The 50,915-nt window shown below is 61.9% G+C and carries 50 protein-coding genes, 1 tRNA gene and 1 pseudogene (1 of these 52 running past the window's edge); 22 read left to right on the top strand and 30 right to left on the bottom strand.

The features are described from left to right. Positions 1-169, bottom strand: the start of a protein-coding gene (locus DMO26_RS27140) for a LysR family transcriptional regulator (protein WP_117195452.1). The gene continues 722 nt to the left of window position 1, outside the view; 169 of the gene's 891 nt are visible here — the first part of the coding sequence; the start codon lies at positions 167-169; its stop codon lies beyond the left edge, outside the window. A gap of 104 nt (positions 170-273) precedes the next feature. Here DMO26_RS27140 and blaOXA point away from each other — a divergent pair, with 104 nt between their 5' ends. Beyond that, complete coding sequence (gene blaOXA, locus DMO26_RS27145; RefSeq protein ID WP_117195453.1) at positions 274-1,080, top strand: class D beta-lactamase; 807 nt, start codon at positions 274-276, stop codon at positions 1,078-1,080. A gap of 171 nt (positions 1,081-1,251) precedes the next feature. On the opposite strand, the gene DMO26_RS27150 is transcribed toward blaOXA, so the two are convergent. The 5 genes and pseudogenes from DMO26_RS27150 to DMO26_RS27170 all read right to left on the bottom strand — a co-directional run bounded on the left by DMO26_RS27150 (position 1,252) and on the right by DMO26_RS27170 (position 7,371). Next, positions 1,252-4,383 (bottom strand): efflux RND transporter permease subunit, encoded by a 3,132-nt coding sequence (locus DMO26_RS27150; protein WP_117195454.1) that lies wholly within the window; start codon positions 4,381-4,383, stop codon positions 1,252-1,254. Next, entirely contained in the window at positions 4,380-5,642 is a 1,263-nt protein-coding gene (locus DMO26_RS27155; RefSeq protein ID WP_117195455.1) for an efflux RND transporter periplasmic adaptor subunit, read from the bottom strand. The genes DMO26_RS27150 and DMO26_RS27155 overlap by 4 nt, the downstream gene beginning before the upstream one ends. Before the next feature lie 191 nt (positions 5,643-5,833). Continuing rightward, positions 5,834-6,033 (bottom strand): annotated as a pseudogene (locus tag DMO26_RS27160) (hypothetical protein). A gap of 82 nt (positions 6,034-6,115) precedes the next feature. Then, complete coding sequence (locus DMO26_RS27165) at positions 6,116-6,466, bottom strand: hypothetical protein (protein ID WP_117195456.1); 351 nt, start codon at positions 6,464-6,466, stop codon at positions 6,116-6,118. A 116-nt stretch (positions 6,467-6,582) separates the two neighbouring features. Continuing rightward, a complete protein-coding gene (locus tag DMO26_RS27170; RefSeq protein WP_117195457.1) occupies positions 6,583-7,371 on the bottom strand; it encodes an SDR family oxidoreductase in 789 nt (262 codons plus the stop codon). A 273-nt stretch (positions 7,372-7,644) separates the two neighbouring features. On the opposite strand from DMO26_RS27170, the gene DMO26_RS27175 reads away from it, so the two are divergent. Together DMO26_RS27175 and DMO26_RS27180 are read left to right on the top strand one after the other, a co-directional pair. Continuing rightward, positions 7,645-9,306, top strand: coding sequence for an electron transfer flavoprotein-ubiquinone oxidoreductase (locus DMO26_RS27175; protein WP_117195458.1), 1,662 nt, complete (start codon positions 7,645-7,647; stop codon positions 9,304-9,306). Between the two features lie 155 nt (positions 9,307-9,461). Continuing rightward, positions 9,462-10,070, top strand: coding sequence for a L,D-transpeptidase (locus DMO26_RS27180; protein WP_117195459.1), 609 nt, complete (start codon positions 9,462-9,464; stop codon positions 10,068-10,070). 77 nt (positions 10,071-10,147) lie between these two features. On the opposite strand, the gene DMO26_RS27185 is transcribed toward DMO26_RS27180, so the two are convergent. Next, complete coding sequence (locus DMO26_RS27185) at positions 10,148-11,164, bottom strand: zinc-binding alcohol dehydrogenase family protein (RefSeq protein WP_117195460.1); 1,017 nt, start codon at positions 11,162-11,164, stop codon at positions 10,148-10,150. Between the two features lie 116 nt (positions 11,165-11,280). Between DMO26_RS27185 and DMO26_RS27190 the strand changes: the two genes are divergently transcribed. After that, positions 11,281-11,676, top strand: coding sequence for a winged helix-turn-helix transcriptional regulator (locus DMO26_RS27190; protein ID WP_117195461.1), 396 nt, complete (start codon positions 11,281-11,283; stop codon positions 11,674-11,676). Positions 11,677-11,846: 170 nt separating this feature from the next. On the opposite strand, the gene DMO26_RS27195 is transcribed toward DMO26_RS27190, so the two are convergent. After that, positions 11,847-13,139: an MFS transporter gene (locus DMO26_RS27195; RefSeq protein WP_117195462.1), complete on the bottom strand. Its 1,293-nt coding sequence runs from the start codon at positions 13,137-13,139 to the stop codon at positions 11,847-11,849. A gap of 283 nt (positions 13,140-13,422) precedes the next feature. Here DMO26_RS27195 and DMO26_RS27200 point away from each other — a divergent pair, with 283 nt between their 5' ends. Together DMO26_RS27200 and DMO26_RS27205 are read left to right on the top strand one after the other, a co-directional pair. Continuing rightward, entirely contained in the window at positions 13,423-14,361 is a 939-nt protein-coding gene (locus tag DMO26_RS27200; protein ID WP_117195463.1) for a diacylglycerol/lipid kinase family protein, read from the top strand. A gap of 171 nt (positions 14,362-14,532) precedes the next feature. Next, the gene (locus tag DMO26_RS27205) at positions 14,533-15,240 is read left to right on the top strand and encodes a hypothetical protein (protein ID WP_162895071.1); all 708 of its coding nucleotides are present in this window, start codon (positions 14,533-14,535) and stop codon (positions 15,238-15,240) included. A 61-nt stretch (positions 15,241-15,301) separates the two neighbouring features. Here DMO26_RS27205 and DMO26_RS27210 read toward each other — a convergent pair whose 3' ends face one another. Beyond that, a complete protein-coding gene (locus tag DMO26_RS27210) occupies positions 15,302-16,633 on the bottom strand; it encodes a glutamine synthetase family protein (protein ID WP_117195465.1) in 1,332 nt (443 codons plus the stop codon). A gap of 79 nt (positions 16,634-16,712) precedes the next feature. Between DMO26_RS27210 and DMO26_RS27215 the strand changes: the two genes are divergently transcribed. Then, on the top strand, positions 16,713-18,080 hold the full coding sequence (locus tag DMO26_RS27215; RefSeq protein ID WP_117195466.1) for an aspartate aminotransferase family protein: 1,368 nt from the start codon (positions 16,713-16,715) through the stop codon (positions 18,078-18,080). 3 nt (positions 18,081-18,083) lie between these two features. On the opposite strand, the gene DMO26_RS27220 is transcribed toward DMO26_RS27215, so the two are convergent. The 3 genes from DMO26_RS27220 to DMO26_RS27230 all read right to left on the bottom strand — a co-directional run bounded on the left by DMO26_RS27220 (position 18,084) and on the right by DMO26_RS27230 (position 22,232). Beyond that, positions 18,084-19,622 carry an ArnT family glycosyltransferase gene (locus DMO26_RS27220; protein WP_162895072.1) on the bottom strand — a complete coding sequence of 513 codons (1,539 nt, stop codon included), beginning with the start codon at positions 19,620-19,622 and terminating at the stop codon, positions 18,084-18,086. Positions 19,623-19,699: 77 nt separating this feature from the next. Continuing rightward, positions 19,700-21,229: an ArnT family glycosyltransferase gene (locus tag DMO26_RS27225; RefSeq protein WP_162895073.1), complete on the bottom strand. Its 1,530-nt coding sequence runs from the start codon at positions 21,227-21,229 to the stop codon at positions 19,700-19,702. After that, positions 21,213-22,232: a glycosyltransferase family 2 protein gene (locus DMO26_RS27230; RefSeq protein WP_117195469.1), complete on the bottom strand. Its 1,020-nt coding sequence runs from the start codon at positions 22,230-22,232 to the stop codon at positions 21,213-21,215. The genes DMO26_RS27225 and DMO26_RS27230 overlap by 17 nt, the downstream gene beginning before the upstream one ends. A gap of 98 nt (positions 22,233-22,330) precedes the next feature. Between DMO26_RS27230 and DMO26_RS27235 the strand changes: the two genes are divergently transcribed. Next, entirely contained in the window at positions 22,331-23,335 is a 1,005-nt protein-coding gene (locus tag DMO26_RS27235) for a lysylphosphatidylglycerol synthase transmembrane domain-containing protein (RefSeq protein ID WP_117195470.1), read from the top strand. Here the strand turns inward: DMO26_RS27235 and DMO26_RS27240 are convergent. The 11 genes from DMO26_RS27240 to DMO26_RS27285 all read right to left on the bottom strand — a co-directional run bounded on the left by DMO26_RS27240 (position 23,332) and on the right by DMO26_RS27285 (position 29,319). Further along, positions 23,332-23,664: a type II toxin-antitoxin system VapC family toxin gene (locus DMO26_RS27240; protein WP_226951436.1), complete on the bottom strand. Its 333-nt coding sequence runs from the start codon at positions 23,662-23,664 to the stop codon at positions 23,332-23,334. The two genes, DMO26_RS27235 and DMO26_RS27240, sit on opposite strands and share 4 nt — an antisense overlap. Before the next feature lie 92 nt (positions 23,665-23,756). Beyond that, positions 23,757-24,035: a type II toxin-antitoxin system VapB family antitoxin gene (locus DMO26_RS27245; RefSeq protein ID WP_117195471.1), complete on the bottom strand. Its 279-nt coding sequence runs from the start codon at positions 24,033-24,035 to the stop codon at positions 23,757-23,759. Between the two features lie 47 nt (positions 24,036-24,082). Beyond that, complete coding sequence (gene amn / locus DMO26_RS27250) at positions 24,083-25,585, bottom strand: AMP nucleosidase (protein WP_117195472.1); 1,503 nt, start codon at positions 25,583-25,585, stop codon at positions 24,083-24,085. A 75-nt stretch (positions 25,586-25,660) separates the two neighbouring features. Beyond that, positions 25,661-25,831 (bottom strand): hypothetical protein, encoded by a 171-nt coding sequence (locus tag DMO26_RS33890; protein WP_162895074.1) that lies wholly within the window; start codon positions 25,829-25,831, stop codon positions 25,661-25,663. A gap of 227 nt (positions 25,832-26,058) precedes the next feature. After that, entirely contained in the window at positions 26,059-26,343 is a 285-nt protein-coding gene (locus DMO26_RS27255) for a hypothetical protein (protein WP_117195473.1), read from the bottom strand. A gap of 462 nt (positions 26,344-26,805) precedes the next feature. Next, complete coding sequence (locus DMO26_RS27260; RefSeq protein ID WP_117195474.1) at positions 26,806-27,075, bottom strand: hypothetical protein; 270 nt, start codon at positions 27,073-27,075, stop codon at positions 26,806-26,808. Between the two features lie 86 nt (positions 27,076-27,161). Further along, positions 27,162-27,428, bottom strand: a complete 267-nt coding sequence (locus DMO26_RS27265; RefSeq protein WP_117195475.1) for a hypothetical protein — start codon at positions 27,426-27,428, stop codon at positions 27,162-27,164. A gap of 88 nt (positions 27,429-27,516) precedes the next feature. Then, a complete protein-coding gene (locus tag DMO26_RS27270) occupies positions 27,517-27,783 on the bottom strand; it encodes a hypothetical protein (RefSeq protein ID WP_117195476.1) in 267 nt (88 codons plus the stop codon). A gap of 86 nt (positions 27,784-27,869) precedes the next feature. Further along, the gene (locus DMO26_RS27275; protein WP_117195477.1) at positions 27,870-28,091 is read right to left on the bottom strand and encodes a hypothetical protein; all 222 of its coding nucleotides are present in this window, start codon (positions 28,089-28,091) and stop codon (positions 27,870-27,872) included. An 86-nt stretch (positions 28,092-28,177) separates the two neighbouring features. Continuing rightward, the gene (locus DMO26_RS27280) at positions 28,178-28,402 is read right to left on the bottom strand and encodes a hypothetical protein (protein WP_117195478.1); all 225 of its coding nucleotides are present in this window, start codon (positions 28,400-28,402) and stop codon (positions 28,178-28,180) included. Positions 28,403-28,980: 578 nt separating this feature from the next. Continuing rightward, positions 28,981-29,319, bottom strand: a complete 339-nt coding sequence (locus DMO26_RS27285) for a DUF2147 domain-containing protein (RefSeq protein ID WP_117195479.1) — start codon at positions 29,317-29,319, stop codon at positions 28,981-28,983. A gap of 501 nt (positions 29,320-29,820) precedes the next feature. Between DMO26_RS27285 and DMO26_RS27290 the strand changes: the two genes are divergently transcribed. Then, positions 29,821-30,087 carry a sel1 repeat family protein gene (locus tag DMO26_RS27290; RefSeq protein WP_117195480.1) on the top strand — a complete coding sequence of 89 codons (267 nt, stop codon included), beginning with the start codon at positions 29,821-29,823 and terminating at the stop codon, positions 30,085-30,087. A 167-nt stretch (positions 30,088-30,254) separates the two neighbouring features. Here DMO26_RS27290 and DMO26_RS27295 read toward each other — a convergent pair whose 3' ends face one another. The 3 genes from DMO26_RS27295 to DMO26_RS27310 form a co-directional block, all read right to left on the bottom strand. Then, complete coding sequence (locus DMO26_RS27295; RefSeq protein WP_117195481.1) at positions 30,255-31,367, bottom strand: pyridoxal phosphate-dependent aminotransferase; 1,113 nt, start codon at positions 31,365-31,367, stop codon at positions 30,255-30,257. 74 nt (positions 31,368-31,441) lie between these two features. After that, positions 31,442-32,305, bottom strand: coding sequence for a LysR family transcriptional regulator (locus DMO26_RS27300; protein ID WP_117195482.1), 864 nt, complete (start codon positions 32,303-32,305; stop codon positions 31,442-31,444). 362 nt (positions 32,306-32,667) lie between these two features. Then, on the bottom strand, positions 32,668-33,021 hold the full coding sequence (locus DMO26_RS27310; protein ID WP_117195484.1) for a hypothetical protein: 354 nt from the start codon (positions 33,019-33,021) through the stop codon (positions 32,668-32,670). Between the two features lie 281 nt (positions 33,022-33,302). Between DMO26_RS27310 and DMO26_RS27315 the strand changes: the two genes are divergently transcribed. The 5 genes from DMO26_RS27315 to DMO26_RS27335 all read left to right on the top strand — a co-directional run bounded on the left by DMO26_RS27315 (position 33,303) and on the right by DMO26_RS27335 (position 38,319). Then, positions 33,303-34,532: an NAD(P)/FAD-dependent oxidoreductase gene (locus tag DMO26_RS27315; RefSeq protein WP_117195485.1), complete on the top strand. Its 1,230-nt coding sequence runs from the start codon at positions 33,303-33,305 to the stop codon at positions 34,530-34,532. A gap of 13 nt (positions 34,533-34,545) precedes the next feature. Further along, positions 34,546-35,346, top strand: coding sequence for an aldolase/citrate lyase family protein (locus DMO26_RS27320; protein WP_117195486.1), 801 nt, complete (start codon positions 34,546-34,548; stop codon positions 35,344-35,346). A gap of 175 nt (positions 35,347-35,521) precedes the next feature. Next, positions 35,522-35,612: transfer RNA gene (locus DMO26_RS27325), tRNA-Ser, on the top strand. 409 nt (positions 35,613-36,021) lie between these two features. Beyond that, the gene (locus DMO26_RS27330) at positions 36,022-37,128 is read left to right on the top strand and encodes a porin (RefSeq protein ID WP_117195487.1); all 1,107 of its coding nucleotides are present in this window, start codon (positions 36,022-36,024) and stop codon (positions 37,126-37,128) included. A gap of 183 nt (positions 37,129-37,311) precedes the next feature. Continuing rightward, positions 37,312-38,319: a porin gene (locus DMO26_RS27335; protein ID WP_117195488.1), complete on the top strand. Its 1,008-nt coding sequence runs from the start codon at positions 37,312-37,314 to the stop codon at positions 38,317-38,319. A gap of 472 nt (positions 38,320-38,791) precedes the next feature. Here DMO26_RS27335 and DMO26_RS27340 read toward each other — a convergent pair whose 3' ends face one another. Then, positions 38,792-40,897 carry a lytic transglycosylase domain-containing protein gene (locus DMO26_RS27340; RefSeq protein WP_117195489.1) on the bottom strand — a complete coding sequence of 702 codons (2,106 nt, stop codon included), beginning with the start codon at positions 40,895-40,897 and terminating at the stop codon, positions 38,792-38,794. A 275-nt stretch (positions 40,898-41,172) separates the two neighbouring features. Between DMO26_RS27340 and dapA the strand changes: the two genes are divergently transcribed. The 6 genes from dapA (at position 41,173) to arr (ending at position 44,981) form a co-directional block, all read left to right on the top strand. Further along, complete coding sequence (gene dapA, locus DMO26_RS27345) at positions 41,173-42,057, top strand: 4-hydroxy-tetrahydrodipicolinate synthase (protein WP_117195490.1); 885 nt, start codon at positions 41,173-41,175, stop codon at positions 42,055-42,057. Between the two features lie 133 nt (positions 42,058-42,190). Next, positions 42,191-42,667, top strand: a complete 477-nt coding sequence (smpB, locus tag DMO26_RS27350) for an SsrA-binding protein SmpB (RefSeq protein WP_117195491.1) — start codon at positions 42,191-42,193, stop codon at positions 42,665-42,667. A 2-nt stretch (positions 42,668-42,669) separates the two neighbouring features. Then, positions 42,670-43,083: a DUF3830 family protein gene (locus DMO26_RS27355; RefSeq protein ID WP_117195492.1), complete on the top strand. Its 414-nt coding sequence runs from the start codon at positions 42,670-42,672 to the stop codon at positions 43,081-43,083. 51 nt (positions 43,084-43,134) lie between these two features. Continuing rightward, positions 43,135-43,419 carry a WYL domain-containing protein gene (locus DMO26_RS27360; RefSeq protein ID WP_117195493.1) on the top strand — a complete coding sequence of 95 codons (285 nt, stop codon included), beginning with the start codon at positions 43,135-43,137 and terminating at the stop codon, positions 43,417-43,419. 72 nt (positions 43,420-43,491) lie between these two features. Continuing rightward, a complete protein-coding gene (locus tag DMO26_RS27365) occupies positions 43,492-44,457 on the top strand; it encodes a lysylphosphatidylglycerol synthase transmembrane domain-containing protein (RefSeq protein WP_117195494.1) in 966 nt (321 codons plus the stop codon). Positions 44,458-44,567: 110 nt separating this feature from the next. Then, complete coding sequence (arr, locus tag DMO26_RS27370; protein ID WP_117195495.1) at positions 44,568-44,981, top strand: NAD(+)--rifampin ADP-ribosyltransferase; 414 nt, start codon at positions 44,568-44,570, stop codon at positions 44,979-44,981. A gap of 115 nt (positions 44,982-45,096) precedes the next feature. On the opposite strand, the gene DMO26_RS27375 is transcribed toward arr, so the two are convergent. Together DMO26_RS27375 and DMO26_RS27380 are read right to left on the bottom strand one after the other, a co-directional pair. After that, positions 45,097-46,158, bottom strand: coding sequence for a bifunctional transcriptional activator/DNA repair enzyme AdaA (locus DMO26_RS27375; protein ID WP_117195496.1), 1,062 nt, complete (start codon positions 46,156-46,158; stop codon positions 45,097-45,099). Positions 46,159-46,233: 75 nt separating this feature from the next. Continuing rightward, entirely contained in the window at positions 46,234-46,809 is a 576-nt protein-coding gene (locus DMO26_RS27380; protein ID WP_117195497.1) for a LabA-like NYN domain-containing protein, read from the bottom strand. A 291-nt stretch (positions 46,810-47,100) separates the two neighbouring features. On the opposite strand from DMO26_RS27380, the gene rpoZ reads away from it, so the two are divergent. Both rpoZ and DMO26_RS27390 read left to right on the top strand, forming a co-directional pair. Then, on the top strand, positions 47,101-47,508 hold the full coding sequence (gene rpoZ / locus DMO26_RS27385; RefSeq protein ID WP_117195498.1) for a DNA-directed RNA polymerase subunit omega: 408 nt from the start codon (positions 47,101-47,103) through the stop codon (positions 47,506-47,508). Between the two features lie 188 nt (positions 47,509-47,696). Next, complete coding sequence (locus tag DMO26_RS27390; RefSeq protein ID WP_117195505.1) at positions 47,697-49,925, top strand: RelA/SpoT family protein; 2,229 nt, start codon at positions 47,697-47,699, stop codon at positions 49,923-49,925. A 122-nt stretch (positions 49,926-50,047) separates the two neighbouring features. Here DMO26_RS27390 and DMO26_RS27395 read toward each other — a convergent pair whose 3' ends face one another. Then, positions 50,048-50,608, bottom strand: a complete 561-nt coding sequence (locus DMO26_RS27395; protein ID WP_117195499.1) for a GNAT family N-acetyltransferase — start codon at positions 50,606-50,608, stop codon at positions 50,048-50,050. Positions 50,609-50,915 lie beyond the last annotated feature (307 nt).

Consider the following 50,915-nt stretch of genomic DNA (forward strand, 5'->3'; position numbering starts at 1 on the left):
GCAGGCGGCGGAACAGCGTCACCCCCAGCCGCTGTTCCAGAAGCTTCACCTGATGGCTGACGGCGGCCTGCGTGACGCAGAGTTCGATCGCCGCGCGGGTGAAGGAGAGGTGGCGTGCGGCGGCTTCGAAGGCGCGCAGCGCATTCAGCGGCAAATAAGGCCGGACCATGGCAATGCCCTAATTAAATTCATGCCTGACCGCAGATATCATCGTTTGATTGGGGCTCGCAAGCCGACCTAGAAAAGCGGCGTCAAATCATTTGGAGCACGATCATGGTCTTCAGAAATTCTCTTCTTCTTGCCGGATTGCTTGGGCTTGCGGCCACTTTTCTCGATTGCGTCTCGGCCCGCGCCGCCGATCCGATTCGCTGCACGGTCATCATCGACGAGCAGAGCGGCGATACGCTCTATCGCGAGGGTACATGCGACCAGGGCTTCTATCCGCAATCGACCTTCAAACTGCCTTTGGCCATGATGGGTTATGATGCCGGCATCCTGACCGATGCGCAAAACCCCCGCTGGAAATACCAGGCGAAGTTCGGCGGCCCGGAACGGGTGAAAAAGGATGTCGATCCGCTGATCTGGGAAAAGGATTCGATTGTCTGGTATTCGCAGGAACTGACCCGCAAGCTCGGCGCCAAAGCTTTTGCCGATTACGTCAAGCGCTTCGGTTACGGCAATACCGATGTGTCCGGCGGCCTGATGGAGGCGTGGCTGATGTCGTCGCTGAAGATCTCCGCCGATCAGCAGGTGCAGTTCATCCGCCGCTTCCTCACCGGCCGCCTGCCGATCTCGGAGAACGCCGTCGACATGACGCTCGCCGTCATCCCGCATTTTCCGGCCGCCGACGGCTGGGACATCCAGGGCAAGACCGGCTCCGGCTGGCTGCGCGACAAGGCCGGCAAGACGGATTATGACCGCCCGCTCGGCTGGTTCGTCGGCTGGGCGATGAAGGACGACCGGCGGGTGATCTTCGCGCGGCTGCTGGTGGATACCAAGCGATACAAGGGCGATCCGATCAGTTTCGTGGTGCGGGATGGGCTGATCAAGGATTTCCCGAAGCTGGTAGAGGGGTTTTGAGGCTTGGTTGCCCCTCACCCTAACCCTCTCCCCGTGATGACGGGGAGAGGGGACGTGCCGCACGCACAGTCGGCGTTGGGCAGACCGGTGCGGCATATCTCTTATGCCCGTCATCGCAGGCAGAAGGGTCCGCACGACGCAGCCGGATGAGGGGCTATTCCGACGCCCAACTCACTCCGCCGCAATCGCCGCCGGCATGTCCTTCTCGTCATTCGCCTCATGCCGGTCGTCCTTCCCCCGGCTGAACATCCTCCCCAGGAACCGCCCGAACCGATCCATCTCCACGAAGATCACCGGCGTGATGAACAGCGTCAGCGCCTGGGAGACGATCAGCCCGCCGACCACCGCAATCCCAAGCGGCTGGCGCAGTTCCGACGAGGCGCCGGTGCCGAGCGCGATCGGCAAGGCTCCGAGCAATGCGCAGAAGGTGGTCATCATGATCGGCCGGAAGCGGCGCACGCAGGCCTCGTGGATCGCCGCGGCGGGCGCCTCGCCCTTCGAGCGCATCGTCTCCACCGCCACGTCGATCATCATGATGGCGTTCTTCTTGACGATGCCGATCAGCATGAGCAACCCGATCAGCGCGATGATCGACAGATCGAAGCCGAAGAGTTTTAGCGCCAACAGTGCCCCGAAAGCGGCCGCCGGCAGGCCGGAAAGGATCGTCAGCGGGTGGATGAAGCTTTCGTAGAGCACGCCGAGCACCACATAGATGGTCAGCACGGCGGCCAGAATGAGCAGCGGCGTGTTGCCCTGGCTCTGCTGAAAGATCTGAGCCGTACCGCCGTATGACGTGAACACGTCGTTCGGCATCTGCAGGTTGGCCTTGATCTGATCGATCGCGGCGGTGGCGTCCGAGAGCGACACGCCGGCCGGCAGGTTGAACGACACGGTGGTCGAGACGAGCTGGCCCGTCTGGTTGATCGTCACCGGCGCCGTCTGCCGCATTACCTGAGCAAAATTCGAGAGCGGCACGAGCGAACCGTTGGAGGACATGACGCGGACATCCCGCAGCATCGTGTCGTTCCATTGCTGCGTGTTGTCGAACTCGGTGATGACGTCGTAGCTGTCGCCGGTCGACTGGATTTCCGCCGCCGTGTAACCGCCGAAGGCCATCTGCAGCGTCTTGCGCAGTTCCTCGTCGGTGATGCCGAAGCTCGCCGCCCTTTCAGCGTCAACCTTGATATTGGCCTCGATCGCCGCATTCTGGGCATCTGATGTCACGTCGGTAAAATGCGACCGGTCGGCCCGCATCGCGGCCTGGATCTTGTTCGACCATTCATCCGTCTGGCCGGCATTCAGCGCCTGGACCACAAGCTGATACTGGCTGGCGGTGGAGCGGCCGCCGAAGCGCAGGCTCTGCTGCGGCGTGATGAAGGTCTTCATGCCGGCGATCCTGGAGGTGGCGTCACGCAGTTCGCGCAGCGTTTGGTCGAGCGGCGGGCGTTGTTCGCGGTCCTTCAGTTCCACCCAGATCGTGCCGTTGTTGAGCGGGCTGCGCCCGCCGCCGCCGACGATCGAGGTGACATGGGCGACTGCCAGGTTTTTCCCGACGATCGCCGCAACCTGTTGCTGCAGGTCGCGCATTGCCGGATAGGAAATGTCCTCCCGGGCGCGGGTCGAGACGGTCAGGCGGCCGATATCCTCCTGCGGAAAGAAGCTCGTTGGCAGCGTTCTGAAGAGGTAGACCGAGCCGCCGACCGAGGCGAGGAAGACGAGGAGGATGATCGCCGGGTTCCCGAGGCACCAGCCGACTGCCCGGTCGTAACCCCTCAGCGCGCGGCTGAAACCGGTATCGAAGACGCGCACGATCAGGCTCGGTCGGTGATGCGCATCGGAGAGTTTCGAGCCGAGCATGGGCGTCACCGTCAGCGAGACGATCGCCGAGGCGACGATGGCGAGCGCCACGACCATGCCGAATTCGTTGAACAGGCGGCCGACCACTCCGCCCATCAGCAGGATCGGGATGAAGACCGCGATCAGCGACACCGACATGGAAATGATCGTCGAACTGACTTCGGACGAGCCCTGGAGCGCCGCCTTCATCACCGGCATGCCGTCCTCGATATGCCGCATGATGTTTTCCAGCATGACGATCGCATCGTCCACCACCAGACCGACCGAGAGCGTCAGCCCGAGCAGCGAGATGTTGTCGATGCTGTAGCCGAGCACGTACATGGCGCCGAACGTGGTGATCAGCGACAGCGGCACGGCCAGGCCGGGCACGATCGTTGCCGTCAGCCGGCCGAGGAAGAGGTAGATCACCAAGACGACGAGCGCGATCGTCAGCATCAGCGTGAACTGCACGTCCGAGATCGAGGCGCGGATCGCCGTCGAGGCGTCGTTCATCACGTCGATCGAGACGGAAGCCGGCAGTTCCGCCGAAAGCCCCGGCAATTTCGCCCGCACCGCATCAACCACGTCCACGGTATTGGCATCCGGCTGGCGCTGGATCGCAAGGATGATCGACTGGCTGCCGTCGTACCAGCTGCCGGCGTCGAGATTGGCGACGCTGTCCTCAACGTCGGCGACGTCGCCGAGATGGATCGGCGCGCCGTTCGGCTGGGCGATGACCAGCGAACGGAACTGGCCGGCATCGGTCCGCTGGGTATCGGCGTTAATGGTCAGCCGCTGGCTGTTGTTTTCCAGCGAACCGACCGGCGCCTGGCTGTTGGCGCTTGCGATCGCATTGGTGACGGTGTCGACGCCGAGATTGCGGGCCTGAAGCTTGTTGGGATCGACCTCCACCCGCACCGCATAGGTCTGAGCCCCGAAGATCGAGACTTCCGCGACACCCGGCAATGTCGAGAGCGAGGGTGACAGCACGTCCTCGGCGATCTCGTCGACTTTGCTGCGGGGAAGCGTATCGCTCTTGACCGCAAGCAGCAGGACAGGCGCATCGGCCGGGTTCGTCTTGCGATAGCTCGGCGGTGTCGTCATGTTGTCCGGCAGTTGCCGGGTGGCATGCGAAATCGCTGCCTGCACGTCTGCCGCCGCCGCATCGATATTGCGGTTGAGGTCGAACTGCAGGACGATCGAGCTGTTGCCGAGCGAATTCGTGGCGCTGATCTCGCTGATGCCGGGGATCGTCTCGAACTGCTTGATCAGCGGCGTCGAAACGGCCGTCGCCATGGTCTGCGGCGAGGCGCCGGTGAGCTGGGCCGAAACGTTGATGGTCGGGAAATCCACCTGCGGCAGGGCGGCGACCGGCAGCAGCTGGTAGCCGGCAAGACCGGCGAGCACGGCGCCGATCGCAAGCAGGGTGGTGGCGACGGGGCGGCGGATGCAGAATTGCGGGATCATTGCGCAGCCCCTACGTCGGACGGCTGGTCAGCCGCCCTGGCCGCATCCCGCGCCGCGGTCGTCTTGTCCGGCTGGAACTGCTCGGCAACCGTCGCCCCGTCCGTCAGCTGTACCTGGCCTTCGACGACCACATGCGCACCGTCTTCGAGGCCGCTGTCGATCGCCGTGTCCGGCCCGTTGGAGCGGGCGATCTTGACCGGCGTCACATGCACCTTCCGTCCGTCGTCCACCATATAGACGAACGCACCGTCCACGCCCGGATTGACCGCGACTGTCGGCACCACGACGTTCTTCCGGTCGTTCTGGAAATGAACGGTCACGTTCAGCGACTGACCGGGCCACAGCTTGCCGTCGGCATTGTCGAACTTCGCCTTGGCGAGGATCGTGCCGGAAGCCGGATCGACGGTGTTGTCGAAGAAGCTCAGCATGCCCTTGGCCGAAGCGCCGCCGTCCTGCGGTACGGCATCGACGGCGATCGACTTCGCGGCATAGCCTTGCTTGAGCTGGCCGAGATAGGCCTCCGGCAGATGGAACTTCACATAGATCGGATCGTATTTGGCGATCGTCACCACCGCGGCGCCGGCGCTGAGATAAGCTCCCGCGCTGATGTCGATATCGCCGAGCCGACCGTCGAAGGGGGCGCGGATTTCGGTATGTTCGACAGCCACCTGGTCTGAAGCGATGGCCGCCTTGTCGCCGTCGACCGTCGCGGCCGCCGTGTCGCGGGCGGCCTTTGCCTGATCGGCCGTCTGCTGCGTACCGGCATTGCCGTGCAAGAGGTCGTTGGCGCGGGAAAGTGCGGTTGCGGCCTGTGTCAGCGTCGCCTGGTCGCGCACCAGCATGGCCTTGTCCTTGTCGAGCGCCGCCTTGGCGGTGCGGTCGTCCAGCTTGGCGATGAGGTCGCCGGCATGCACGAAGGCGCCATCGGTCGCGGCGATATCGGTGACGAGGCCCTGCTGTTGGGCGGCGATCGTGGTGTTTTCGTCGGCGTTCGCCGATCCTGCGGCGATGACGTCCACCGGCAGGATCTGCCGGGCGGCGGCGATCGTCCTGACCGTTGGCGGCGGCCCCCCACTGCCGCGCCGGCCCTGTCCGCCGCCCTGCTGGCGGTAGCTGTCGGCAGTGTCGGCCTGATTGGCCGATTGTTGGCCGGAGCCCTGGTGGAGATAGGCGGAGAGATACGGAACCCGGTCCCGGTACTCCCAGCCGGCTGCGCCTGCCATGACGACGATGCCCGTGAAAACCCATAGTTTCTTCATGAGGTGACCGCCTTGTCTCTATGGTGCTCGATGTCGCCTCCATCGAGCTGCCCATATTGCGGCGCAAAAAAGACCGGTTTCGCCCTGATTACTCACGAGCCGGTGACAGCGGATTAAATGTTAGTAATGAAGGGCTTAGATGAACTGGAGTTAATCTTTTTCGCGCTTGGGATGAAAATCCGTGCCTCTGGTCAGCGGATGAAGCGCCGCGCACCGAAGATCGCGATGCCAATAACGGCGGCGATCGCGCCGTTGATGATCCATGGCGTCTGGTTGATCATGAAGCTGGTCGCCGGATAGGGAAAATGCCGCTGCCTTGGCCGATCCAGATGAACCCGAGCAGGATGAGCACAACGCCGATCCACGAAAGTGCCAGTCTGACGATCCTCATGCAAAAAATCTCCAAGAGCGGGCTGCTCCGGAGATCATAGGATTTTAATCGGCGGACGGCGATACGCGATCGGTGGTGGCGATCACACGTCTTCGTAATACATGGCGATCAGCGATTTCGGTGCCGGTTCTTCGCCATCCGCCAGAAAGAAGCTGCCGGCGATGCGGGTCGCGGGCGAAAGGCTGTCGAGCAGGTTGCGGACCACCACGTCGTCCACGGCGCCCAGGCTGCGCGCATGGGTGATGCCCGAACGCCCCGGCATTGCTGCAGTCTCGTTGGAATGCCGCGTCGCCGCTTCCTTGGCGCCGGCAAACGATGTGAGCGCATTCTCGGTCGTAAGTGTCTGGACGATGGATGCCGCCGCCGAAAGTGGCGCGGTGGAGGGGCTACTGGGTGAAGGGGTTTCGGTCGCCCCCGAAATACTTTCGATCATGCCGGCGATCCTTTAATTTTGGGGGGCCGGCTTGTCTCTTAACTCAATCGAATTGAGATACCGCCAATGACGATATCTCAATTTTATTCAATATTTACAGATTGTCAGAGTGCGCTTCAGATCGAGCGTGAAGCGCCGCCATCGACCCGGAGCATCGTGCCGGTGACGTAGCTTGCCGGAACCGAGCAGAGGAATGCGCCGGCGGCGGCAAATTCCTCCACCTTGCCGAGCCGGCCGGCGGGGATTGTCTTCACCGATGCGGCGCGCACGTCTTCGAGCGATTTGCCCTGGCGCTTGGCGTTGGCGCCGTCGAGTTCGTCGATCCGGTCCGTATGGATGCGGCCCGGCAGCAGCATGTTGCAGGTGATGCCGAAACCGGCGACCTCCGCGGCCATCGTCTTGTTCCAGCCGACCAGCGCGCCGCGCAGCGTGTTGGAAAGCGCAAGATTGGGGATTGGCTCGAAGACGCCGGATGAGGCGACCGTCAGGATGCGCCCGAAACCCTGCTGCTTCATCTGCGGCAGGAAGGTATTGGTGAGCATGATGACGCGCAGGACCATGGACTGGAAGAAGGTATCCAGCTTGTCGGCGGTCATTTCCTCGGCCGTGCCGGGCGTCGGGCCGCCGGTATTGTTGACGAGGATGTCGATGCCGCCGAGCTTTTCCTTGACCGCGTCGACCATGGCCTCGATGAAATTGTCGTCGGAAAGATCGCCCCAGACCCAGTCGGCTTTGCCCTTGCCCTGATCGTTGATCCCCTTGCAGTTTTCCGCCAGCCGGTCGCCCGAGCGGCCGACGAGGAGAACGTTGGCGCCTTCCGCCGCGAGAGCCTTGGCGATGCCGAGGCCGAGGCCGCGCGACGAGGCGAGCACGAGGGCGCGTTTGCCGGTAAGACCGAGATCCATAGCTTTTCCTTCCCCAATTCCTGTCATCGGTTGTCGGGTCTTTATAGCAGCGGCGGGCGAGCGCGAAAGGCCGATCTTGCTTTCTTCCGTTCGCTCTCTATAAATGACGTGAACGTAAACGTAATATGCGAAAATGGAAAAGCCGTTTGCGCGAATGGCAAGGGCGACGGCGTTTTCCCGCCTCGACAAGCGGGGCAGGTTTTGTCAAGACAGGGTGCCTGCGAGAACGGGCGACGGAAAGATGCCGGGAGGGGCCGGCAAGCGGAGTTTGAGATGAGCGAACAGGAACTTCCAGAACGCGAGAGCATGGAATTTGACGTGGTCATCGTCGGTGCTGGGCCTGCGGGGCTTTCGGCGGCGATCCGCCTGAAACAGGTCAATCCGGACCTGACCGTCGTCGTGCTCGAAAAGGGTTCGGAAGTCGGCGCCCACATCCTGTCGGGCGCGGTGGTCGATCCGGTCGGCATCGATGCGCTTTTGCCGGGCTGGCGCGAGGAGGAGGGGCATCCCTTCAAGACGCCGGTGACCGACGACCACTTTCTGTTTCTCGGGCCCGCCGGTTCGCTCCGCCTGCCGAATTTCATGATGCCGCCGCTGATGAACAATCACGGCAATTACATCGTTTCGCTCGGAAACGTCTGTCGCTGGCTTGCGGAAAAGGCGGAAGGCTTGGGCGTCGAAATTTATCCAGGCTTTGCCGCAACCGAAGTGCTCTACGATGAAAACGGCTCCGTTAAGGGTGTCGCGACCGGAGACATGGGCATCGAAAGGAATGGCGAACCCGGCCCGAACTTCACCCGCGGCATGGAGCTTCACGGCAAATACGTGCTGATCGGTGAAGGCGTGCGCGGTTCGCTCGCCAAGCAGCTGATCCTCCGCTTCGACCTGCAGAAGGATCGCGAGCCGCAGAAATATGGCATCGGCCTCAAGGAACTCTGGCAGGTGAAGCCGGAAAACCATCGGCCGGGCCTGGTGCAGCACTCCTTCGGCTGGCCGCTCGGCATGTCGACCGGCGGCGGTTCCTTCCTCTATCATCTGGAAGACAACCTCGTGGCCGTCGGTTTCGTGGTGCACTTGAACTACAAGAACCCGTACCTCCACCCCTTCGAGGAATTCCAGCGCTTCAAGACGCATGGCGCGATCCGCGGCACGTTCGAAGGCGCGAAGCGGCTCTCTTATGGCGCCCGCGCCATCACCGAAGGCGGATACCAGTCGGTGCCGAAGCTCACCTTCCCGGGCGGCGCGCTGATCGGCTGTTCGGCCGGTCTCGTCAACGTGCCGCGCATCAAGGGCAGCCACAATGCGGTCCTCTCCGGCATTCTGGCCGCCGACAACATTGCCAAAGCCATCGCGGCCGGCCGCGCCAACGACGAGGTGGTCGAGATCGAAAACGAGTGGCGCTCGACGGCGATCGGCAAGGACCTGAAGCGGGTGAGGAACGTCAAGCCGCTCTGGTCGAAGCTCGGCACCGGCCTCGGCATCGCGCTCGGCGGTCTCGACATGTGGACCAATCAGCTCTTCGGCTTTTCCTTCTTCGGTACGTTGAAGCACGGCAAGACCGATGCGGCCTCGCTGGAGCCCGCCGCCCAGCACAAGAAGATCGACTATCCGAAGCCGGACGGGGTCCTGACCTTCGACCGCCTGTCTTCGGTCTTCCTCTCCAACACCAATCACGAGGAGGATCAGCCGGTCCATCTTCAGGTGAAGGACATGGGTTTGCAGAAACGCTCCGAGCTCGACGTCTTCGCCGGCCCCTCCACCCGCTACTGTCCCGCCGGCGTCTACGAATGGGTCGAGAAGGACGGCCAGATGACCTTCGTCATCAACGCCCAGAACTGCGTCCACTGCAAGACCTGCGACATCAAGGACCCCAACCAGAACATCAACTGGGTGCCCCCCCAGGGCGGCGAGGGGCCGGTCTATCCGAATATGTGAGGAAAACCGGCCAATTCTTTACAGTTTTTGCGTTTTGAGAGCCTGTAGCCACTGCCGTTGCGATCTTGGCTTTAAACGTGAAATTCGCTTAGCACTTCATTAACCATAATCTCCTTAATTTCGCGTCACCATCTTGACGCACTAAGGACATATTCATGTCGATCTCCCGTCGCGGGTTCCTCGCTGGTCTGCCGCTTCTGCTTGCCGGCTGCGCTTCCACTGTCGAACAGAAGAATTATGCAGCGCTGCCGAACGAGCCGTTTCCGCTGAAGACCGTGCCGATCGACAAGATCAAGCCCGAGCTGCGCCGTCAGGAGGTGGCCTATGTCACGCCGCATGCCGCCGGCACCGTGGTTGTCGATACGCCGGCTCGCCGCGCCTATTACGTCCTCGGCAACGGCCGGGCGATCCGTTATGGCGTGGGCGTCGGCCGCGCAGGTCTTGCGCTTGCCGGCAATGCCTATGTCGGCCGCAAGGCGGAATGGCCGTCCTGGACGCCGACCGCCAACATGCAGCGCCGCGAGGAGCGTTACCGCAAGCTTGCCGGCGGCATGCCGGGCGGCCCGAACAATCCGCTCGGCGCCCGCGCCATGTATCTCTATCGCGGTGGCAACGACACGCATTTCCGCATCCACGGCACCAACCAGCCGGAATCGATCGGCCATGCCATGTCTAGCGGCTGCATCCGCATGATGAACCACGACGTCATCGACCTCTATAGCCGCGTCAATGTCGGCGCCAAGGTCGTTGTCCTTCAGGCCTGATTCTTCGCCCATAGGCCTGTGCAGAAAAGCCCGCCGTTTCAGCCACGGCGGGCTTTTTCTTCTTCGGTATGGTTGGTTCAGAAGCCGGAGAGCACGATCTTGCCCCTGGTCCGGTTGCTCTCGATCATCTGATGGGCCATCTTGAGGTTTGCCGCATTGATCGTGCCGATCGTTTCGGAAAGCGTCGTGCGGATTTTCTGCGCATCGACCAGCTCGGCCACATGGTTCAGGAGCTTGTGCTGCTCGATCATATCCGCCGTCTGCCAGACGGGCCGGGCGAACATCATCTCCCAATGCACGGACAGCGCCTTGCTCTTGAAGGCGCGCAGGTCCATCGGCTCCTGCGGATCGTCGATCAGGCAGAGGCGGCCCTGCGGCGCGATGAACTCCAGAATGTCCTTCAGATGATTTTCCGTATGCGTCGTCGAAAAGACGAACGCCGGTGCGCCGATTGCCATTTCGGCAAGCTGCCTTGCCATCGGTTTGGAATGGTCGAGCACGTGATGGGCGCCGAGTTCCCTGATCCAGTCCTGCGTCTCCGGCCGCGAACCGGTGCCGATCACGGTCACGTCGGAAAGTTCGCGGAGCAGCTGGATGGCGATCGAACCGACGCCGCCGGCGCCGCCGATGACGAGTACCGCGTTCCAGGCGCCGGCTACCTTGTCCTGCACCTTCATGCGCTGGAAGAGAGCCTCGTAGGCGGTGATCGCCGTCAGCGGCAGGGCGGCGGCCTCTTCGAAATTCAGCGTCTTGGGCTTGAAGCCGGCGATCCGCTCGTCGACCAGGTGAAATTCCGCATTGGTGCCGGGGCGGTTGATCGCGCCGGCATAATAGACTTCGTCGCCCGGCTTGAAAAGCTTGACGCCCGGTCCGACCGCCTGGACGACGCCGGCCGCATCATAACCGAGAATCCGGTGCTGGCCCGCCTCGACGGTTGCCGAGCGGCGGACCTTCGTATCGACCGGATTGACCGATACCGCCTTGATCTCGACGAGCAGGTCGCGACCCGTGGCCTCCGGCACAGGCAGTTCGATGTCGATCAGCGAAGTCTCGGCGATGATGGGCTGGGGCTGGTTGAAACCGACGGCGCGCATTCGAAATCTCCTTGGTTGCGTTGCGTGGAGACTAGATGGCGCCTATGTTTCCAGAGCGCAAGAATGCACATTTTTGGCCTATAGTGCCGAAAAGTATACTATGAAAGGATTCCGCCATGTCCAAACCGCGTGCCAAGCTCACCGGCAATTTCCCCGGCTGTCCTGTGGAATCGACGCTGAGTTTCCTCGACGGCAAATGGAAGGGCGTCATCCTCTATCACCTGCTGGAAGAGGGCACGTTGCGCTTCAACGAGCTGCGCCGCCGCATTCCGTCGGTGACGCAACGCATGCTGACCAAGCAATTGCGGGAGCTGGAAGAGGCGGGGCTTCTGGAACGCACCGTGTTTGCCGTCGTGCCGCCGCGGGTCGATTACGCACTGACGCCGATCGGCCGCAGCCTGGAACCGGTCATCAATGCACTGCGCGTCTGGGGCAAGGAGCATGTAATCTGCGAGGACGGCAGGAAATACATGGTGATGCCGGAGGAGGGGACGGCTTCGAAGGCGGCTTGATCGGTAAACGTAAGCCCCTCGTCGGGCTCAGTCCTGCGGACCCTTCTTCCCGCTTGCGCAGGGAAGGAAATGTGCCGCATCGGTTTCCCTGCCATCAGGGGTGTGCATGGCACGTCCCCTCCGCCCGTATTGACGGGAGAGGGTTGGGGTGAGGGGCAAGGTTAGGCCTATCAGATGGCTTTTTGCCGCTTCTCAAGCGCGGCCGAAGCAAGAAACACCCCGAGCCCCAGCAGCGATAGGAACGCGCCGACATAACCCGTGGCGGCAAAACCCCAGCCCCAGGCGATGACGAGGCCGCCGAGCCAGGCGCCGAGCGCGTTGGCGATATTGAAGGCCGAGTGGTTGGAGGCGGCGGCGAGCGTCTGGGCATCTGCCGCGACGTCCATCAGCCGCGTCTGCAGCGCGGGACCGGCGGCAAAACCGCAGCCGATCAGGAAGACGCAGAGGCAAAGCACCGCAGGATATTCCGCCCACAGGCCGAAAGCGCCCATGACGATGACGTTGAACACCATCACGCCGCCGATCGTTCCCATCAGCGAAAGGTCCGCCAGCCGGGAGCCGACGATATTGCCCACATTCATGCCGATGCCGAACAGCGTCAGCACGAGCGCAACGGTGGTGGCCGGCATCCCCGCCGTCACCGTCGTGGTGGAGGCGATGTAGCTGAAGACGGAGAACATGCCGCCGAAGCCGACGGCGGCGATGCCGAGCGTCAGCCACACCTGGCCGCGACCGAAGGCGCTGAGCTCGCGGCGGATGCTCGCGCCTTCCTGCGCCTTGTCGCGCGGCTGGAAGTACCAGAGCAGCGCCACCGTGGCGGCGCCGATGCCGCCGACCAGGAGGAAGGCGGCCCGCCAGCTCAGCATCTGGCCCATGAAGGTGGCGATCGGCGTGCCGAGCAGTGTGGCGACGGTCAGCCCCAACATCACCCGGCCGACGGCGCGGGCGCGCTTGTGCATCGGCACCATGGAGGCGGCCACCAGCGCCGCGACGCCGAAATAGGCGCCATGCGGCAGGCCGGTGACGAAACGCAGGAAGGTGAAGCTCCAGAAATCCGGCGCGATGGCGCTCAGGATGTTGCCGACGGCAAAAATTCCCATGAGGCTGAGGAGCAGCGTCCGGCGCGGCATGCGGGCCGCAAGCACCGCGATGATCGGCGCGCCAATCACCACGCCGAGCGCATAGGCGGAAATGACGTAGCCCGCCGTCGGGATGCTCACCTGATAGCTGGAAGCGACGTCCGGCAGCAGGCCCATGATGGCGAATTCGCCGGTGCCGATGCCGAAGCCGCCGACGGCGAGTGCGATCTCGATCAGGATGGTCGCCAGCGGCGGAAGGCCTGTGGCTGCCTCTGCGGCTTGCGGCTCCGAACGCTTGCTTGCGGAATCGAAAGAGGCGGCGGAATCGGTCATGGTGCTGAAACTGCTTGGAAAAAAAGACGCGGGTTGAAATGTGGGAAACATTCAACCCGCTCTGGAGGTGAGCGGGTCATCGAAATGACCTAGAATGGAGACTATCATGCAATTGTGCATTGCGGTAGAGCCCGCATTTGCCCTCGTTATGCTTCAGGCGAATGTGTGCCCTGCGCAAGGCGGGTAGCTCGGGCGTCCGGTAAGTCGCTCAGCAAAGCCCTCGCTGTCCACAATCCAATCGATGTCTTCCCGTTGATTCCGCGCCGCCCAGCAACCATTTTTCGGATCAGCCGTTGTTCCGCCGCCAAATCGGCCCTGCCGCAAGCGAGATCAGATGAACCTCTATGCCGTCTTCAACCGCGATGGCGGGACCTTCCGAACCACCGACATGGATGCCTATTGCGCCCACGCGCTGCGGGCGTTCGAGGGGGCCGGGCACGAGATCGAGTGTCATGTCGTTTCCGGGGACAAGGTCGTTGAGACCATGGAAAGGGCGGCGGCCATGCCGGGCATAGAGGGGCTGATCGCCGGCGGCGGGGATGGTACGATTTCCGCGGCGGCCGGCATCGCCTGGAAGAGCGGCATCACGCTCGGCGTCGTGCCCGCCGGTACCATGAACCTCTTTGCCCGCTCCTTGAAACTGCCGCTCGACATCTGGCAGGTGCTGGACGCGCTCGCGGTCGCCACGCCCGAAAACATCGATATCGCCAGCGCCAACGGCAGAAGCTTCGTGCACCAGTTCTCCGCCGGCATGCATGCGCGCATGGTGCGCTATCGCAATTCCATGACCTTCGCTTCCCGGCTCGGCAAGATGCGGGCAAGCACCCGCGCGGCGATCGGCGTCATGTTCAATCCGCCGGAATTCGAGGTGGAATTCAATGCCGGCGGACAGACCGGCTATCGCAAGGTCTCGGCGATTTCGGTTTCCAACAACGAATTCGGGCGCGACCCGCTGATGTTTGCCGACCGCCTCAACCGCGGCCGGCTGGGTTTCTACATTGCCGACCCGCTGAGACCGATCGGCGTCGCGAAACTTGTTTTCGACATCCTGCGCGGCCGGCTGAAGGAGAATCCCGCCGTCACCGCGATGACCGCGACCGAGCTTGAACTGCATTTTCCGAAGAAGCGGCATGATGTCCGCTGCGTCATCGATGGCGAGCTTCTGCCGATGGACCGCGACGTCCACCTGAAGGTCCATGCCGGCGAACTGAAGGTTCTGGTCAACGAACCCCAGCCCCGCGAGGAGCAGGAGCACGACGGCAGCGGCATCTGAGCTGCGTTTCCCGCTCGCGATGCAACCTCTCGCATCGATTGTTTCACAAGCCGTTAACCATCGCCACCTAGGGTTCAACCATCGATAGAATCGTCCCTTCTTCGGGCATGACGGCTCCGAAAATTGTGCGGCATTCCCATGACGGGTCGCGTGTCGCCGGCGAGGATCGGCATGACTTCGATTTCAGTGACGGAACCCGGTGCGCTGCTGATCCTTCAGCAGACGAACGCGCAGGCGGCGAAGAATGAGGAAGAGGAGAAGGCCAAGAAGCCCGATCTCGTCCAGGTCGCTAACGGCATCACCGGCAAGCCCGCCGAAGAAACCATGAAGGCCGCCTTCGCGGTCAATGTCGCGCTAATGGAAATGGACGGCAAGAACCAGATGGTCGCCGATGCCAAGACCTTCATCGACTCGGAGAATTTCCTCGTCAGCGATCCCGCCATCAAGGAGATGCTGAAGGGGCTGCTTTCCGAAAAGAGCACGGAATTCATCCAGATGGTCCGCGCCCAGAGGGAGGCGCATGGCGCTATCTCGCAGGAAGACCTGTTCGCGGTCGTGCTGCCCATGATGATCGCCGGAAACCGCGAGCGGTTCACGGCCGACGAGATCGAAATCGGCATCAAGCTCACCAACGACAACGGCATTGTCATCTTTCTTCCCGACGACGAAGGCAACAGCTCCCACCGGGAACTCGCCAAGGCACTGGAGGAGGCCGAGAACCTCTATTTGAAAACCGGCGACGACCGGGCGCTGAACCAGCTCCGGGCCGAGGAAGCAAAGATCACCGGAACGTGGAAGAGGGTGCTCGGCGTGCCGGCTGAAAATTCCCTGACGATGGTGGACATCGACGACGTGCGCTACGCGCCGTGGATCAAATAGTGCGGCAAGGCCCCGGCACCATCTAGTCTTTCCGAAAAGGAGGGAGAGGGCCCTTGCCGCTTCAAATCCGCGGCAGGTAGGTCCGATAGTCGAAGTCGCTCACCGTGCGCAGATAGGTGATCGCCTCCTTGCGCTTCGTATCGCCGTAGAGCTTCTGGTAGCGCTCACCGAACACGTCGCGAATGAAGGGCGAGGCCGAAAAGTCTTCGACCGCCGTCAGAAAATCGTGCGTCAGCCGCTTGGTGCCCGCCGGCGGCGCCTTGCCGGGCTCGGTCGGCAGGCCCGGATCCAGCACATCGTCGAGGCCGAGGAGCATGCCTCCGAGGATGGCCGTCAGGAGCAGGTAGGGGTTGACGTCGGCGCCGGCGACGCGGTGCTCGATGCGGGCGGCCGGACCGTCCTTGTCGGGAATGCGCACCGCCGTGCCACGGTGGCCGAAACCCCAGTCGACATCGACCGGCGCGAATGAATCCGGCTGGAAACGACGGTAGGAATTGGCCAGGGGCGCGAAGATCAGCTGCGCATCCCGCATCGTTTTCAGCATGCCGGCACAGACGGATTTGAGCCGCACCGGATCGCCGCCTTTTGCGTCCAGCACGTTGTTGCCGTCGCGATCGATGATGCTGGCATGCACATGCAGGCCGGAGCCCGCCTGGTCCGCATAAGGTTTCGCCATGCAGGTGGATTTCAGCCCATGTTTCTTCGCGGCCCGTTCGGCGATCCGCTTCAGGTAGATGCAGTCGTCGGCCGCCGCCAGCGCGTCGGCGCGGTGCAGCAGGTTGATCTCGAATTGGCCGGCGCCGAATTCGGCTGTCGTCGCATCGGCCGGCAGGTTCTGGATTTGCGCCCAATGCCGCACGGTCTGAAGGTAGTCGTCCAGCGCATCGACGGCGCTCATGTCGTAAAGCTGGAACCCGTTCGGTTCGTCACGATACATCAGTCTGGCCGGCGGGCGTGGCTTGCCGGTCTCGCGCCAGTCGTCCTCGATCACGTAGAATTCCAGCTCCGTCGCCACGACCGGCGTCAGGCCGCGTTCCTCGAAGCGCTTCAGAAGTGCCGCGAGAATGCCGCGCGGGTCCATGAAACTGGGACTGCCGTCGAACTCATGCATGGTGGCGAGAACCTGCACCGAACCTTCCGGCCCCCAGGGCATCGGTGTCAGGCTGCGTTTGTCCGGGATGCAGAGCCCGTCCGGATCGCCCAATGACATGGACAGGCCGGTAAATTCGTCATTGTCGTAACCCCAGATGTCGAGCGATTGCGTGGAGGTGGGCAGTCGCACCGTACCATCCCAGACCTTCTTCTGCGCGGCCAACGGGATGCGCTTGCCGCGCAGATCGCCGTTCATACCGACGAGCAGGATTTCGATATGGGGCTCGGCGGCGTCGGTCATGAAGGATCGTCTCGGAGGTTGCGGAGCCCCGTTCGTAGCCGATAAGAATTGGCTGCACAATCTGGGGACGGGAACCACCATGAACGACAAGCCTGCACTGTCCAATCTCGCTGCCATCGATGCCGCCCATCACCTGCATCCGTTCTCGGACATGAAGGAATTGAACGCCCGGGGCACGCGCATCATCGAGCGGGCCGAGGGTGTCTTCATCTACGATTCGACCGGCAAAAAATATCTCGACGCCTTCGCCGGCCTCTGGTGCGTCAATGTCGGCTACGGCCGCAAGTCGATCGCCGACGCCGCGTATCGGCAGATGCAGGAATTACCCTATTACAACGCCTTCTTCGGCACCACGACGCCGCCGGCGACCCTGCTCGCCCAGAAGATCGCTTCCCATACCGGACCTGGCCTGAAGCGGGTCTTCTTCACCAATTCCGGTTCCGAAGCAACCGATACCTGGTTCCGGATGGCGCGCGTCTATTGGAAAGCGCTCGGGAAGCCCGAAAAGACGCAGGTGGTCGCCCGCAGGAACGGCTATCACGGTTCGACGGTCGCCGGCGCCTCGCTCGGCGGCATGAAGCTGATGCACGAGCAGGGCAACCTGCCGATCGAAGGCATCCACCACATCGGCCAACCCTATTGGTATGCCGAGGGCGGCGATCTTTCGCCCGCCGAGTTCGGTTTGAAGGTTGCCCGCGAACTGGAGGCGAAGATCGACGAACTGGGCGAGGATCGCGTCGCCGCCTTCGTCGCCGAACCGATCCAAGGGGCAGGGGGCGTGATCATTCCGCCGGAGACCTACTGGCCGGAAATCGCCCGCATCTGCAGGGCGCGCAACATTCTGCTGGTGGTGGACGAGGTGATCTGCGGTTTCGGCCGGCTGGGCGAGTGGTTCGGTCACCAGTATTACGGCGTCGAGCCGGATCTTGCGCCGATCGCCAAGGGCCTGTCGTCGGGCTATCTGCCGATCGGCGGCGTGCTGGTCGGCGATCGCGTGGCCGACGTGATGGTCAATGAACTCGGCGATTTCTACCACGGCTTCACCTATTCCGGCCACCCCGTCGCCGCGGCCGCGGCGCTCGAGAATATCCGCATCATCGAGGAGGAAGGGCTGGTGGAGCGGGTGCGCGACGACATAGGCCCCTATTTCGCTTCCGCCTGGAAGAGCCTTGAGGATCACGACGTGGTCGGACAGGCGGAAAGTGTCGGCCTGATCGGCGGCCTGCAGCTCAGCCCCGACAAGGCGACCCGCCGACGGTATGCCAAACCCGACGACATCGGCACGCTGGTGCGCAATCATTGCGTCGAGAGCGGCCTCATCATGCGCGCCACCGGAGACCGCATGCTCGCCTCGCCGGCCTTGACCATCAGCCGTGCGGAGGTGGACGAGGTGATCGACAAGCTCAGGCAGGCGCTCGATCATTTGCGCGATACGGTGAAGGAATAGGGGCTAAATGCCCTGGCGCCCCACCTCGACAGTCGCATAGGCGAAGCGGTAGCGATCCTCCGCCTGCCCGTAATTGTAGGGAAGGGCTGTGACGACGGGTTGCGGAACGCTGCCAGCCAGGCCTCGCTTTTCGAGATATTGCGCGAACTGCGGCGGAAAGCCGGACGGCATGCTGCCATGCGCGTTCCGCCAGACGAACAGAAGCCGGTCATGGCCAGGAACAGGGAGGGTTTCGATGCCGGTCGGTGTCGATGTCACCATCACCGGCACTGTCGGCAGGTTGAGACGGATATTACCGGCAAGATGGCTGTCGGACGCGATGATCAGGGTCCTGGCCGATAGGGCGAGCGGCCGGATTTCGTTGGCCAGGGTCACGAACGGATAGTTGGGATATTGGTAGATGCCGGTGAGCTTTGCGGTGGCGACGCGGCCGAAGAGGACCGACGGCACCACAGCCATGATGACGAGTGCCACGCCCCATATGCGTCTGAGGCCCGGCTGCATGTCGATCTTCGCCGCATCGATCTTGGTGGCGAGATAAAGCGGCAGGATCAAGAGGATCGGCGTCAGCCACCGGTCGCGGACCTTTTCAACGCCAACGAACAGGATCATCAGTACGATCAAGCAGAGCGAAAAGAGCAGGATGCGGCCCGTGAGCCTCGTCCAGTCATTGCGGGCAGCGACCACCGTCCGAAACCGCTCGCGATAGACCAGACCGAAAACGGCGAGCGTCAGGCCAGCAAACCCGAGGGAAGCGACGGCAAGCGATCCCAAACCCTTGAATATCGCCATGATCGGAAGCGTATCGTCGCCGATCAGCTTGTTCATCGTGTGCGAACTGGTGGCCTGAAAATGGTCGGCGAGCCAGAGCGCATGCGGCGACACGACGACAAGCGCCACGCCGGCCGCGACCGCCAGCCGCCAGTCGACCAGCCGCTGGCGCCATGTTCCGTCGCTGAGGATTGCCAGGAAGGCTGCGGTCGGCAACAGCACGAAATTGTATTTGGCGATCACGCCAAGCCCGGCAGCAAGGCCGAGAAATGCGAAAGCCAGGACCGAAGGCTGACGCAGCGCCCTGACCAGCGTGTAGAGAAACAGCGACGCCGTGAAGATGGTCGCCACCGTATGGCTGAGATCGCGCTGCGCCTCGAAGGCGACCTGCGGGATCGTCAGGAGGCCGAGCGTGGCGACGATCGCCAGGTCCCGGTCACGCAGCACCTGCCGCGCCGCCATCCAGTAGATGAGGTAGGAGCCGAGGAGAATGACGTTCTTGAGCGAGGAAAGCGTCGCGAGCGACAGGCCGAATACCTGCACGGCGGCATGCTGCAGCCAATTGTAGAGCGGCGGCTGGGAACTGTAGCCGGCGAGCAGCCACTGCGAAAAATAGGCCTGCTCAGCCTCGTCGAGTTCCAGCCCTTGCGGAAGCGCCATGCGGATGAGGAAATTGGCGAGAAAATAGGTGAAAACCGTGACCAGCAGAAGGGTGTGGCGTTCCGCCGTAAAACGGGTCTCATACCCGATCGATTGATTTTGCAATGACAATGGACTCTCCGCACCCCGGCCGAAGCCGCGAGCCTAACGGAGAATTGCAACACTAATTTTTCAGACCGCGCCTGGGTTCAGAGAGGGTTTCCAGAGGCTGCGATCCACGCATAACCGAAGGTCACGCGGTCCTGCCGGAAGGAGAATAGATACGGGACTGCGATCGTCGACGGCACGAGCGTTTCCGGCGCAATGCCGTTTCTTGTGAGGACGGGCGCAAGTTCGGCCGGCAATGCCGCGCTGCCATCCCGAATATGCCAGACGATGAGGCCGGCCCGTCGTCTTGAGATTTCGTCGAGCGGCGGCGTCTGGGTGAAACTCGGCAGGATCACCCGGGCTTGCGGCAATTCCAGGCGGGCGCTCGCCGCGAGGAAAGGATCTGCCGCGATGACATAGGCCGGTCTTGTGCCGCCGTGTTTCGCCATCACCTCCTCGATGAACGGTCCGGAGGGCAAATTCTCTTTCGTATAGTTGCCGAAGAGCGGTCCGATCACGTTGCCGGCTGCGATATAGACAATGAAGCCAAGCGCCAAGGTTGCGACGGGAAAAAAGAACCGCCCGACACTGCGGCCCGCATCGACACCCGCTGCCTCGATCTTCAGGCAGAGATAGAGCGGCAGCAGAAGAATGAACGGCGACAACCATTTCTCACTGATATTGCTGGCGCCGAAAGCCAGCCCGATCAGCCCGACGGCGATCAGGGAGATGAAAATGGTCCGTCCGGTGATCCGCGTCCATCGGCTCGTCGCCCGCCATGCGGTAACGAGGGAACTGCGGAAGGCGATCAGGAAGAAGGCAAATACCGGCAGGCCGCCCGCCAGCGTCGCGATCAGAAGCGTCTTCAGGCCGGAGAGCCGATCGGCGACCGCGTCGCCCGAGGCATCCTCCCGCATCGCCTTGATCGTGCCTTCTGTCGCCTCGCTGAGGTTGGACAGTACCCAGAGCCCATGCGGCAGACAGATGATCGCGATGACCGCCAGCGCCGGAATGAGCCGCCAGTCGAAGATCCGCCTGCGCAGGTCCGGTTCCGGCAGGATGGCGAGGATGGCGGCCACCGGCACGATGACGAAATTGTATTTGGCGATCAGCCCGAGACCGACGGCGACACTGGCAAGCAGATAGGTCCCGAGGTTCGGCCGCGTCAGCGTCAGGAGGAAGGCCTGAAAGAACAGCGCGGTCGCAAACAGCGTCGCGACCGCATGGGTGAGATCGCGCTGCGCCATGACGCTGACGGCCGGCATGGCGATGACGCCGAGCATGGCGACTGCCGCCAGCCGCATGTCCTTCAGCACGATGCGTGCCGCCAGGCCGTAGAACAGGCAGGTCAGGAAAAGCAGCAGGTTCTTGACGAGGGACAGCGCGAAGATCGACGGGCCGATCAGCCGGACCACGCCATATTGCAGCCAGTTGTAGAAGGGTGGCTGGCGACCATAGCCCATCAGTAGGAACTGGGACTGGAAGAGCTGTTCGGCCTCGTCGCTTTCGAGCGCCTGCGAACGCAGCACCCGCAGGATGACCGCGAGCACATAATAGGCCGCGATCAGCCAGAGGACGAGGTCCGGACGGCGGGCAAGCGCGTCGCTGATGCCCCTAGGGATGCGGCGCATCGCCCTCATAGACTTCCCTGATGATGTAGCTGAGGGCCGTGTCTTCGCGGTAATAGGTGCGGGCGATCATCTCGGCGAGGATGCCGGTGGTGATCATCTGCACGGCCGACAGGAACAGCATGACGCCGATCAGGAACAGCGGTCGCGTGCCGATGTCGTTGCCCATGATAAATTTGTCAATGAAGAGATAGAGCAGGATTACCGCCGACAGCGCGCCGAGCCCGAGCCCCACCGAGCCGAAGAAATGTCCCGGCCGCGCCTTGAAGCGCATGAAGAACATCACCGACAAGAGGTCGAGGATCACCCGGAAGGTACGCGAAATGCCATATTTCGAGACGCCGTGCTGGCGCGCATGGTGGGTCACCGGCATTTCGCCGATCCTGGAGCTCGGCACCACGCCAGCTACCCAGGCCGGAATGAACCGGTGCATCTCGCCCATCAGCTTGACCTGCTTGATGACGGAGCCGCGATAGATCTTCAACGAACAGCCGTAGTCATGCAGCCGCACGCCGGTGATGCGTCCGATCAGACGGTTGGCGATGAAGGATGGCACCTTGCGCAGCAGCAGCCCGTCCTGGCGGTTCTTGCGCCAGCCGACGAGCAGGTCGAGTTCGCGCCGCTCCAGTTCCGACACCATGGTCGGAATGTCCTTGGGATCGTTCTGCAGGTCGCCGTCGAGGGTGGCGATCAGCCGGCCCTGGGCCTGGTTGATGCCTGCCTGCATGGCGGCCGTCTGGCCGAAATTGCGCTGCAGCGCGACGATCTTCAGATCGAGGCCGGGGCGGTTGAGCGCTTCCCGCGCATTGGCGATCGTCGCATCCGTGCTGCCGTCGTCGACGAGAATGAGCTCCCAGGTCGCTGGAAAATCGGCCATCGCGGCGCAGACGCGGTCGATCAGCGGGCGCACGCTTTCTTCTTCGTTGAAGAGGGGCACGACGAGGGACAGTTCGATCGGCTCGGCCGTCTCGATGCGGCTCACCACCGACTCTGCTGTTGTACGCACCTTGCGTTTCTCCTAAACCACGGGCTTCAAGCGACGGCCTTCATGGCCGCCGAACTCAGATACAATCACCCGAAATCTCACATGGGGCACCCTACTATATGAAGAATTATCCGGTTGCCAGCCGCCCGCCATGGATAATTCGTCACGCCATGACGCTCTTTACGCTGACGATCATCGTCCTCTACGCCGCCTTCATCCAGTGGGTGTGGGGCTGGGACAGCGTCGTGTCGCTCTGGACGCATGCCGGCTGGACCTCAGGCATCGTTGCGCTTATCGCGCTCCTCGGCACCTATGCCCTGCGCACCTGGCGCATCTACGATTATTTCCCGAAGGAAACCACCGGCCGTTTCGGAACGCTGCTCCGCCTGGTGCAGGTGCATAACCTGCTCAACGTCATGCTGCCCTTCCGCAGCGGCGAGGCGAGCTTTCCTTTGCTGATGAAGCGCGAATTCGGCCTGCCGCTTGCCCGCAGCACCTCGGCGCTGTTCGTCATGCGGCTCTTCGATCTGCACGCGCTGCTCGCCGCCGCCGGTACAGGTCTGGCGCTGCAGGCCGAAAAGTGTTGGGCTTGGGGCCTGTGGCTCGCTTTCCTGATTCTTCCCGCGGTCGCCTTTGCTCTGCGTGGCTCGGTCTTTCGCCTTCTCGGAAAGATGCTGCCGGGGAAGGCGAGGGAAATGCTCGACGAGGTTGAGCCCGGCAAGGTGCAGAAACTGTTCGGCGAGTTGGAAGCCGGGCTTCCGGCGGATGCGAACGCCTTTGCCCGTGCCTGGGGCGCGACACTGATCAACTGGTTCACCAAGATCGCCGTGCTCGCCTGGGTCCTGGGCCTGCTCGGTGGGCTCTCCGTCGCCGCGAGTTTCGGCGGCGCGCTCGGCGGCGAGCTATCCTCGGTCCTGCCGGTGCATGCTCCCGCCGGGGTCGGCACCTATCCCGCCGGCATCACCGCCGGCGCGCTGGCATTCGGTGCCGATGCGGACAACCGGCAGGCCTTCGAAGAGCTCGGCCAGGCGGCCGTCAACGCCCATCTCCTGGTGATCGTCTCCTCGCTCGTCGGAACAGCGCTGTCGTTGTTCGCGGCAAGGCCGGCTCGCGATCCAGGTTAAGCGGCCCCGCTTGGAAGCCTTGCGAGGTCCCGGTACTTTTCGCCCGAATTTTGCCGCAGCTTGCGGACGAGGCTCTCATCGGCGGCGACAAATCTCAAGTTTTCCTGCAAGGCCAGCGCCAGATAAGTGCAATCATAAGCGGGATGGCCGAGCTCTACGGCCAATTCGATGCTGTCGGCAAAAAGCGGCAGCATTTCGCGCAATTGCAGGTCCGAACCCTCGATCAATCGAGCGGCAAGACGGGCTTCGGTGGCCGAAAGTTCGCCGCGCCGCACTTTCTTCCAGAGGATGTTCGCGCATTCGGGCAGAATGAGGTCCGGGGCAATCAAGCTGTTGCTCTTGAGAAGAGGCAATGCTTCCGGAGTTTCCGTTTCAGGAACGACCTATTTGACGACGATGCTGGCATCGACGACGAATGTTGTCACCGCTCCGACCGTCCCTCGCGCATCAGCAGTTCCGAGGGTGTATGCTGGCGACCTGCAGTCAGAGCGCGAAACTCGGATGTCAGGGTCTCGAAGGTCGGCCGACTGTAATGCGGGCGGTCCCACCCCATTCCGGCACGTTCACCGAAAGCCCGCCGTTGGCGTTCACTCGCAACCAGGCGACGAAGCACGTCTTCCACGGTTGCCGTATCAGGCAGGCCGGTAATCTCTTTTGCTTCGTTCAACAATGCGTCGTCAATATTCAAAGACATGCGCATCTGGGGCCTCCATGGCAACCAGAATATAGTCCTGGCTCGTCACAATGTCACTGAAACGCCGTCTCGTAGAAGCTGCGGAGTTTTCTCGAATGCAGCGTCTCGACCGGCATGGCGGCGAGCTTCTGCACGGCGCGGATGCCGATCTGCAGGTGCTGGCTGACCTGGGTGCGATAAAAGGCGGTCGCCATGCCCGGCAGCTTCAGTTCGCCGTGCAGCGGCCGGTCGGAGACGCAAAGCAGCGTGCCGTAGGGAACGCGGAAGCGGAAACCGTTTGCGGCAATAGTCGCCGACTCCATGTCGAGCGCGATGGCGCGCGACTGGGAGAGCCGCTTTACCGGGCCGCGTTGATCGCGCAGTTCCCAGTTGCGGTTATCGATCGTCGCGACGGTGCCGGTGCGCATGATCCGCTTCAGCTCGAAACCCTCATAGCCGGTCACCTCTTCGACCGCGCTTTCCAGAGCCTGCTGCACTTCCGCGAGCGCCGGGATCGGCACCCAGACCGGTAGGTCGTCGTCGAGCACGTGGTCTTCGCGCACATAGGCATGCGCCAGCACGTAGTCGCCGAGCCGCTGGCTGTTGCGGAGGCCCGCGCAGTGGCCGACCATCAGCCAGGCATGCGGGCGCAGAACGGCGATATGGTCGGTGATCGTCTTGGCGTTCGAGGGGCCGACGCCGATATTGACGAGCGTGATCCCCGCATGGCCCTTCTTCTTCAGATGATAGGCCGGCATCTGCGGCATGCGGACAACCGCATCGCTTTCCGGCTTGCTGCTCCCGGCGGGCGTGACGATGTTGCCGGGCTCCACGAAGGCGGTATAACCTTCGCCGCCCTTGGCCATCAGCTCTCGCGCCCAGGCGGCGAACTCGTCGATATAAAACTGGTAGTTGGTGAAGAGCACGAAGTTCTGGAAATGGTCGGCGTTCGTCGCCGTATAATGGCTGAGGCGGGCGAGCGAATAGTCGATGCGCTGCGCCGTGAAAGGCGCCAGCGGCGCCGGTTCCCCAGGCAGTTGTTCATATTCGCCATTGGCGATCAGGTCGTCGGTATTGTTGAGATCCGGCGTGTCGAAGAGGTCGCGCAGCGAGATGTCGGCGAGCGAACTGGTGGCGGAGGCCTCCACATGCGCGCCTTCGCCGAAGGCGAAATGCAGCGGGATCGGCGTCGTCGATTCCGAGACCGTCACCGGAACGCTGTGATTGCGCATCAACAGTCCGAGCTGCTCCTTGAGGTAATGCCGGAAAAGTTTCGGGCGGGTAATGGTGGTCGTGTAGATGCCGGGCGAGCTGACGTGGCCGTAGGAAAGGCGGGAATCCGCATGGCCGAAGGACGTGGTCTCGATGCTGACCTGCGGATAGCAGGCGCGATAGCGCCCGGTGACGGCCGCCCCGTCGGCCAGCGCGCCGAAGGCGTCGATCAGGAAGCGGGTATTCCGCTCGTAAAGCTCCGTCAGGGCGTCCACCGCTTCGACCGGATTGTCGAAAGCGCGCGGCTCCACGGGGCTCGGGCTGATGAAGGAAAGGGGGGAGAGGGAAAAGATTCGTGTGTTCATGCGCCATTATAATGGGAACTGCTTGACAAGCAAACGACGTCAGGCGGCTTCCCCTGTTGCTCACATGAACTTTTTTCAGAGCGTCGCGACGCAGTTCGGCGTGGCGTGATGGTAACAAGGTACCGAAGTGCCCAGATGGACGCGCAGTTCCTTGCGGCCGGGCTGCGCCACGAGCGCGGCAAACGCGAATGCGAAGATGGTCATGATCAGCGTGATGATGGTCAACCGGCGTGCAAGAACGGCCATGGCTCTCTTCCCCAAATCCAATGGCGGCAGAATAAAGGCGCAAGACTGAATAGGCGCTGAGAACCGGGTTCATCACCCGTTCAGGATGATTGACCGAGAGGATAGGCAAAGTGCTTCTTTGGCGAAGCAAGACAAAGGAAAAGCCGGCCCTGGAACCGGCTTCCTGGTCTTCATGTTCCCGCGCAACGCGTGCGACCTGCGCGGGGACGGTATCTTGCATAAACTGCTTAGTTATGCGGGCGCAGGCTGCCGTCGTAATAGTCGCCCTCGTCCTGGCCGCCGTCGGTATCGGCATTGCCGCTGGTGCTGTTGCGGTACATGGAGCCGTCGTTGAGAATGATGCTGCCGGTCGACATGGTATCGACGTCCTCGCCGCGTGACTGCTGAATGGTCGGCGGTGAGGTCGGCAGGGCGTCAGGGCTCGAATAAACGGCGTTCTGAGCAGCGGCCGCGCCGGCGAAACCGGCGGAAACGATGAGAGCGGCAATACCGGAAGTCAGATAGGTCTTCATTTTCCTGTCCTTTCCATTTGTCTTTATGGCGCGAAGCGATGTCCGCATCGCTTCGTCGAACTACAAAATCCCTGGGAGGACGGATCGTTCCACGCAGAGGGAACAGAATTGCGATCGGATTCTTGTACCGGATCTCAGGAGGAGATCAAATGACGGCGCTTACGCACTCCGGCTGCTCAAATCCGTCAAAAAACTCACGGGCGCGAGCGTTATCGTGATTGATTCACGAAAGAGCTTCACCTAATCTTGAATACGTGGCTGGTTTCAGAGTCCGGCCACCTTCGCACCGGAAAGACGATTGCGACCCGTCTTTCCTTTCGGTGTCTTGAATGAACTGCGAATACCAGCCGCTCGCGCGGCTGGTATTTCATCTTGTGCATGCCACTCAGTTGGCCTCCGCGCGAGAGCCCTGTGATCCTGGGCCTGGTCCCTGCGCGGCGGTCGATCTCGATAATCCGACGATTAGTTCGGGCGGTTTGCGCCGTCGTAATAATCACCGCTGTTCAGGTCGGAAGCGCGGTTGTCGCGGCTGCCGCCATTGTTGAACATCAGCTTTCCGTCCTGATGAACGGCGCCGATGCTGCCGGTGCTGGTACGATCGACATGGGTAGCGGCCGCGGCAGGAGCGGTCTTCTGGACACCTTCGTAATAATCGCCGTCAGCAAGGGCGACGGAGGCGAAGGAAGCCGAGGCGATGAGTGCTGCGGCGATAGCGGATGTGATCCTGGTCATTGTCTTGGTCCTTTCGGAGTAGCCCGCGGCCTGAAATTGCAACCGGCCTGCAGGCTGCGTCTTGATTGTCGGGGGAGGGCAGTCCGTTAGTTCGGACGGACTGCGCCTTCATAGTAGTCGCCACGGTTCAGAACGACCGTGCCGTCGGCATCCCGGCCGGAATTTACGGCGCCGGAGATCGAACCGGTATAGCCGTAACGGGCCGAATGCTGCGTTTCATGCGCTGCCGGAAGCTGGCGACCGGCCGACGGAGGCGTTGCGCCTTCGTAGTAGTTACCTTCGGCGGAAGCGGCGCCGGCAAACGAAACCGTCGCGATGAGCGCTGCGGCGAAAGCGGATGTGATCCTGGTCATTGTCTTGATCCTTCAGAGTTGGGTTCGCGGCCGATAAGTTTGCGACCTGGCCGGCGAACCTTTGTTCGATGTCTCGAATAGACTGCGGTTAGTTCGGGCGGTTTGCGCCGGTGTAATAGTCGCCGCTGTCCACGGCCTGGCTGCCGGACGACAGGCTGAACTGGCCGTCACGAGCGCCGGAGATCGAGCCGGTATAGCCGTAGCTTGCCGGGCGATCGCGATGCGTTGCTGGAACCTGCTGGCCGGCCGACGGAGGCGTTGCGCCTTCGTAGTAATTGCCTTCGGCGAAAGCGGCGCCGGCAAAGGAAGCCGAAGCGATGAGGGCAGCGGCGATGGCGGAGGTGATCTTGGTCATTGTGGTAGTCCCTTCAGAGTTGTCCGCGGCTTGAAGTTTGCGACCTGGCCTGCGGATGTTGTTTCGGTATCTTGAATGAGCTGCGGTTAGTTCGGACGGTTTGCGCCGTCATAGTAATCGCCACGGTCGATCGGAGCCGGGATCTGGCTGGTCTGGCCGTTCTGGGCGACGCTGCCGGTCTGAACATGGTCGACCGAGGCGGAAGCCTTGGAAGAGCCTTCGTAGTAATCGCCATCGGCGAGAGCGACGGAAGCGAAGGAAGCCGAAGCGATGAAGGCAGCGGCGATGGCGGAAGTGATCTTGGTCATTGTGGTAGTCCCTTCAGAGTTGTCCGCGGCTTGAAGTTTGCGACCTGGCCTGCGGATGTTGTTTCGGTGTCTTGAATGAGCTGCGATTAGTTCGGGCGGTTTGCGCCTTCGTAGTAGTCGCCACGGCCGATCGGGGTCGGGATCTGGTTTGCGTCCTGCTTGTATCCGGCGACGCTGCCCGTCTGGACATGGTCAACGGCGGCGGAAGCCTTGGAGGCGCCTTCGTAGTAATCGCCATCGGCGAGAGCGACGGAGGCGAAGGAAGCCGAAGCGATGAGGGCAGCGGCAATTGCGGAAGTCATGGTCTTCATGTTTTTATCCTCGGGTTGAGCTCGGTTCGGTCTTGGGTTTCGAACCGGGGAATTTGTGTTTGCAGTGTTCATATCGGACCGATCGGTTCGATCCGAAAGCCCCCCATTTAGGAGACTGCTGTCAACGAAATGTTGACAGCGAAAATGCTGCGGCGCGAATGCTCGTAAAAAGTGCTGAGTAGGCTAATTTCCGAAGAAATGCCACGAATAAACCGATTAAGTTACGGTTTTGTAAGGTAAATAACGAGCAGAAACATGTAGATAGCAGGCCCGGAAGGGAATTGCTCCCATCGCGTGCAAATTTTGGTTCAACTTGGATTTTTTAGGGCTTTTTTGTGGCCGTAAAATTCAGCAACGGCTTTTCAAGCTTTTCACAAAACTGTGATATTCAAAAATCGCGAAATTTTTACATGCACGATCAATGCCTTTTTCGTGATCGTCGTGCCTTGATTTGATGCGTTGCAGCAAAAAAATAGACCGCCTCTTGAACGCCGGGCATGAAAAATGACCGTCGCTCCGGGCGGCCATTTCTCCTACCCATTGTCAGGACGCCCATTATAGAGAGGGCGGGACGAATTTCAGAGCCGGGTCCAGGTCTGGGATTTGCAGAAAATCGTCATGACGCAACCCTTCATCTTCAGCGAATTGCCGCTCACCGATCCGGAACCGCTGTAGGTCTTGTCTTCGGCGGGGTCGGTGATCTCGCCGCTATATTCGCCGTCCTTGCCGGAAAGCCGGCCGATCTGCTTGCCGGCGTGTTTGCCGGTCTTGAGCGTCACGCAATAGGCGCTGCCGCATTTGCCGATCGCGGCCGTCTCGCCGCTGGCGGTCTTCCAGTTGCCTTCGATCGGTTCGGCGGCATGGCTGGCGGTAGCGCCGAGCGCCAGCGCGGCGGTGACCAGGAATGTACGTATCATCGTGGATTCTCCTCCTTTTCCATCGGCGGGCGGTGATCGGCGCCGCCGTCTGACTTCCTCCAGGCGGCGTCCCTCTGCGCCAGCTTTCCGAACGCTAGCTTACGCACACGTAAAGGTAAATAGTGCCTGCGGCTTGCCGGGCAGGATTTTTGGAAGCTTGCGACCGTTGTTTTGGCGCGTGCGAAAAACGCAAACCGGATTCTTGGTTACGGATCGGTTGAGATCCATGTCTGAATTTTCCGTAACATCTGCCACGGAATCCTTAAAATGCAAGGCATCCCATGTTTAACAAAAGCCCAAATTTACCAACTATTTGAACTTTATTTTCCGCAGGTTAATCATGCTTTTTAGGCGTCTTTTGGAAGGTTTGGGAGATAGTGGACCCATCAAGACGAGCGGGACAACCCGCCGGCCGGAAGGATCGAAAGAGCCGCATCAAGACGGCGGTCCGGATGGAAAAACAGGGCAGACGAACAACAGGCTTTAACAGGGATCAAACCGATGGCACGCTTTGAAATGAACAATTCCGGAATGGCCACCATGGGTGGCGAAACCCGCGCCGACACCTTCTGCGAAATGGGGCTGATGTATGCGACCGGCCGCGGTTGCGATATCGACCTCGTCTCCGCCCACAAATGGCTCAACATCGCCGCGATCAAGGGTTCCGAGCGGGCCGCCGAGCTGCGCGCCGACCTTGCCCAGACGATGAGCAAGATGGAACTCGCCGCCGCGCTGCGCGCCGCCCGCGAATGGATGACCATGCACTGAGCCGAAGGCCGCGGCCGGCTCGAGAGATTTATCGGCCCCGCAAGAGGGCCGGGGAGAAAACCAGAACAAGTCCAAGAGGGGACTGGGCGTTCGACCCGCACGGGGACGATGCTCCGAAAATTGAGACCGCGACCGGCAGGGAACAAGGCCGGCGCGGTCGTTTTCTTTCATCCGATGGCTTTCAATACCTCCGGCAGCGCTTCTTCCAGGAGAAGCATGTCCGATTCGGGCCCCGTGCTCACGCGGATGCAGCGGTTGAGAGGGGCCACCCCCGGCATGCGGATGAAGACCCCGTGTTCCATCAGCCCATCGACGATGGCGCGGGCATGGGCGCCGTCGCGGCCGCAGTCGATCGCCACGAAATTCGTGGCGGACGGCAGTGGCTTCAATCCGTTGGCCTTGGCGATATCGGCAATCCTGTCGCGCGATGTCGCAATCTGTCCGATGACGGTCCGGAGATAGGCCTGGTCCTTCAGCGCCGCGAGGGCCGACGCGACGCCGATCCGGTTCATGCCGAAATGGTTGCGGATCTTGTCGAAGGCCTGAACCGTGCCGGGCGTCGAGATGGCGTAGCCGACGCGCGAACCCGCCATGCCGTAGGCTTTCGAGAAGGTACGGGTACGGATGACGTTCGGCCGGTCGATGAGCGCGGAGATATCGGGCGTCGCGCCCGCAGGTCCCGTTTCGCAATAGGCCTCGTCCAGGATCAGAAGACAGGTTTCCGGCACCGCCTTGGCAAAGGCGACGATGCTGTCTGCGTCCCACCAGCTCCCCATCGGATTGTCCGGATTGGCGAAATAGACGAGCGGTGCGTTTTCCCGGCGCACCGCCTCCATCAGCCCGTCGAGATTTTCCCGGTCGTCCACATAAGGCACGGTGACGAGCCTGCCCCCGTGGCCGGCGACATGGAAGTTGAAGGTCGGATAGGCGCCGAACGAGGTGACGACCGGCATGCCCGGTTCGATCACCAGGCGGACGATCAGCCCGAGCAGACAATCTATGCCTTCTCCGACGGTTATGTTGTCGGCGGCGCAGCCGAGATGGGCGGCGAGCGCCTGTTTCAATTCGAAATTTTCGGGATCGGCATATTTCCACGTGCTCCCGGCTGCCGCAGCAATCGCCTCGATGACCGAGGGGGCGGGGCCGAAGCCGTTTTCATTGGCGCCGATGCGCGCTTTCACCGCAAGCCCCCTGTTGCGCTCGATGGCCTCGGGGCCGACGAAGGGAACGGTCGCCGGAAGGGCGCTGATCAGCGGTGTAAAGCGCGAGAATGCGGGCATGGGTTGTGTCCGGGTTTCGAAAATCGGCACACAATAAGGGTGATTCATCGCCGCGCAAGCCGCTACCGGACGGTTTAGGACCTGTCTCCGCTGAATCTTTTCTCTTCCCGGCGGAAAAGTTCGTCCAGCCTTTCGATCACCTGGCGCACCTCCGGCCGGTGCCGGTCGTCGTCATTGGCGACGATCCACATCGTGTATGTCAACTCGCCGATGATATCACCTTTGCGCGTCAGCCCGGCCAGCGAATCGCCGACGAAACAGGGCAGCACGCCGTATCCGTTGCCTCCGGCGATCAATCTCGGCAGGAGGTCCGGCGAATTCGTCCAGGTGCGGATCGCGGCTTCATGATTCTCGAAAACCCATCTGTCGGCCGGCATATGGGCGTTTTCGGTGCCGATCGACACCCAGGGAGTGTTCTCGTCTTCGGCAAGGCCGCTCGCCTTATAGATGGCGTGGGCGACGGCGACCGAGCGGCGGATGGCGATATTGCCCGTTTCCGGCCGGTAGCCGACGATCCCCACATCCGCTTCGCGATAGGTGAAATCCATGCCCTTGTGCAGCGATTTGCAGCAGAGCCGGAACCGGTCCTGCGCGTCGCGGATATCCGCGGTGCGGCTGGCGATGAAGGCGGAAAGCCATGCGTTCGACCCGATCGAGACGATCGGCATGGCGAAGGCCTGCCCCTTCCAGTCGGCGATGCTGTCGGCAGTGCGCTGCATGGCGCGCACGTGTTGGAGCAGCGTCTCGCCGTCCGGCGCCAGGCGGTATCCCTGCTGGCTGCGCACGAAAAGCGTGCGCCCCGTGGTGCGCTCGAGCGAGAGCATCCGCCGGCCGATCGTCGGCGGGCTGATGCCGGTCCGGGCGGCCGCGCCGCTCAGGCCCCCTTCGGTCGCCACGTGCAGGAAAAGCTTCAGGTCGTCCCAATCCGCATCCGTCATCAACGCCACCTATCGACAGGCATCCTGTAGGCGGTCGACGCCTTTTTCATCCCTTCATGGATGAAAGGCACCTTTCTTCCGCGCCTCTACAAGCCGGCATCGCCGCGCATTAGCTCGGTCCCATCACATTATAGATGGAGTGACCACCATGCTTCTCAACTGGGTCAGGCTTTTCGAGCAATGGAAGAGGGAAGATCGCAAGCGCAGCCGTCATCCTTTTGCCGATCCTCTGGAAGGCGCCGAATGGTGCGGGCTTCTGTGGATCGTGCCGCTCCTGTCGCGGCTGTCGGGTAGCCGGAACGATCGGCAGCGGCTAAAATCCGGTCGCCGGCCGCGACGTCTGGCGGCCGTCCCGAAGCGTTCTAGTGGCTGGTCTCGAAGCTCAGCCGGATGACGTGATGCAGGAATTCGGCATCGATCAGCATGTTGAAGCCGATAGTGACCTTTTCCTCCTCGCGGCGGATCAGGGTGCAGCCGATATCGTCATGGATGCCGAGGATCTCCAGGAAGAAGTTGTTCGGCACCGGCAGGTGGGGGCTGACTTCGAGTTCTGCGCCGGAAAGCGAAATGGTGCGGATCAGGCAGCGGAAGCTCGTCTTCGTGCTGAGATGGCGGCCGACGAAGATGATCTTGCCCGGCCGGTCGATGGCGAATTTTTCGAAGGCCAGTTCGCGCGAACCGTTTTGTCTCGTATCCGGATCCGTGTTCAAGGGCATGACACCCTCCTGTTTTCTCTACGATGTGACTATATTCCTTTTCCGCTGACACATTCTGAAACGGAAATGTAAAATGCTGCCGATTGGCGGGAATCACGCTAAAAAATCAGACATCTGATCGTTCCGAAGGCGGTTTTTCCTGTTTGTATGTGACAGCTGCGAACGCAAAGCATGGAATGAGGCATGTCGCGTTGTTGACGGCCTGATGTCGCGGCGATACCCCTTGGATCTGGATGATCGGTGCTATCTCATCGAAAACCATGATCGGCGGGGAGTGAAGCGTGACGGGCAGGTTGGTGATTGTAGGCGCGGGCCAGGCGGGCTTCGCGCTCGCTGCAAAGCTCAGGGCTTTGAAGGATACGCGGCCGATCACCATCATCGGCTCCGAGGATGTGATTCCCTACCAGCGGCCGCCGCTTTCCAAGAAATACCTTTTGGGTGAGATGGAGTTCGACCGGCTGACCTTCCGGCCCGCAAGCTGGTTTCCCGAAAACAATGTCGAAATCCTGCTTTCGACCTATGTGGAGGAAATCGACCGCCAGGCGAAGCGCGTGCGCATGCAGGACGGCGCGACCCTCGAATACGACACCCTGGCGCTCGCCACCGGCTCGACGGCGCGCACCCTGCCGGCAAGCGTCGGCGGCGATCTCGACGGCGTCTTCACCGTGCGCGACAAGCGCGATGCCGACCTGCTTGCCGGCGAGATGAAGCCGGGAAGGCGACTCCTTATTATAGGCGGCGGTTATATCGGCCTCGAAGCGGCGGCGGTCGCCCGCCATCTGGGTCTCGAAGTGACGCTCATTGAAATGGCCGATCGCATCCTCCAGCGCGTGGCGGCCAGCGAGACTGCCGACGCCATGCGCGAGATCCATGAGAAGCATGGGGTCGTCATCCGCGAAAAGACCGGCCTGCACCGACTGATCGGCGGCGGCGGCCCGCAAGGAAACCACGTGCATGCCGCCGAGCTTTCCGACGGCAGCACGATCGAGGTGGATTTCGTCATCGTCGGCATCGGCGTGACGCCGAACGATCGGCTCGCCCAGGACTGCGGCCTCGATGTCGGCAACGGCATCGTCGTCGATGAATTCGCCCGCACCTCCGATCCGTCGATCTTCGCCATGGGCGATTGCGCCATGCTGCCCTGGAAGGGCAGGCGCATCCGTCTCGAATCGGTGCAGAACGCCGTCGATCAGGCCGAGGCCGCCGCCGCCGTGATGGCCGGCGGCGACACGCCCTATGATGCAAAACCATGGTTCTGGTCCGACCAATATGACGTGAAGCTGCAGATTGCCGGTTTCAACATGGGTTATGACGACACGCTGGTCCGCCCCGGTGCCCGCGAAGGCAGTCTTTCCATCTGGTATTTCCGGGAGAGCAGGTTCATCGCCGTCGATGCGATCAACGACGCCAAGGCCTATGTGAGCGGCAAGAAGATGCTCGAAACGGGTACTGAACCCGACAGGGCGATCCTTGCCGATCCTTCCGCAGACCTGAAACAGCTTCTCGCCTGAAGGGACAGACGCCATGCCGGCTCCGAAGAATCACTTCAAGGCGGCCCTGAAGGCGCGCAAGCCGCAGATCGGCCTCTGGCTGAACATGGGCGAGGCGCTGACGGCCGAGGTGGCCGGCAATGCCGGGTTCGACTGGCTGGTGATCGACGGAGAGCACGGCCCCAACGACATCCGCAGCATTCTGGCGCAGCTCCAGGCGCTCGCGGGCTCGGCCTCGGAGGTCGTGGTCCGTGCGCCGATCGGCGAAACCTGGATCATCAAGCAGCTCCTCGATATCGGCGCGCGCACGCTGCTGGTCCCCATGGTCGATTCGGCCGAACAGGCAAGGGAACTGGTCCGCGCCGTGCGTTATCCGCCCCACGGTGTGCGCGGCGTCGGCGCCGCCGTCGCGCGTGCCTCCAGATTCAACGCGATCCCCGACTATGCGGAGACGGCGGCCGACGAGATCTGCCTCGTCGTGCAGGCGGAAACCATGGCGGCGATTCGCGATCTCGAAAACATCGCCGCGGTGGAGGGAATCGACGGCGTGTTCATCGGCCCCGCCGATCTCTCGGCCGACATGGGCTATCTCGGCCGCATGGAGGCCCCGCAGGTGCAGGAAGTGATCGAGAAGGCGATCGCCACGATCGTGAAAGCCGGAAAGGCGGCGGGCATCCTCACGTTCAGCGAATCTCTCAACCGCCATTATCTCGATCTCGGCGCAAGCTTCGTCGCCGTTGGGGCCGACGTGACGGAATTCGCCGGCGCGCTCGCAGCCCTGGCGCGTCGCTACGGCTGCGGCAATGGAGGCGAAAAGCCCCGCTCCGGTTACTGAGCCGCCGGAAAAATGTGCGGAAGCTGAGGCGAAGATGGCAGGCCGGATTGCCGGCTGCTGTCAGAATCACCCTACTCGCCATCTTGCCGGCAGGCGTCGCGACTTGGGTAAAACTTTGGGACGGTGTCACAAAAGCCTTGCATTCATGGGGGCTTCGACATAGTTAGACCGCGACGGAGAGGTGGCCGAGTGGTCGAAGGCGCTCCCCTGCTAAGGGAGTATACGTCAAAAGCGTATCGTGGGTTCGAATCCCATCTTCTCCGCCATTTTCGCCCGGAATGATCTCCGGCCAGCCCCCTCGGTTTCCCCTTTTGATCGATGGCTGCGCGATTTGCCGGAATGACTGGCATCCTGCATCGGATGATTCCCCGAAACCACCCTGTCTGCAGCGCTAAGTGCCTGCCCAATAAGCTCTTTCTTAACAAAGCGTAAAATTGAACATATGCCTGTCCGCGGGTTTGTGTCCTTTCGGCAACAGACCTCTGGGAAGCGGGTTTTAGAAAGGCGTTCGGTTGAAGTTCCAGATTGCATGACCTTTCGCGTCTTGTATTTTCAAATCCGGAAGCGAGGCGGTGGATCGTCCTTCTTCTGGCAATCGACGGGGATGGGGCAGGGAACGCTGTCCTTCAGCAAAAAGAACCCAGACCCACACGAAACTTTGACTGGAGGTCAAAAATGAACATCAAGAGCCTTCTTCTCGGCTCCGCTGCTGCCCTCGCAGCAGTATCCGGCGCTCAGGCTGCTGACGCCATCGTAGCCGCAGAACCGGAGCCGATGGAATACGTTCGCGTTTGCGACGCTTTCGGCACTGGCTACTTCTACATCCCGGGCACCGAAACCTGCCTGAAGGTCGGCGGTTACGTCCGCGTTGAAATCCAGGCTGGTCAGACCGGCCCGATCGGTTCGTACGGCGGCTCCGCAGGTGCTGGCGTATTCCCGGTTCCGGCTGCTGCCGGCGAAGACGACTACTGGGATTTCACCGGCCGCGTTCAGCTTGACATCACTGCAAAGAGCGATACCGAGCTCGGCACGCTGACCTCTGTTGCTTCGCTCCGTTGGAACTACGGCAACAACAACATCTGGACCGACAACACCAACGACGCCAGCATCAACGAAGCCTACATCCAGCTCGGTGGCTTCAAGATCGGTCGTTACCTGAACTGGTGGGATAAGGGCCTGAACGGCGAAAGCGATATCCTCGCTTCCTCCAACACGACCCGCCTGAACTCCGTTGCCTACACCTACACTGGCGACACGTTCTCTGCTGGCGTTCAGCTCGACGAACTGTCCCGCACGACGGGCCAGGAAGTTGGTATCGAAGCTCTCGTTTCGGCCAAGTTCGGCGGCGTTGCATTCGACTTGCTCGGCGGTTATGACTTCGGTGCTGAAGAAGGTGCTATCCGCGCCCTCGTTTCGGCCGCTGTTGGTCCGGGCACCCTGCAGGCTTCCGTCGTATGGTCGTCTGGCGCTGGCGACAACTGGGCAGCTGGTGCTCAGTACCAGAACGCCTACTACGATCGTGGCGAATGGGCTCTTGCCGCTTCCTACGCTATCAAGGCAACCGACAAGCTCACCATCACTCCCGGTGCTACCTACTTCTGGAACACTCAGGTTGTTGCAGTCGGCAACGGCGACTGGACGGGTGACGACGCTTGGCGCGCTGGTCTGACGGTCGACTACAAGATCGTTGACGGCCTGAACCTCAAGACGCACGTTCACTACAACGAAGTTCCGGGCGACGAGTACATCGACGGTTTCGTCCGTCTCGACCGCACGTTCTAATTTGACTTTGGCTCCCCCGGTCCGCCTGGGGGAGCCTTTCTATAAGAAAAGGTGGCCTGAAGGCCTCCATATGGGGAGCTGAGACCGGGGAAACGGGCTGCTTTTGCGGCCTTTATGTGTTTGATCAATGTTCGATCATGCATGATTTAGCATTCAGAGAAAATTGACTGGAGGTCAAAAAAGATGAACATTAAGAGCCTTCTTCTCGGTTCTGCCGCGGCGCTCGCAGCAGTATCCGGCGCCCAGGCTGCCGACGCCATCGTCGCTGCCGAGCCGGAGCCCATGGAATACGTGCGTGTTTGCGATGCCTTCGGCACCGGCTACTTCTACATCCCGGGCACCGAGACCTGCCTCAAGATCGGCGGTTATGTCCGTTTCGAAACCTTCTTCCAGGACGGTACCTACGCTGGCATTGATGACTGGGATAGCTATGCCCGCGTCCAGCTCGACTTCACTGCCAAGAGCGATACCGAACTCGGCACGCTGACCTCCGTCGCCTCCGTCCGTTGGGACTACGGTGATGACACGATCTGGACCAGCAACACCAACTCCGCGTACATCAACGAAGCCTACATTCAGCTCGGCGGCTTCAAGATCGGTCGTTACTGGAACTGGTGGGATGCCAACGACCTGCCGGGCGAACTCGACGTTCTCGGTTCGGCTCGTCTGAACTCCGTTTCCTACACCTATACCGGCGATGCCTTCACGGCCGGCGTTCAGGTCGATGAACTGTCGCTCGTAACCGGCCAGGAAGTCGGTGTCGAAGCTGTTCTCCAGGCCGCTCTCGGCCCGGCCAAGCTCGAAATCCTCGGCGGTTGGGACTTCGGTCAGGATGAAGGCGCGGTTCGTGCGATCGGCTCTGTTGCCGTCGGTCCGGGTACGTTCTACCTCTCCGGCGTTTATTCGTCCGGTTTCAACGCATACTATGGCTTTGCTGAAGCAACTGTTGCAGCTGCTTACTCCTTCAAGGCCACTGACAAGCTCGAAATCATTCCGGAAGCTCAGTACGCTTGGAATACCCAGGTTGCTGGTGACGGCGAGTTCTTCGGCAACGATTGGTGGGGTGCTGGCGTGACGGTCAACTACAAGATCGTCGAAGGCCTGGCTGCTAAGATTCAGGCTGACTACCAGAAGTTTGAAGATGACGACGGCGAGTTCGTCGGCATGGTTCGCCTGCAGCGCGACTTCTAGTCCGACCTGATCGGATGATATCGAAGCCCGGCCCTAGTGCCGGGCTTTTCCTTTGGGCGCGATAAGCCGCCGGCGCCGAGATAAGTCCTTCAATCCAGGCAATGCCGAAAGGGAAGGCGAGGGCGGAGGTGGCGACAATTTTGGTTTCTTCGTGCCGGCTGGAAACGCTCTTGAGCCTCTCTTCACGGCATGTCCCGTTGCCAAGGCGCCACGCATGTCGACGCAGGTGCCTCGGGAGAATACATTGCAGCGCGCAAACGCCTCTCCGCGGCAGAGCGCCTGCGCAACCCAGCGTACCGGCGAAAACCGCAATCGATTTCGCAAGCCATGAAGCGTGGATTCGGAGCTTAGCTCATGAATATCTCGCGCCGCCGCACCAGCATCGGAAAATGATGATACCACAAGGAAGCCCGAGGCTCGCGGCGCTTCCCGCTCAACGGCTGACGTTACCCGAAGCCTGTTCGCGATGCGGCTATTCGCGCCGCCCGAGCCGCAGGTCGGTCTCGATGTCCGCCCTCTGCCCCAGCCGGACCTTGTAGACCTCGTAGTTCTCCATCACCCGCTGCACATAGTTGCGGGTCTCGGGGAAGGGGATGCGTTCGATCCAGTCGATCACGTCGTCGAGGGATTTGCCGCGCGGGTCGCCGTAACGGGCGATCCATTCCGGCACACGCTTGGGGCCGGCATTATAGGCGATGAAGGTCAGGATATAGGAGCCGTCGAACGCGTCGATCTGCTCGCCGAGGTAATGGGCACCGAGCGTCGCGTTGTAGCCGGGATCGCTGGTGAGCCGCGCGGCAGCGAAGGTCAGTCCATGCCGCTTGGCGACCCCTTGCGCCGTGCCGGGCAGAAGCTGCAGCAGGCCGCGGGCATTGGCGGCGGAAACCGCGGCCGGATTGAAGGCGCTTTCCTGACGTGCGATCGCATAGGCAAGTGCCTTGCCCGAACCGCCGATATCGGCGCCGGTCGGGATGACGCCGATCGGATAGGCGAGCGCCGCAACGTCGATGCCACGCCCGAAGGCCGTTTTGCCGATCTGCAGCGAAAGCGCGTGGTTGTCCTGGCTCTCCGCCCGGGTCGCGAGGATCGCAAGTTCGCCGGGGCTGGTCAGTTCCTCGGCGAGGGCGCGGTAAAGCACGCCGGCGCGTTTGGCATGGCCGGCCAGTTCCAGCCTTGCGATAGCGCGCACCGCCTCGCGGTTTTCGAAGTTCTGCCGGTCGGCGGAGCTCGGCTGCGGATAGGTGACGTCGAGGGTCTTGAGGTCGAGACGCGCGGCGGCGAGCTGGCCGTAGAACGTCCCGGAATAATGGGCCGCCTTGGTAAAGAACTCGCGCGCGCTGCCCGGCCCGCCGTCTTCGGCGGCACGTCCGAGCCAGTAGAGGGCGCGGGAGGCGGAAAGCGGCTTGTTGGATGTGTCGAGGATCCTGCGGAAATGTTTCTCGGCGGTCGCCGGGTCCCGCAGGGCGCGCAGGGCATACCAGCCGGCATGGAATTCCGCATCGACCACATCCGTCGATGAGACGGCGGCATGGTCAGCGACGGTCCGGTAGGCGAGCTTGAAATCGCCCTGGTCTGCCAGGCCGCGTGCCACGATGCGCCGCTCGTTCCACCATTCGCCGGGGTTGATGAGCTGGGCGGCCTCGCGCGGCGCCTTTTCGAGCAGGCCGGCGGCTTCCCGGTATTTGTCCTGCCGCCGCAGGTATTCGATGCGCGCGAAAAGCAGACCAGGGTCGTTCCTGAGCGACCCCTCGACGGTGGCGAGCAGCGCCTCGGCATTCCTGGCATTGCCGATCACCGCCGCCCAGGCCTTGTAGAGCGACGCGGCGCGGCCGAGATCTCCGAAGCGCTTGGCCTGCGCCGTGCGCCCCTTGTACATCAGGAAATCCATGCGCCCCTTGTGATCGGCGGGGGAAAGGAGTGCAGAGAATTCCGCAAGGATCTTGTCCTCGGCCGTTTTGTCCAACATCTCGGCAAGCCAGAGCTGGCGCAGCGGACGAGCCGCATCCGCAGCACGGCCGGCAGCAACGAGCGCCCGAGCGAGAATGATCGTGCCCTCTGTCGTCTCCGGCCGGGTCGAACCGAAGGCGGCAAGCACGGCGGATGCCGGCGGATTTTCCCTATAAAGGGCGCGTTCGGAATTGGCACGCAGGCTTTTCAGGCCCGGCCAGCCTTTCAGCTCCCGCTGGGCGTTCGCGATCTCGCCGGAGGGAACGCCGGGCGCACCGGAAGTGGCGATCGCCCAGGTGAGGATATGCCGGTCGAGCGAGCCTTCCGCCAGCCGGTCTCGCGCGGCCATCGCCTCGGCGACGTCGTTGCCGGAAAGCGCGTCGAGCGCCGCCTTCAGTTCCGGCGCGGCCGTCAGCCGGCCGGTGCGGGGTGCGGCGCCGCGAAGATCGCCGCGCGGGATGGTGCCGGTAATGTCCGGCGCGGGCATCGCCGCCGGCATGGTCATGGCAACGGGGTTTTCCGGCTTGGCGAACGGCAGCGGCGCGACGCTTTCGGGAAGCGTGGCGGCAAAAACATGCATGCTCGCGGCACTCAGTCCCAAGGCAGCGAGGATCAAAACCGGCCTGTTCATGCGCTAACTCGCAGAGAAGACATTTACCCCCTATTAGCCGCTGTGCGGATTAACGAAACCTTACCATCTTGATGAAAATTCGCACTTTCTTATATGAGATTCCGCATGAAATCCCGAGCCGCCACGCTTGTCGCCGCCTGCCCGCCGCTTTATGGTGCGCGACCTACGGGCCCTCGAAGAGTAATTGGGCTGCATCGCAGCGCCTCCGAACTCTCCAGCCCTCATAGTCATGGATTGCGGCAGCAGAATGGACGCTGCCGATTGGGAGTTTTGGAATGTTCAAGGGATCGATGCCCGCCCTCGTTACCCCGTTCACCGCCCAGGGCGCGGTGGATGAAGACGCCTTCGCCGCTCATGTGGAATGGCAGATCGGCGAAGGCAGCAGCGGCCTGGTGCCGGTCGGCACCACCGGTGAATCGCCGACGCTGAGCCATGACGAACACAAGCGCGTCGTGGAACTCTGTGTCGAGGTAACGAAAAAGCGTGTGCCGGTCATCGCGGGCGCCGGCTCCAACAATACGCGGGAAGCCGTCGAGCTTGCCCAGCATGCCGAAAAGGCCGGCGCCGATGCGATCCTGGTCGTGACGCCTTATTACAACAAGCCGACCCAGAAGGGCCTGATCGCGCATTTCTCGGCGATCGCCGAGGCAACCAGGCTGCCGATCATCATCTACAATATTCCGCCGCGTTCGGTGATCGACATGTCGCCGGAAACGATGGGGGCGCTCGTCAAGGCGCACAAGAACATCGTCGGCGTCAAGGATGCGACCGGCAAGATCGAGCGCGTTTCCGAACAGCGCATCACCTGCGGCAAGGATTTCATCCAGCTTTCCGGCGAAGATGCAACCGCGCTCGGTTTCAACGCCCATGGCGGGGTCGGCTGTATCTCGGTAACGGCCAATGTCGCGCCGCGCCTCTGTGCCGAGTTCCAGGCGGCGACGCTTGCCGGCGACTACGGAAAGGCGCTGGAATACCAGGATCGGCTCATGCCGCTCCACAAGGCAATCTTCATGGAACCGGGCCTCTGCGGCGCGAAATACGGCCTTCACAGGACCCGCGGCATGAGCCGCACGGTCCGCTCGCCGCTCATCTCGACGCTGGAGCCGGCGACGGAAACGGCCATCGATGCGGCGCTGCGGCATGCGGGGCTTTTGAACTGAGGCTGGCCAGTTCGCTCGCAGTCTCACCCGCTTCACATTTTGCGTCATGCGCATTACATAATGACGAACCCCGCTCATCGCCCATGGGCGGGGATTTGTTTTCGGATAAAAGGGCGGATCGGAAGTTAGTCAGATGGCACCCAAAGGCAGCCAGCGCACGGTGAACAGGATTGTCGCGGAAAACCGCAAGGCCCGCTTCAACTACGAAATCATCGATACTTATGAGGCCGGCCTGGTGTTGACGGGGACCGAGGTGAAATCGCTGCGCGACGGCAAGGCGAACATAGCCGAATCCTACGCATCCGACGAGGGCGACGAGATCTGGCTGATCAACTCGCACCTGCCGGAATATCTGCAGGCGAACCGCTTCAACCATGAGCCCCGCCGCCGCCGCAAGCTGCTGCTGTCGAAACGCGAGATCAATCGCTTGCGTGCCGGCATCAACCGCGAGGGTATGACGCTCGTGCCGCTGAAGATCTATTTCAACGAAAAGGGCCGCGCCAAGCTGGAGCTTGCGCTCGCCAAGGGCAAGAAGCTGCACGACAAGCGCGAGACGGAGAAGGAACGTGACTGGAACCGCCAGAAGTCGCGGCTCCTGAAGGCGAACTGACCGTGGAGAGCCTGCGCATCACCGTCGGCCCGTTCGCCTTCACCGCTCGTTTCGAGCTTGAAAGGGCGCCGGAGACCTGCCGCATCTTCCAAACCTTCCTGCCGTTCCGCAACCAGGTCATCCATTCGCGCTGGAGCGGTGAGGCGGTCTGGGTGCCGCTCGGCGATTTTAAGTTCGGCGCCGGTTTCGAAAACCACACCTGCCATCCCTCGCGCGGCGACATCCTGCTTTATCCGGGCGGCCATAGCGAAACCGAGCTGCTCTTCGCCTATGGCAGTTCCTCCTTCGCCAGCAAGATGGGTGCTCTCGCCGGCAACCACGTCCTGACGATCACGGAAGGGCGCGAGCAGCTTGAAGACATGGGCAAGCTGGTGCTCTGGAAGGGCGCCCAGGCGATCAGCTTCGAGGCGTTCTGAACGAGCTTTGAACTTTGCTTCTCCTCCTTCGTTGAAGTGGCGGAGGTGCAGATGGCCTATCCGGATACCATTGCGGATGCGATCGACAGGCGGAAGGTTCTCGAATTCCGCTACAAGAATGTGGCGCGCCGGGTCCGGCCGCATATTCTCGGAAGGGTCGGCAAGGGCGAACTGGCGGTGAGCGCCTGGCAGATTTCCGGCACGGGTTCCGGCTGGCGTCTCTTCCATCTCGACGACATCTGCGATCTCCGCGAGACGGGCGAGGGCTTCCATGGTCCGGCGCGGGGTTACAATCCCGACGATCCGGCATTTTCGCGGATCATCGACCGCATCTGAATCCGTCCGATAGGAACAAAATCCCCTGCCTTTCGTTGGAATCCACCTTGTGAATACGATGAGCGGTGGGCGATGACGCGGAAGAGGATTTTCACCTATCTGATGCTGGTGGTCGGTTTCGGCGCGGCCGGTTACCTTCTCTATCACACGTTCCGCGAGTATTCGCTGTCCGACATTGTCGAATCCGTCCGGGCGATCCCCGTCTTCAACCTCCTGATGGCGCTCCTCTTCGCGTTCGGTTCCTATGTCTGCCTGACGGGCTTCGACTGGGCTGGCGTGCGTTACGTGAGGAGCGACCTTGCCTATCCGAAGATCGGGCTTGCCTCCTTCATCGCTCTGTCGATCGGCCAGAGCGTTGGTCTCTCCGGCTTGAGCAGCGGCGCTTTGCGCTACCGCTATTATGCCCATTGGGGAATGAGCACGGAGGATGTGGCGAAGATCGTGCTGCTCTCCGGCGTCACCGTCGGCATCGGCATGGCGGTACTGTCTGGCATCGTCATGGTCGTCAATCCGGGTGACGCGGCCTCGGTGCTTGGCTTGAGCCAGGGCGTCATTGTCGCGATCGGCCTTGCCTGTCTTGGCGCGACAGCCGGTTATCTGGCACTTGCGGCCTTCGTGCGTGCGCCGCTGAAGATTCGCGCCTGGACATTCGAAATGCCGACGCTGAAAGTCGCCATCGCGCAGGTGGTGATCGGCACGATCAATTTCGTGCTGGTCTCCGCCTGCCTTCGCGAAGTGATGGCCGCCAGCGCCGACGTCAGCTATCTCAAGGCCGCCACCGCCTTCGTGCTCGCCAACCTTGCCATATTGATCACCCACGCGCCCGGTGGGCTGGGCGTGCTGGAGGCGACGGTGCGGCATGTGATGGGCGAGCAGGCCTCGATCGGCTCGCTGGTCGCCTTTCGGGTGATCTATTTCTTCATCCCGTTCTTCATCGGCCTGCCATTGTCCCTGATTGTCGAAGCGGTTTTTCGCGCGAGGAAGGCAAGGCGGTCTTCGGGGGAAGGGCTTCGAATGAGCGAGCCGGCCTCGGTTTGATCGCTTGGGCGAACTGCCGTCATCAGGTATCTCTCTTCCTCACCACAGTCTTGGGCCAGTTCGAGGTCCAGGTCGAAAGATCCGGTAGACAGAAAAAGGGGGGCGCATCCATGGCAGCCAGTGCCACGACGTTCGTTCAGTCTTTCTTCCATGGAACGCGGGCGGATTTGAAACCTGGCGATTTGATCGCCGTTGGCCATCGGTCAAACTTCATCGCCGACCCGCTGTCCTGGGTCTATTTCTCCGGGACCTTGGATGCTGCGATCTGGGGAGCTGAACTTGCAACCAGCGGCGAGCGGCAGCGGATCTACGTCGTGGAGCCAACCGGCCCGATCGTCGACGACCCCAATCTGACTGACAAGAAATTCCCCGGTAATCCCACATTGTCCTATCGATCCCGAGATCCGCTGCGCATCATCGGGGAAGTAACCGGATGGCAGGGGCATTCGCCCGAACAGGTCCAGCAGATGAAGGCCGGTCTCGCCCGTTTGACGGCCGAGGGAGCCAATACGATCATCGACTGACCGTTTGGCGGGAAGGCGGGGGTGTTCCGATATCCGTGCGGTGTCGCATTGATGTCGGGCCTCGCCCGGTGAACGGGAGAAAAGCCGGGAGGCACGACCCGAACGATCGGCGCGCCTAGCCACCATTCGCCGCCATCCGCCGCTCGTGCTCGATCAGCCAGCGTTTGCGCCATAGCCCGCCACCATACCCCGTCAGGCTACCATCGGCGCCGATCAGCCGGTGGCAGGGGATGGCGATGGCGATCTGGTTCGCGCCGTTGGCCCCGGCGACGGCGCGCGTGGAGGAAGGGAGACCGAGCCCGGCCGCGACAGCGCCATAGGTGCGCAGCGTGCCGGTCGGGATCGCCCGCAAGGCTTTCCAGACCTGCCGCTGGAACGGCGAGCCATGGCCCGCGATCCGCGTCTCGAAGCCCCGGTCCTCGCCGGCGAAATAGGCCTTCAGCTCAGCCTCGATCTGGTCGATCGGCGGATGGCGCCCCATCACGATACCGCTGCCGGTGAATGTCTGCAGTTTCCTGATCTCGGCCGGCAGCGCCTTGCGCTCGGCGAATTCGAGGAGATGGAGGGCATGGCTGTCGGCGATCGCCATCATCGGTCCGATCGGCGTCTCGATCCAGTCGGCCCGCAGCAGCAGCTTGCCGCGCAGATGCGCGGGCGCCGCGCCGAAAAGCTTCGTCACCGCGCTCCTGAACCCGCTGCCCGACTCATAACCCGCATCGAGCTGCGCATCGATGACGCTCGCGCCGTCCTTCAGCACCTCCGCCGCCTTGCCCATGCGGCGTAGCCGGGCGATTTCCAGAAAGCTCATGCCGAACTGCCGCTTGAAGGCGCGGCGCGCGGTCGAAGGATCGATGCCGAGTGAGACGACATCCTCCTCGCTCCAGCGCCGGAACGGCTCGGCGTCGAGGGCATCGACGAGTTTCGTCACCATCGGATCGGCTTCGCCGAACTTCAGCATCGGTCGGCAGCGGCTGCAGGGACGGAACCCTGCCTCCAGGCATTGCGCGATCGTCTCATAAAAGCTGGTATTTTCGCGCTTCGGCTTGCGGGCAGGGCAGGTGAGCCGGCAGAAGATACCGGTCGTCTTCACCGCCGCCCAGGCAAAGCCTTCATAGGAAGCGTCGCGGGCAAGGAGCGCGTCATAGAGAATGTCGTCGGAAGGGCGTTCGAAAAGCATGATGCCTTTCTAGCCCAAAACGAAAACAGGCGCCGCCGAAAAACGGGCGCCTATTTTCGATCGATACCCGAAAGATCAGACGTCCGCAGGTTCGGTATTTTCCGCCGGCCGGGCGGGGCGTTCGGAAGGGTCGCGGCCAACTTCCGGCTTCAGCGTCATCAGGTCGATGAAATGGTCGGCCTGGCGGCGCAGGTCGTCGGCGATCATCGGCGGCTGGGTCTGCATGGTGGACACGACGGAAACCTTGCGGCCCTTGCGCTGCAGCGCCTCGACCAGCGTGGTGAAATCCCCGTCGCCGGAGAAGAGCACGAGGTGATCGACGGTCTCGGACTGTTCCATGGCATCGATCGCGAGCTCGATGTCCATATTGCCCTTGATCTTGCGGCGGCCGAGGCTGTCGGTGAATTCCTTGGCGGGTTTGGTGACGACCTTATACCCGTTGTAGTCGAGCCAGTCGATCAGCGGCCGGATGGACGAATACTCCTGATCTTCGATCAGCGCCGTGTAGTAATAGGCCCGGAGAAGATAACCGCGCTTCTGGAAGGCCTTGAGCAATTTTCGATAATCAATGTCGAAGCCGAGGCTTTTCGAGGCCGCATAGAGATTTGCGCCATCGATGAAGAGAGCAATCTTCTCTCTTGGGTCAAACATTTGGTCTCCATCCCCTTTTTCTTATGAACCCGCATGGCGGGTGAGACTTGGCAATTCGAAAACTGTGCCAAAATCTCGAATAATCCATTACATTACGAACTATTCATATATCTGTCATTTATGGCACGATTCGCAATAATCCAAGCAGCCTGCAGTTGAATCTCTTGGCTTTCCCCCAGAAGACCGTCACAAGATTGGCAAAAGCCGATTGACAGGAAAAACTTGAATTTGCCGCACAATGGCTGTATCGGGCGTATCAATTCCGAAAATCAATGACCCAAAGGACAGGCAATGGCCCGTGTCACAGTAGAAGATTGCATTGACAAAGTCGATAACCGTTTCGAACTCGTGCTGCTTGCGAGCCACCGCGCCCGCCAGATCTCGCAGGGTGCGCCGATCACCATCGACCGCGACAATGACAAGAACCCGGTCGTCGCGCTGCGCGAGATCGCCGACGAAACCCTGTCTCCCGACGACCTGAAGGAAGACCTGATCCACTCGCTGCAGAAGCATGTGGAAGTGGATGAGCCCGAACCCGATCCGGCCTCGCTGATCGCCGCCGGCGGCGTTGCGGTGGCTTCCGATCGCGACGAGGAAGACGATCTGCCGGAAACCGTCACCTTCGACCAGATGTCGGAAGAGGAACTGCTTGCCGGTATCGAAGGCCTCGTGCCGCCGGAAAAGAGCGACGACTACTAAGGGTCTTCGCGCACTCTCAAAGGCGCCGGACAATATATTGCTCCGAAAGCAATATATCGTTCATTGTCTGGCCCTAATCTGCTTGAATGTTTTATGATGGCTGCGCCAATCTGACGGTTGGCGCGCCATTTTTCTTTTCGCCCGGCGCCCGTCGTGGTTTCGGAACGGTATCGAGGGCATATTTCAGGATGATGCGGCAATACGAGCTCGTCGAGCGGGTTCAGAAATACAAGCCCGATGCCAACGAAGCTCTCCTCAACAAGGCCTATGTCTATGCCATGCAGAAGCATGGCCAGCAGAAGCGCGCCAGCGGCGACCCCTATATCTCCCACCCGCTTGAAGTCGCCGCCATCCTGACCGACATGCATCTCGACGAGTCGACCATCGCGGTGGCCCTGCTGCACGACACGATCGAGGATACGACCGCCACCCGTGCCGAGATCGACGAACTGTTCGGCGAGGATATCGGCCGGCTGGTTGAAGGTCTCACCAAGCTGAAACGCCTCGATCTCGTTTCCAAGAAGGCCAAGCAGGCGGAAAATCTTCGCAAGCTGTTGCTTGCCATTTCCGACGACGTGCGGGTGCTGCTCGTCAAGCTCGCCGACCGGCTGCACAACATGCGCACGCTGGAGCACATGAAGGCGGAGCAGAAGGCGCGCATCTCCGAAGAGACGATGGACATCTATGCGCCGCTCGCCGGCCGCATGGGCATGCAGGACATGCGCGACGAGCTGGAGGAACTTTCCTTCCGCTACATGAACCCGGAGGCGCACGAGACCGTCACCAAGCGGCTCGCCGATCTGGAGGCCCGCAACCAGGGCCTCATCAAGAAGATCGAGGACGAGCTGCGCGAACTTCTGATCGCCAATGGCCTCAAGGACGCCTTCGTGAAGGGGCGGCAGAAGAAGCCCTATTCGGTCTTCCGCAAGATGCAGTCGAAATCGCTCTCCTTCGAGCAGCTTTCGGACGTCTACGGTTTCCGCATCATCGTCAAGGACATTCCCTCCTGTTATCGCGCGCTCGGCATCGTCCACACCCGCTGGCGCGTCGTGCCTGGCCGCTTCAAAGACTATATCTCGAACCCGAAGCAGAATGACTATCGGTCCATCCACACGACGATCGTCGGCCCTTCACGCCAGCGCATCGAGCTGCAGATCCGCACCGAACTCATGCAGGAGATCGCCGAATATGGGATCGCGGCGCATGCGCTCTACAAGGACGGCCAGGGAACGGTGAAGGGCGGGGAACTGCTGCCGAAGGAGAGCAACGCCTATTCCTGGCTGCGCCACACGATCGAGTCGCTTGCGGAAGGCGATAATCCGGAAGAATTCCTCGAACATACCAAGCTCGAACTCTTCCAGGATCAGGTCTTCTGCTTCACGCCGAAGGGCAAGCTGATCGCGCTGCCGCGCGGCGCCACGCCGATCGATTTCGCGTATGCGGTCCACACCAATATCGGCGACACGACGGTCGGCGCCAAGATCAACGGCCGCATCATGCCGCTCGTCACCCGCCTCAACAATGGCGACGAAGTGGAGATCATCCGTTCCGGCGTGCAGGTGCCGCCCGCCGCCTGGGAGGAGATCGTCGTCACCGGCAAGGCGCGGTCGGCGATCCGCCGTGCCACCCGCATGGCGATCCGCAAGCAGTATGCCGGCCTCGGCCACCGCATTCTGGAGCGCACCTTCGAGCGCGCGGGAAAGATCTTTTCCAAGGATACCCTGAAACCGGCGCTGCACCGGCTGGCCCACAAGGACGTTGAGGATGCGATCGCCGCCGTCGGCCGCGGCGAACTCTCCTCGCTCGACGTGCTGCGCGCCGTCTTCCCCGACTACAAGGACGAACGGGTGACCGTGAAGCCGGCCGCCGACGACGGCTGGTTCAACATGTCGAGCGCCAGCGGCATGATGTTCAAGTTGCCGAGCCAGCGCCGCATCGGCCCCGAAGAGCTCGAGGCTGGCCCCGACCCGCTGCCGATCCGCGGGCTTTCCGGCAACATGGATGTGCAGTTCGCCCCGAGCGGCGCCGTCCCCGGCGACCGTATCGTCGGCATCATGGAAAAGGGGAAGGGCATCACCATCTACCCGATCCAGGCCTCCGCCCTGCAGCGTTTCGACGACCAGCCGGAGCGTTGGATCGACGTGCGCTGGGATCTCGACGAAGCCAACAAATCCCGCTTCCCGGCCAAGATCGAGGTCAACACCATCAACGAGCCGGGCACGCTCGCGACCGTCACCCAGACCATCGCCCGCCTCGACATCAACATCCGCACGCTGACCATGGGCAACAACCGCGCCGCCGATTTTTCGGAGATCACCATGGAGGTGGAAGTCTGGGACTTGAGACAGCTCAACCAGTTACTCAGCCAGATGAAGGACCTGGACTGCGTGGCGAATGTGAAGCGGGTTTATGATTGAGAGGAAGTGCGTAAAGTCGCAGCGGCAAGGGAGGACTGGAATCGGTCCCCATGCCGGTCGCCAAAACTATATCGTCCGACTTCTGAATGCAGACATCCCTAACTATCGGATCGAACTGAAGCTCAACGCGACCGCCGCAGCATCGGGACGAGCTTCGGCGACGAACCGACCTGGATCGCGCCGAGCGGCTCGAAGCCGTGGCGTCGGTAGAACGGAATGTTGCGCGGGTTCGAGGATTCCAAATAGGCTGGCGTGTGATCGCAATCGCATCGTGCGAGTGCGTACGCCATCAAGGCGTCGCCGTGACCTTCGCCTTGATGCGCTGGGTCGACGCCGATGAGTGGCAGGTACCAATGTGGTTCGGTCGGGTGGTACGTGGCCATCTGCTCGAATATGGCCGTGGTTTCAGGGGCAAGAGAGCGCGCAACCGTGCTCTCAAGTACCGCACCAAGCCCCTCCTCGTCGGAATGCACCCCGGGCGGTAGCCACAGCGCCGTCCCGGCGTAGCTGTCGGTGCAAAAGGCGCTGCCGTTAGAGAACGCGCTGCTCCCGAATGCCCGGATCATTCGTGGCATGGCCGCAAGGTACTGATGTGCATGCGGCCAGGTCCATCGCGCCATAGGATCGGCTGCAAACGCCAGCATGACCGTTTCGACTGCCAGATCTTCCTCGGCCGGGGCCATAACTCTCACTGTTGGATTCACGCTGGCCTCCTGACGTAGGTGGTCCGACAAGGCGCCCGCGCCCGTTCTCAGCTACGCATCGTAACCCGAATGACGTGGGAGCGATACCGGTAGCTATTGTCTCACAAGCTCAATTCGGAACGGCCGCTTCTCATCGATGTCATCCAGTAAGGTGCCCGTCCACTCTCGTGAAGAGTTTCGGGCGCCGGAGGCGTACGAAAGTCCCCGAGGAAGGAACCCGCGGGCCACGGTCGGGGGCTATGGAGATTTCGATCTGCGGCCGATGACTGCGATGGCGCGACCGCAG

The sequence above is a fragment of the Rhizobium terrae genome, assembly GCF_003425685.1.
In the GTDB taxonomy this organism is placed as follows: domain Bacteria; phylum Pseudomonadota; class Alphaproteobacteria; order Rhizobiales; family Rhizobiaceae; genus Neorhizobium; species Neorhizobium terrae.

What these genes read in the sequence shown, in the direction of transcription:
- DMO26_RS27180 (WP_117195459.1), top strand. Translation starts at nt 9,462, where the DNA reads ATGTCGATCTCCCGTCGCGGGTTCCTCGCTGGTCTGCCGCTTCTGCTT.
- blaOXA (WP_117195453.1), top strand. Translation starts at nt 274, where the DNA reads ATGGTCTTCAGAAATTCTCTTCTTCTTGCCGGATTGCTTGGGCTTGCG.
- DMO26_RS27300 (WP_117195482.1), bottom strand. Translation starts at nt 32,305, where the DNA reads ATGACGGATGCGGATTGGGACGACCTGAAGCTTTTCCTGCACGTGGCG.
- DMO26_RS27200 (WP_117195463.1), top strand. Translation starts at nt 13,423, where the DNA reads ATGAACCTCTATGCCGTCTTCAACCGCGATGGCGGGACCTTCCGAACC.
- DMO26_RS27360 (WP_117195493.1), top strand. Translation starts at nt 43,135, where the DNA reads ATGGCCTATCCGGATACCATTGCGGATGCGATCGACAGGCGGAAGGTT.
- DMO26_RS27395 (WP_117195499.1), bottom strand. Translation starts at nt 50,608, where the DNA reads ATGGCCCCGGCCGAGGAAGATCTGGCAGTCGAAACGGTCATGCTGGCG.
- DMO26_RS27205 (WP_162895071.1), top strand. Translation starts at nt 14,533, where the DNA reads ATGACTTCGATTTCAGTGACGGAACCCGGTGCGCTGCTGATCCTTCAG.
- dapA (WP_117195490.1), top strand. Translation starts at nt 41,173, where the DNA reads ATGTTCAAGGGATCGATGCCCGCCCTCGTTACCCCGTTCACCGCCCAG.
- DMO26_RS27215 (WP_117195466.1), top strand. Translation starts at nt 16,713, where the DNA reads ATGAACGACAAGCCTGCACTGTCCAATCTCGCTGCCATCGATGCCGCC.
- DMO26_RS27330 (WP_117195487.1), top strand. Translation starts at nt 36,022, where the DNA reads ATGAACATCAAGAGCCTTCTTCTCGGCTCCGCTGCTGCCCTCGCAGCA.
- DMO26_RS27270 (WP_117195476.1), bottom strand. Translation starts at nt 27,783, where the DNA reads ATGACCAAGATCACCTCCGCCATCGCCGCTGCCCTCATCGCTTCGGCT.
- DMO26_RS27190 (WP_117195461.1), top strand. Translation starts at nt 11,281, where the DNA reads ATGTCCAAACCGCGTGCCAAGCTCACCGGCAATTTCCCCGGCTGTCCT.
- DMO26_RS27335 (WP_117195488.1), top strand. Translation starts at nt 37,312, where the DNA reads ATGAACATTAAGAGCCTTCTTCTCGGTTCTGCCGCGGCGCTCGCAGCA.
- DMO26_RS27150 (WP_117195454.1), bottom strand. Translation starts at nt 4,383, where the DNA reads ATGATCCCGCAATTCTGCATCCGCCGCCCCGTCGCCACCACCCTGCTT.
- DMO26_RS27255 (WP_117195473.1), bottom strand. Translation starts at nt 26,343, where the DNA reads ATGAAGACCTATCTGACTTCCGGTATTGCCGCTCTCATCGTTTCCGCC.
- rpoZ (WP_117195498.1), top strand. Translation starts at nt 47,101, where the DNA reads ATGGCCCGTGTCACAGTAGAAGATTGCATTGACAAAGTCGATAACCGT.
- DMO26_RS27290 (WP_117195480.1), top strand. Translation starts at nt 29,821, where the DNA reads ATGGCACGCTTTGAAATGAACAATTCCGGAATGGCCACCATGGGTGGC.
- smpB (WP_117195491.1), top strand. Translation starts at nt 42,191, where the DNA reads ATGGCACCCAAAGGCAGCCAGCGCACGGTGAACAGGATTGTCGCGGAA.
- DMO26_RS27365 (WP_117195494.1), top strand. Translation starts at nt 43,492, where the DNA reads ATGACGCGGAAGAGGATTTTCACCTATCTGATGCTGGTGGTCGGTTTC.
- DMO26_RS27175 (WP_117195458.1), top strand. Translation starts at nt 7,645, where the DNA reads ATGAGCGAACAGGAACTTCCAGAACGCGAGAGCATGGAATTTGACGTG.
- DMO26_RS27170 (WP_117195457.1), bottom strand. Translation starts at nt 7,371, where the DNA reads ATGGATCTCGGTCTTACCGGCAAACGCGCCCTCGTGCTCGCCTCGTCG.
- DMO26_RS27260 (WP_117195474.1), bottom strand. Translation starts at nt 27,075, where the DNA reads ATGACCAGGATCACATCCGCTATCGCCGCAGCACTCATCGCCTCGGCT.
- DMO26_RS27340 (WP_117195489.1), bottom strand. Translation starts at nt 40,897, where the DNA reads ATGAACAGGCCGGTTTTGATCCTCGCTGCCTTGGGACTGAGTGCCGCG.
- DMO26_RS27285 (WP_117195479.1), bottom strand. Translation starts at nt 29,319, where the DNA reads ATGATACGTACATTCCTGGTCACCGCCGCGCTGGCGCTCGGCGCTACC.
- DMO26_RS27275 (WP_117195477.1), bottom strand. Translation starts at nt 28,091, where the DNA reads ATGACCAAGATCACTTCCGCCATCGCCGCTGCCTTCATCGCTTCGGCT.
- DMO26_RS27185 (WP_117195460.1), bottom strand. Translation starts at nt 11,164, where the DNA reads ATGCGCGCCGTCGGTTTCAACCAGCCCCAGCCCATCATCGCCGAGACT.
- DMO26_RS27375 (WP_117195496.1), bottom strand. Translation starts at nt 46,158, where the DNA reads ATGCTTTTCGAACGCCCTTCCGACGACATTCTCTATGACGCGCTCCTT.
- DMO26_RS27310 (WP_117195484.1), bottom strand. Translation starts at nt 33,021, where the DNA reads ATGCCCTTGAACACGGATCCGGATACGAGACAAAACGGTTCGCGCGAA.
- DMO26_RS27380 (WP_117195497.1), bottom strand. Translation starts at nt 46,809, where the DNA reads ATGTTTGACCCAAGAGAGAAGATTGCTCTCTTCATCGATGGCGCAAAT.
- DMO26_RS33890 (WP_162895074.1), bottom strand. Translation starts at nt 25,831, where the DNA reads ATGGCCGTTCTTGCACGCCGGTTGACCATCATCACGCTGATCATGACC.
- amn (WP_117195472.1), bottom strand. Translation starts at nt 25,585, where the DNA reads ATGAACACACGAATCTTTTCCCTCTCCCCCCTTTCCTTCATCAGCCCG.
- DMO26_RS27265 (WP_117195475.1), bottom strand. Translation starts at nt 27,428, where the DNA reads ATGACCAGGATCACATCCGCTTTCGCCGCAGCGCTCATCGCGACGGTT.
- DMO26_RS27210 (WP_117195465.1), bottom strand. Translation starts at nt 16,633, where the DNA reads ATGACCGACGCCGCCGAGCCCCATATCGAAATCCTGCTCGTCGGTATG.
- DMO26_RS27155 (WP_117195455.1), bottom strand. Translation starts at nt 5,642, where the DNA reads ATGAAGAAACTATGGGTTTTCACGGGCATCGTCGTCATGGCAGGCGCA.
- DMO26_RS27245 (WP_117195471.1), bottom strand. Translation starts at nt 24,035, where the DNA reads ATGCGCATGTCTTTGAATATTGACGACGCATTGTTGAACGAAGCAAAA.
- DMO26_RS27235 (WP_117195470.1), top strand. Translation starts at nt 22,331, where the DNA reads ATGAAGAATTATCCGGTTGCCAGCCGCCCGCCATGGATAATTCGTCAC.
- DMO26_RS27390 (WP_117195505.1), top strand. Translation starts at nt 47,697, where the DNA reads ATGATGCGGCAATACGAGCTCGTCGAGCGGGTTCAGAAATACAAGCCC.
- DMO26_RS27320 (WP_117195486.1), top strand. Translation starts at nt 34,546, where the DNA reads ATGCCGGCTCCGAAGAATCACTTCAAGGCGGCCCTGAAGGCGCGCAAG.
- arr (WP_117195495.1), top strand. Translation starts at nt 44,568, where the DNA reads ATGGCAGCCAGTGCCACGACGTTCGTTCAGTCTTTCTTCCATGGAACG.
- DMO26_RS27280 (WP_117195478.1), bottom strand. Translation starts at nt 28,402, where the DNA reads ATGAAGACCATGACTTCCGCAATTGCCGCTGCCCTCATCGCTTCGGCT.
- DMO26_RS27165 (WP_117195456.1), bottom strand. Translation starts at nt 6,466, where the DNA reads ATGATCGAAAGTATTTCGGGGGCGACCGAAACCCCTTCACCCAGTAGC.
- DMO26_RS27195 (WP_117195462.1), bottom strand. Translation starts at nt 13,139, where the DNA reads ATGTTTCCCACATTTCAACCCGCGTCTTTTTTTCCAAGCAGTTTCAGC.
- DMO26_RS27225 (WP_162895073.1), bottom strand. Translation starts at nt 21,229, where the DNA reads ATGCGCCGCATCCCTAGGGGCATCAGCGACGCGCTTGCCCGCCGTCCG.
- DMO26_RS27295 (WP_117195481.1), bottom strand. Translation starts at nt 31,367, where the DNA reads ATGCCCGCATTCTCGCGCTTTACACCGCTGATCAGCGCCCTTCCGGCG.